This is a genomic window from Desulforhabdus amnigena (genome assembly GCF_027925305.1).
Taxonomy (GTDB): domain Bacteria; phylum Desulfobacterota; class Syntrophobacteria; order Syntrophobacterales; family Syntrophobacteraceae; genus Desulforhabdus; species Desulforhabdus amnigena.
In genome coordinates this window covers 794,043-851,713 of the sequence record NZ_BSDR01000001.1, presented here as the reverse complement: position 1 = coordinate 851,713, position 57,671 = coordinate 794,043, and the positions used below count along the sequence as shown (strand labels likewise).

General features: G+C 48.6%; 52 protein-coding genes and 1 pseudogene (2 of these 53 cut by a window edge). 22 read left to right on the top strand and 31 right to left on the bottom strand.

Annotated features, from left to right (window positions below; all coding sequences use genetic code 11):
* From QMG16_RS03790 to QMG16_RS03780, 3 genes are all read right to left on the bottom strand, one after another.
* Nucleotides 1-960: the 5' portion of a hypothetical protein gene (locus QMG16_RS03790; RefSeq protein WP_281792343.1), read on the bottom strand. Its footprint begins 423 nt before the window's first position; the window shows 960 of its 1,383 coding nt (coding positions 1-960); the start codon lies at nucleotides 958-960; its stop codon lies beyond the left edge, outside the window.
* Between the two features lie 394 nt (nucleotides 961-1,354).
* Nucleotides 1,355-1,555, bottom strand: coding sequence for a cold-shock protein (locus QMG16_RS03785; RefSeq protein WP_281792342.1), 201 nt, complete (start codon nucleotides 1,553-1,555; stop codon nucleotides 1,355-1,357).
* A 406-nt stretch (nucleotides 1,556-1,961) separates the two neighbouring features.
* Nucleotides 1,962-2,411 (bottom strand): hypothetical protein, encoded by a 450-nt coding sequence (locus tag QMG16_RS03780; RefSeq protein ID WP_281792341.1) that lies wholly within the window; start codon nucleotides 2,409-2,411, stop codon nucleotides 1,962-1,964.
* 532 nt (nucleotides 2,412-2,943) lie between these two features.
* Between QMG16_RS03780 and QMG16_RS03775 the strand changes: the two genes are divergently transcribed.
* From QMG16_RS03775 to QMG16_RS03765, 3 genes are all read left to right on the top strand, one after another.
* A complete protein-coding gene (locus QMG16_RS03775) occupies nucleotides 2,944-3,279 on the top strand; it encodes a TFIIB-type zinc ribbon-containing protein (RefSeq protein ID WP_281792340.1) in 336 nt (111 codons plus the stop codon).
* Between the two features lie 19 nt (nucleotides 3,280-3,298).
* Nucleotides 3,299-4,192: a TerC family protein gene (locus QMG16_RS03770; RefSeq protein ID WP_281792339.1), complete on the top strand. Its 894-nt coding sequence runs from the start codon at nucleotides 3,299-3,301 to the stop codon at nucleotides 4,190-4,192.
* Between the two features lie 121 nt (nucleotides 4,193-4,313).
* Nucleotides 4,314-4,856 (top strand): hypothetical protein, encoded by a 543-nt coding sequence (locus QMG16_RS03765; protein WP_281792338.1) that lies wholly within the window; start codon nucleotides 4,314-4,316, stop codon nucleotides 4,854-4,856.
* A gap of 63 nt (nucleotides 4,857-4,919) precedes the next feature.
* Here the strand turns inward: QMG16_RS03765 and QMG16_RS03760 are convergent, their stop codons facing one another.
* Nucleotides 4,920-7,583, bottom strand: a complete 2,664-nt coding sequence (locus QMG16_RS03760; protein WP_281792337.1) for a DUF3458 domain-containing protein — start codon at nucleotides 7,581-7,583, stop codon at nucleotides 4,920-4,922.
* 549 nt (nucleotides 7,584-8,132) lie between these two features.
* Between QMG16_RS03760 and QMG16_RS03755 the strand changes: the two genes are divergently transcribed.
* The 5 genes from QMG16_RS03755 (at nucleotide 8,133) to QMG16_RS03735 (ending at nucleotide 11,998) form a co-directional block, all read left to right on the top strand.
* Nucleotides 8,133-8,588: a universal stress protein gene (locus QMG16_RS03755; protein WP_281792336.1), complete on the top strand. Its 456-nt coding sequence runs from the start codon at nucleotides 8,133-8,135 to the stop codon at nucleotides 8,586-8,588.
* A 289-nt stretch (nucleotides 8,589-8,877) separates the two neighbouring features.
* Complete coding sequence (locus tag QMG16_RS03750; protein ID WP_281792335.1) at nucleotides 8,878-9,612, top strand: amino acid ABC transporter ATP-binding protein; 735 nt, start codon at nucleotides 8,878-8,880, stop codon at nucleotides 9,610-9,612.
* Nucleotides 9,613-9,743: 131 nt separating this feature from the next.
* On the top strand, nucleotides 9,744-10,559 hold the full coding sequence (locus tag QMG16_RS03745) for an ABC transporter substrate-binding protein (RefSeq protein WP_281792334.1): 816 nt from the start codon (nucleotides 9,744-9,746) through the stop codon (nucleotides 10,557-10,559).
* Between the two features lie 25 nt (nucleotides 10,560-10,584).
* On the top strand, nucleotides 10,585-11,292 hold the full coding sequence (locus tag QMG16_RS03740; protein WP_281792333.1) for an amino acid ABC transporter permease: 708 nt from the start codon (nucleotides 10,585-10,587) through the stop codon (nucleotides 11,290-11,292).
* A 1-nt stretch (nucleotide 11,293) separates the two neighbouring features.
* Nucleotides 11,294-11,998, top strand: coding sequence for an amino acid ABC transporter permease (locus QMG16_RS03735; RefSeq protein WP_281792332.1), 705 nt, complete (start codon nucleotides 11,294-11,296; stop codon nucleotides 11,996-11,998).
* Between the two features lie 112 nt (nucleotides 11,999-12,110).
* On the opposite strand, the gene QMG16_RS03730 is transcribed toward QMG16_RS03735, so the two are convergent.
* Both QMG16_RS03730 and QMG16_RS03725 read right to left on the bottom strand, forming a co-directional pair.
* The gene (locus tag QMG16_RS03730) at nucleotides 12,111-12,821 is read right to left on the bottom strand and encodes an amino acid ABC transporter permease (RefSeq protein WP_281792331.1); all 711 of its coding nucleotides are present in this window, start codon (nucleotides 12,819-12,821) and stop codon (nucleotides 12,111-12,113) included.
* Between the two features lie 31 nt (nucleotides 12,822-12,852).
* Nucleotides 12,853-13,662: a transporter substrate-binding domain-containing protein gene (locus QMG16_RS03725; protein ID WP_281792330.1), complete on the bottom strand. Its 810-nt coding sequence runs from the start codon at nucleotides 13,660-13,662 to the stop codon at nucleotides 12,853-12,855.
* 731 nt (nucleotides 13,663-14,393) lie between these two features.
* Here QMG16_RS03725 and QMG16_RS03720 point away from each other — a divergent pair.
* The 4 genes from QMG16_RS03720 to QMG16_RS03705 all read left to right on the top strand — a co-directional run bounded on the left by QMG16_RS03720 (nucleotide 14,394) and on the right by QMG16_RS03705 (nucleotide 17,207).
* Entirely contained in the window at nucleotides 14,394-15,092 is a 699-nt protein-coding gene (locus QMG16_RS03720) for a Bax inhibitor-1/YccA family protein (RefSeq protein ID WP_281792329.1), read from the top strand.
* A gap of 219 nt (nucleotides 15,093-15,311) precedes the next feature.
* Complete coding sequence (locus QMG16_RS03715) at nucleotides 15,312-15,848, top strand: hypothetical protein (RefSeq protein WP_281792328.1); 537 nt, start codon at nucleotides 15,312-15,314, stop codon at nucleotides 15,846-15,848.
* A gap of 243 nt (nucleotides 15,849-16,091) precedes the next feature.
* Nucleotides 16,092-16,514 (top strand): DUF4870 domain-containing protein, encoded by a 423-nt coding sequence (locus QMG16_RS03710; protein ID WP_281792327.1) that lies wholly within the window; start codon nucleotides 16,092-16,094, stop codon nucleotides 16,512-16,514.
* Between the two features lie 66 nt (nucleotides 16,515-16,580).
* Complete coding sequence (locus QMG16_RS03705) at nucleotides 16,581-17,207, top strand: LysE family translocator (RefSeq protein WP_281792326.1); 627 nt, start codon at nucleotides 16,581-16,583, stop codon at nucleotides 17,205-17,207.
* A 27-nt stretch (nucleotides 17,208-17,234) separates the two neighbouring features.
* Here the strand turns inward: QMG16_RS03705 and QMG16_RS03700 are convergent, their stop codons facing one another.
* The 5 genes from QMG16_RS03700 to QMG16_RS03680 all read right to left on the bottom strand — a co-directional run bounded on the left by QMG16_RS03700 (nucleotide 17,235) and on the right by QMG16_RS03680 (nucleotide 21,111).
* Entirely contained in the window at nucleotides 17,235-17,753 is a 519-nt protein-coding gene (locus QMG16_RS03700) for a hypothetical protein (RefSeq protein ID WP_281792325.1), read from the bottom strand.
* 143 nt (nucleotides 17,754-17,896) lie between these two features.
* Complete coding sequence (locus QMG16_RS03695; protein ID WP_281792324.1) at nucleotides 17,897-18,763, bottom strand: alpha/beta hydrolase; 867 nt, start codon at nucleotides 18,761-18,763, stop codon at nucleotides 17,897-17,899.
* Nucleotides 18,764-19,026: 263 nt separating this feature from the next.
* Complete coding sequence (gene mscL / locus QMG16_RS03690) at nucleotides 19,027-19,473, bottom strand: large-conductance mechanosensitive channel protein MscL (protein ID WP_281792323.1); 447 nt, start codon at nucleotides 19,471-19,473, stop codon at nucleotides 19,027-19,029.
* Nucleotides 19,474-19,565: 92 nt separating this feature from the next.
* Nucleotides 19,566-19,841: a hypothetical protein gene (locus QMG16_RS03685; protein WP_281792322.1), complete on the bottom strand. Its 276-nt coding sequence runs from the start codon at nucleotides 19,839-19,841 to the stop codon at nucleotides 19,566-19,568.
* Between the two features lie 91 nt (nucleotides 19,842-19,932).
* Nucleotides 19,933-21,111: a DUF3943 domain-containing protein gene (locus QMG16_RS03680; RefSeq protein WP_281792321.1), complete on the bottom strand. Its 1,179-nt coding sequence runs from the start codon at nucleotides 21,109-21,111 to the stop codon at nucleotides 19,933-19,935.
* Nucleotides 21,112-21,518: 407 nt separating this feature from the next.
* Between QMG16_RS03680 and QMG16_RS03675 the strand changes: the two genes are divergently transcribed.
* The 5 genes from QMG16_RS03675 (at nucleotide 21,519) to QMG16_RS03655 (ending at nucleotide 28,309) form a co-directional block, all read left to right on the top strand.
* Nucleotides 21,519-24,971 carry a DUF748 domain-containing protein gene (locus tag QMG16_RS03675; protein WP_281792320.1) on the top strand — a complete coding sequence of 1,151 codons (3,453 nt, stop codon included), beginning with the start codon at nucleotides 21,519-21,521 and terminating at the stop codon, nucleotides 24,969-24,971.
* Nucleotides 24,972-25,121: 150 nt separating this feature from the next.
* A complete protein-coding gene (locus tag QMG16_RS03670; protein WP_281792319.1) occupies nucleotides 25,122-25,343 on the top strand; it encodes a hypothetical protein in 222 nt (73 codons plus the stop codon).
* 584 nt (nucleotides 25,344-25,927) lie between these two features.
* Nucleotides 25,928-26,881 carry an ABC transporter ATP-binding protein gene (locus QMG16_RS03665; protein ID WP_281792318.1) on the top strand — a complete coding sequence of 318 codons (954 nt, stop codon included), beginning with the start codon at nucleotides 25,928-25,930 and terminating at the stop codon, nucleotides 26,879-26,881.
* Nucleotides 26,882-26,889: 8 nt separating this feature from the next.
* Nucleotides 26,890-27,669, top strand: coding sequence for an ABC transporter permease (locus QMG16_RS03660; protein WP_281792317.1), 780 nt, complete (start codon nucleotides 26,890-26,892; stop codon nucleotides 27,667-27,669).
* A 253-nt stretch (nucleotides 27,670-27,922) separates the two neighbouring features.
* Nucleotides 27,923-28,309: a hypothetical protein gene (locus tag QMG16_RS03655; RefSeq protein ID WP_281792316.1), complete on the top strand. Its 387-nt coding sequence runs from the start codon at nucleotides 27,923-27,925 to the stop codon at nucleotides 28,307-28,309.
* 190 nt (nucleotides 28,310-28,499) lie between these two features.
* Here QMG16_RS03655 and QMG16_RS03650 read toward each other — a convergent pair whose 3' ends face one another.
* The 4 genes from QMG16_RS03650 to QMG16_RS03635 all read right to left on the bottom strand — a co-directional run bounded on the left by QMG16_RS03650 (nucleotide 28,500) and on the right by QMG16_RS03635 (nucleotide 34,206).
* A complete protein-coding gene (locus tag QMG16_RS03650) occupies nucleotides 28,500-30,590 on the bottom strand; it encodes a peptidase U32 family protein (RefSeq protein WP_281792315.1) in 2,091 nt (696 codons plus the stop codon).
* A gap of 209 nt (nucleotides 30,591-30,799) precedes the next feature.
* Nucleotides 30,800-32,098, bottom strand: a complete 1,299-nt coding sequence (purB, locus tag QMG16_RS03645; RefSeq protein ID WP_281792314.1) for an adenylosuccinate lyase — start codon at nucleotides 32,096-32,098, stop codon at nucleotides 30,800-30,802.
* A gap of 56 nt (nucleotides 32,099-32,154) precedes the next feature.
* The gene (locus QMG16_RS03640; RefSeq protein WP_281792313.1) at nucleotides 32,155-32,826 is read right to left on the bottom strand and encodes a potassium channel family protein; all 672 of its coding nucleotides are present in this window, start codon (nucleotides 32,824-32,826) and stop codon (nucleotides 32,155-32,157) included.
* Nucleotides 32,827-32,835: 9 nt separating this feature from the next.
* Nucleotides 32,836-34,206, bottom strand: coding sequence for a TrkH family potassium uptake protein (locus QMG16_RS03635; protein ID WP_281792312.1), 1,371 nt, complete (start codon nucleotides 34,204-34,206; stop codon nucleotides 32,836-32,838).
* A 247-nt stretch (nucleotides 34,207-34,453) separates the two neighbouring features.
* Between QMG16_RS03635 and QMG16_RS03630 the strand changes: the two genes are divergently transcribed.
* Nucleotides 34,454-35,305, top strand: coding sequence for a deoxyribonuclease IV (locus tag QMG16_RS03630; RefSeq protein WP_281792311.1), 852 nt, complete (start codon nucleotides 34,454-34,456; stop codon nucleotides 35,303-35,305).
* A 62-nt stretch (nucleotides 35,306-35,367) separates the two neighbouring features.
* On the opposite strand, the gene QMG16_RS03625 is transcribed toward QMG16_RS03630, so the two are convergent.
* The 12 genes from QMG16_RS03625 to QMG16_RS03570 form a co-directional block, all read right to left on the bottom strand.
* A complete protein-coding gene (locus QMG16_RS03625) occupies nucleotides 35,368-36,792 on the bottom strand; it encodes a hypothetical protein (protein WP_281792310.1) in 1,425 nt (474 codons plus the stop codon).
* 55 nt (nucleotides 36,793-36,847) lie between these two features.
* Entirely contained in the window at nucleotides 36,848-37,816 is a 969-nt protein-coding gene (locus QMG16_RS03620; RefSeq protein ID WP_281792309.1) for a universal stress protein, read from the bottom strand.
* A 144-nt stretch (nucleotides 37,817-37,960) separates the two neighbouring features.
* Complete coding sequence (locus QMG16_RS03615) at nucleotides 37,961-40,636, bottom strand: bifunctional acetate--CoA ligase family protein/GNAT family N-acetyltransferase (RefSeq protein WP_281792308.1); 2,676 nt, start codon at nucleotides 40,634-40,636, stop codon at nucleotides 37,961-37,963.
* A 115-nt stretch (nucleotides 40,637-40,751) separates the two neighbouring features.
* Nucleotides 40,752-43,340 (bottom strand): PEP/pyruvate-binding domain-containing protein, encoded by a 2,589-nt coding sequence (locus tag QMG16_RS03610; RefSeq protein WP_281792307.1) that lies wholly within the window; start codon nucleotides 43,338-43,340, stop codon nucleotides 40,752-40,754.
* A gap of 487 nt (nucleotides 43,341-43,827) precedes the next feature.
* The gene (locus QMG16_RS03605) at nucleotides 43,828-44,250 is read right to left on the bottom strand and encodes a response regulator (protein ID WP_281792306.1); all 423 of its coding nucleotides are present in this window, start codon (nucleotides 44,248-44,250) and stop codon (nucleotides 43,828-43,830) included.
* Complete coding sequence (locus tag QMG16_RS03600; protein WP_281792305.1) at nucleotides 44,243-44,650, bottom strand: response regulator; 408 nt, start codon at nucleotides 44,648-44,650, stop codon at nucleotides 44,243-44,245. Before QMG16_RS03600 ends, QMG16_RS03605 begins: the two co-directional genes overlap by 8 nt.
* Nucleotides 44,651-44,660: 10 nt before the next feature.
* Nucleotides 44,661-45,095 carry a response regulator gene (locus QMG16_RS03595; protein WP_281792304.1) on the bottom strand — a complete coding sequence of 145 codons (435 nt, stop codon included), beginning with the start codon at nucleotides 45,093-45,095 and terminating at the stop codon, nucleotides 44,661-44,663.
* Nucleotides 45,096-45,135: 40 nt separating this feature from the next.
* Nucleotides 45,136-46,944 carry a sensor histidine kinase gene (locus tag QMG16_RS03590; RefSeq protein WP_281792303.1) on the bottom strand — a complete coding sequence of 603 codons (1,809 nt, stop codon included), beginning with the start codon at nucleotides 46,942-46,944 and terminating at the stop codon, nucleotides 45,136-45,138.
* A 108-nt stretch (nucleotides 46,945-47,052) separates the two neighbouring features.
* Nucleotides 47,053-47,490 (bottom strand): response regulator, encoded by a 438-nt coding sequence (locus QMG16_RS03585; protein WP_281792302.1) that lies wholly within the window; start codon nucleotides 47,488-47,490, stop codon nucleotides 47,053-47,055.
* A gap of 364 nt (nucleotides 47,491-47,854) precedes the next feature.
* Nucleotides 47,855-48,304, bottom strand: a complete 450-nt coding sequence (locus QMG16_RS03580) for a universal stress protein (RefSeq protein ID WP_281792301.1) — start codon at nucleotides 48,302-48,304, stop codon at nucleotides 47,855-47,857.
* Between the two features lie 9 nt (nucleotides 48,305-48,313).
* Nucleotides 48,314-49,027 (bottom strand): hypothetical protein, encoded by a 714-nt coding sequence (locus QMG16_RS03575; protein ID WP_281792300.1) that lies wholly within the window; start codon nucleotides 49,025-49,027, stop codon nucleotides 48,314-48,316.
* 2 nt (nucleotides 49,028-49,029) lie between these two features.
* A complete protein-coding gene (locus tag QMG16_RS03570) occupies nucleotides 49,030-50,286 on the bottom strand; it encodes a sulfite exporter TauE/SafE family protein (RefSeq protein WP_281792299.1) in 1,257 nt (418 codons plus the stop codon).
* A gap of 727 nt (nucleotides 50,287-51,013) precedes the next feature.
* On the opposite strand from QMG16_RS03570, the gene QMG16_RS03565 reads away from it, so the two are divergent.
* The 3 genes from QMG16_RS03565 to fbp all read left to right on the top strand — a co-directional run bounded on the left by QMG16_RS03565 (nucleotide 51,014) and on the right by fbp (nucleotide 54,358).
* Complete coding sequence (locus tag QMG16_RS03565) at nucleotides 51,014-51,541, top strand: NapC/NirT family cytochrome c (protein ID WP_281792298.1); 528 nt, start codon at nucleotides 51,014-51,016, stop codon at nucleotides 51,539-51,541.
* 121 nt (nucleotides 51,542-51,662) lie between these two features.
* Nucleotides 51,663-53,039 (top strand): multiheme c-type cytochrome, encoded by a 1,377-nt coding sequence (locus QMG16_RS03560; protein WP_373878708.1) that lies wholly within the window; start codon nucleotides 51,663-51,665, stop codon nucleotides 53,037-53,039.
* 212 nt (nucleotides 53,040-53,251) lie between these two features.
* Complete coding sequence (fbp, locus tag QMG16_RS03555; protein ID WP_281792296.1) at nucleotides 53,252-54,358, top strand: fructose-1,6-bisphosphate aldolase/phosphatase; 1,107 nt, start codon at nucleotides 53,252-53,254, stop codon at nucleotides 54,356-54,358.
* Here the strand turns inward: fbp and QMG16_RS03550 are convergent.
* Nucleotides 54,312-54,764: a hypothetical protein gene (locus tag QMG16_RS03550; protein WP_281792295.1), complete on the bottom strand. Its 453-nt coding sequence runs from the start codon at nucleotides 54,762-54,764 to the stop codon at nucleotides 54,312-54,314. The genes fbp and QMG16_RS03550 overlap by 47 nt on opposite strands.
* Before the next feature lie 84 nt (nucleotides 54,765-54,848).
* A pseudogene (locus QMG16_RS19515) lies at nucleotides 54,849-54,950 on the bottom strand (hypothetical protein); the annotation flags it as partial.
* Between QMG16_RS19515 and QMG16_RS19510 the strand changes: the two are divergent.
* Complete coding sequence (locus QMG16_RS19510; RefSeq protein ID WP_373878651.1) at nucleotides 54,940-55,557, top strand: hypothetical protein; 618 nt, start codon at nucleotides 54,940-54,942, stop codon at nucleotides 55,555-55,557. The pseudogene QMG16_RS19515 and the gene QMG16_RS19510 sit on opposite strands and share 11 nt — an antisense overlap.
* A 209-nt stretch (nucleotides 55,558-55,766) precedes the next feature.
* Here QMG16_RS19510 and QMG16_RS03540 read toward each other — a convergent pair whose 3' ends face one another.
* Together QMG16_RS03540 and QMG16_RS03535 are read right to left on the bottom strand one after the other, a co-directional pair.
* Nucleotides 55,767-56,240: a CBS domain-containing protein gene (locus tag QMG16_RS03540; RefSeq protein WP_281792293.1), complete on the bottom strand. Its 474-nt coding sequence runs from the start codon at nucleotides 56,238-56,240 to the stop codon at nucleotides 55,767-55,769.
* A 77-nt stretch (nucleotides 56,241-56,317) separates the two neighbouring features.
* On the bottom strand, nucleotides 56,318-57,671 hold the 3' portion of the coding sequence (locus QMG16_RS03535) for a sigma-54-dependent transcriptional regulator (RefSeq protein ID WP_281792292.1). Its footprint extends 86 nt past the window's final position; the window shows 1,354 of its 1,440 coding nt (coding positions 87-1,440); its start codon lies off the right edge, out of view; the stop codon is at nucleotides 56,318-56,320.

The window sequence follows — 57,671 nt, the reverse complement described above, 5'->3', positions numbered from 1 at the left end:
TTTATGAACGAGCCACTGTTCGCCTTGTTGAGGCAAGAGCGACAAAGATGCAAATTCTTCCTGTTCATGGAGGAGCGTCTGGCAGAGTCGAGTCGACTCGTCTCCATTTTGAGCATCGGTCAAATGTGAGTTGAGCAATTCATTAAGTCGCTCGAGAATGGATCGTTTCGATTCAAGATTTGGAAAAGCCCTATAAAGCTGCGCTTCCCATTCTTCCCGCAGCACGCCTATCTCCGCATTGACGGCAAAAAAGACGAAACCGAATTTTGTCAAAGTATTGCGCAGTTCATGAGCAAGTATTTCGCTGCTCTTCAGTTGACGGCGAGTGAACTCTTCCTGATTACGAAAAAGTTTTTCACGGAGTTGCAAGGAAAGCAGTTCGGTTCCCAGGCTTCGTGAAAGTTCACGAATGATTTTGGTCGAACGGTCATCACGTCGTATGGAATAGGGCCTAAAATGAATTTTTATGACCGCACAGACCACATATTCCGTCTCCTGCCAGATAGGATTTCCTTCCCAGTCACTTGGGTATTCCAAAATGTCCCGCCCTCCTCCATACAAATCACTTTTTGGAACCAGGACGGGTTCCATATGGTAAAAATCTTCGATTTCGCCTCGAAGCTGCTTCCCCACGCTGCGAACGTCTTCGAAAGGGTTTTCGGCCGTCCAGCTTTTCTGTTTTTCGACACACCATCCCATGGCTTCCAACACGTGGTCCGGCTGGTCACGATATTGTTCCCAACTCTTGCCCGGAGGATTGTAATCAGAAACGGCCGGCAGTCCCCACTGGATTTCATCGCCGCTTTCTTTTCTGATGCCCGAAGTGACCCGGACAGCCAGGAGTTTGGGCATGGGACCAATTCTATAAATAGTACCCTTTGTGGCGTTTTCGAGACAAAACAGAATGGTTTTGATCATATTCTTACACGTTTTCTCGAGTAGATCCTCCATCATGTCCATTCCAGTCTCCAGAAATCCAAAATATCGAGTTCAAGAGTATCCGCGTTTACAGACTCATTATAATGCTGTCATTTAATCTAAACTAGGGGAGGTGGATTGTAAGCGAAGAGAGGTATTTTATCAAGATTGTCAAGCGAAGCAGATTATTCAGAGATAACTCGCAAGATTGAGAGGTGGACTTTTCGCGGGAGTGCTTACTCTTTGACTATTGAAGGTCCAAAGTTCAGCGGGTTCATGGCATAATTTTAAAAATGAGAAAAAACCGATTTTGGATCTCTTTTCGTTTTCCCTGCTCGTTGTACTTTCTTGCCAAGCCGTTACGAAATGAAATAAAAACGGCCAGGAAACTTCCTTGGCCGTTGGAATCGTTCATTTACTAATGCGCAGTCGATCTCTAAATTTTCTTCACATTGACAGCCTGAGGGCCCTTCGGACCACGCTCCACCTCAAAACTCACCTTGTCCCCTTCTGAAAGGGAACGAAAACCTTCTGCCTGGATGGCGGTATGATGCACGAACACGTCACCCTGATCTTGTGTTTCAATGAACCCATAGCCCTTTTTGTCATTAAACCATTTTACTCGGCCTTCAGGCATTTCTGATTTCCTTTCGTTAGCGCTGTTTTTTGCTGATTTCCGGCGCGCTACTTTGAGTGCACCACCGAAATGGCGACAAAAGATCCATCGATTGGGCAAGACTTCAAATTAGCGAACCATATTCTATAATTAAATGCGACAAATGCTATCTCATAATGACTATTGTGTCAAGCAAATGGAGCCCATCTTTAAGCTTTTATATTATACAAATGAATGACAATAGAATGAAGAATAAACCATCCATACTTTCCCCTGACTCTGTCATGCATATCGGTTGATATTTCCTTTTTTCTAAATGGAAAAACAGGCTGAATATTTTTCGATTTACAACTCTGAGCCTGAGGTTGATATGACAGCAAAAATCCCACACAGTTCATACCTTGGGACTTTATCTCAATGTAGCGCATCAAAATTTTTGAATATTTTTTCGGAGGACAAAAATCTTTTTTACGGGCATTACCCCAATCACCTCGATCGCTTCGGTCAGTTGTTCCGGCTTGGACTCCAGACTTTCCCATGATTCCATGATGAGGCTCTCCCCCTTTTTCGTCACGACAACAGGCAGAGTCTTCTTGGAAGGTTTTTTTCCTTCATAGACAACGTTGGAAGGATCTTCCGGACGCACCAGCTTGCATTCTACCGAAAAAGATTCCACCACCTGGTAGAGGGTAGAAACCGTGTAGTCCTCCGATGCAAAGGGTTGAAGCCTTCCATCTTCCATCACATAGATTCGCTCATTGCTTCCTGCACCCATTTTACCGGCAGGCAAATCCATTTTGTTTTCCCCTGTTGCTTCTTCCCCCGTTGCTTCATGGGAGAGATTTTCAGTTGGAACGGGGTTTTCCTTTCGCTTCATTATAAAACACTCCTTGTATCTTCCAGATTTGACAAGAATTTCCAGTGCATTGTTCAATCCAGTCTCTTTCTCAAGGCTCGTATAGCAATGCTCCCTGCAAAGCAAACATTTGAATGAGGGAATGCGACGTTCGTCTCTCTTACACCAAACATACTCTGACATACGGAAAGGCTTTCCATTTCATGCTCAACCCGGCTATCCCATTTGCAGACACCGCTAAAACAGCGAAGTCATTTTCTACATCCTTCTTCATCCTGTTGAGGATACGATCAGAATATGCCACAGCGGCATGCATAAAGGCAAATTCAGCGCTTCTTCAATGGCAAAAGCAGCGTCTAAAAGGCGTATGTACCCCCTCCAATTGAAGTGGAAAAACAAAATCGTTATGCGAGTGACATCTCTCTTTATCACATATATAATTATTTTTTTGTTATTCCGAATCGAAGCGTGATTCAATATGTATTGAAATCTACTCGGGGAACTCCCTGTTCTGGATGGAGAGGTCCCTCTTTCATGTTTCATGGAGGAAGTCATGTCGAGTCCGAGAGAAGAACGCGTGATCGAAGAATTTCAGCGGCGTAGGCAGACCCTTTTAAGAAATTTTGCTTTGGCCATGGTCCTCATCGGACTAGGCTTAGGACTTCGACAACTCATCGACAGTTACCCGAATTTCCTCGGGATCGGCGTGAACACCTGGAGAGCCCTTTCCATTGCTCAGCTCATCTCGGGGGTGGTCTTCGCCGTTACAGGCTTCAATCAGTACAAGTGCCCTGTTTGTGACAAGATCCTTCGAGCTCACGATAAATACTATCTCGGAGTCGCTATCAATCCAGACAAATGTCCCCACTGCGGTGCGCGATTGAGTTGAAGGGGGAAAATTGTTCTAAATGGAATCTTCTCTATTTTCACACATTGTCAGCCAATTCCATATGCTTGCGTTCGTAGATATCCTTCCCATCGCCACATTGGCCATTCTGGAAGGAATCCTCTCGGTCGATAACGCTCTGGTGCTCGCCATTCTCATTCGTACTCTACCCAAGGATAAGCAAAGAAAAGCCCTTACCTATGGTATTGCCGGCGCATTCTTTTTTCGCTTTATCGCCTTGATATTTGCCTCGTACCTCATGCGCCTTTGGTTTTTCAAGCTCATCGGTGGCGGTTATCTCATCTATCTGGCTATGAAGCACATGTTCTTTTTTTATAAAGAAGATGCGAGTCATCCCAGGAAGGAAATCGCCGGCAATTTCTGGAAGGTCGTGGCCATCGTCGAACTCACGGATATCGCTTTTTCCATAGACAGCATTACAACGGCGGTGGCCATGAGCGACAAACTCTTCGTGGTTTGGATTGGCGGAGTGCTGGGAATCATTTTTCTGCGCTTTGTATCCCGGCTCTTCGTCAGCCTTCTCGAAAAACTTCCGAGATTGGAAGACCTGGCTTACCAGCTCATTTTCTTCATTGGGAGCAAACTGGCTCTTGAATCGTTTCGAGTGGAAATTGAACACTGGATTTTCTGGTTCATGATGGGAGTCATCGCAATTTTGGGTTCTGCCCTTGTATACAGGGATTACCATCAGCGCAAGACTGAGACTCAGTTCCATGATCGATTACTTGTCAAATTGAAAAATGGTGAAATTACAGTGCAAGAATTGTTGAGTCTCGAGTATATTCCTAAAGAAGTGGTGGCTTACCTTCAGAAGGAAAACTGTATCAGCATAGAGATTCCAAATTGCGGCAGCAGGAAAAACCCGTCAGGCGGAGTTGAGCTCCAAAATCCATAAATTCTGTTTTGTGCATCAGGCTCCACTGTTTTCCTGTAAAAAGCGATGAATGTTTGATGAAATGCCTCGGTGAAGATATGATGCGTGTGATTCGAACAATTGAAATACAGGAGGACATCCAATGAAATTCGCTCAATTTAGTATCGCTGCAATGCTTTTGACGTCACTCGGTCTGATCTGCACCTCGTCTTCATTTGCAGGCGAAAAACTCGCTTTTCGAAATGGTTTTCTGAAAACCATTCCATCAAATTGCGTTTTCAAGAAATGCGCATCCGTTCAGATCGTACCCCCGTCGAATGGATATGTGATTGTCACCGCTAGCGGAATGGCCTCTTTCGCCAATGATGTTTCCTTTCTGGAGCTCACTCTGGGCACTGAACCTGGCTCTGCAGGACCCTGGTTGTACAGGGTCACCCCCGGCTTCAGGCTTTTTCAGAACTTTTCCGTCCGGTATGTTTTCCCGGTGAAGACAAATGGAACAAAGATTTTTACCTACTATCTCAACGGCAGGCTTTGCCGAGGTCCATCAAGTGATGTTTCCGTAGAAACGGGAACGATCACGGCTGAATTCTATTCGAGTTCCGATGCAACCATGCTGTCGCAACCCCAAGCTCAGATCCAATCGACAGAAACGGGCACCAACCTTCAGGTAAATAAGCCTTGAGGGCAGGCGGTTGTCGAAGCGCAAGTCGATGGAAAGGCGTCCCCTTCACATGGTTTGTTTCTATTACCTCAGGTAAGCGCTTGCCTGCCCGAAAATAGTGGGGCTCGCCTCAGCCGAAACATTTTTCACTATCCGTTCTAAAGTCGGGATCACCTTCTTCTGGAGTTCCGGCTTTAGATTTCGAACATGCTGAAAAGTGTTCAGAAGACGGCTGGTCGTGGTGGCGTTGATGGGGGCAAGTTCTATGATGGTGTCCCCAATCCACTGGATGCCCTCATCGGTCCAGACCTTCTTGTTGTTGGCCGCCATGGGCAGAAAGAGAGCTCGGCACCATGTGGGTTGAGTGATATCAAAGCTCGCCCGCTTCTTTTCGACTTCAATCATTTCAAAAACATCTTCCACGGTTCCATTGGATATGACTCGAAGATAGTTGGCATACCCGCTGAGATGCGTATGCCAGGACTCATAAACTTCTTCGAGCACGGCACGGCGTTTGGGGGCGGAACTCCGATTGAGAGCCAATAGTGCCGCCACTCGGTCTGTAGCGGTTGTAGCAGCGTAGAAGTGATCCAAAATGAGCTGATGGCTCTCCGGTGAATCATCCACTACAATCAAGTCCAGCAGAACCTGTTTGAGCATGCGATCTTCGATACCATCCTTGGGAGATGAACTAGCCGAGTAGGTGTCCAGTCCTTTGAACAGTTCCAGCAACGGTTCTCGGTAAAGGCCGTTCACCGCCTTCATGAGCTTTTCCCGGGCGGCGACCAGTTCCGGATACCATACGGAATAAGTGCGGTCCATGGGCTGTTCGTCCACTCGAAGAAAATAGGCCTTGAGGGCCGAGGGTAGACGGCGGTCATCGATGATTTCCCCGTAAAGTTGCAGCCAATGAGAATCGATTGCGCTGTCCGGATCGTGTAGAAGCTTGATGCGCTGGTGATCCGTCAACTGCCGCATCGCATCCACCCGATTGTACGCATTGGGATCCAGGCGCGTCTGCATGGTCAGAGTTTCTTTGGAAGCATTTACCTGCCGGAAAGTCCCGTAAAAGGAATAATCACGGTTTATAGAGGCGAAGGCGGGAGGGGTGGAAATATTTTGCAGGATCAGTTCGGCATCGGCGTCTTTCATCTGGAAGACCTGCGAGGTGCCCGGAAGATCTTCTCCCTTTGCATCCACCAGAGCAAGATCTATAGGCAGATGAAATGCCGATTCCCCTTCTTTGAGCTCCTGGTGAAAAGTAATGCGGTATTGCCTTGCTGAAGCGTTATACGAGGTTTTTGCAGTGATCTTCGGGTATCCGATGGTGTAAAGCCATCTTTTCTTGAATTGGTCGAGAGAGCATCCGGAGGCTTCTTCGAAGCAGGCGAAAAACTGATCGGTGGTGGCATTGCCATAACGATAACGGGAAAAGTAAAGGCTCTTTCCCGCCTTGAAGTTGTCGGCGCCTATCAACAGACGCAGCATACGGATGACTTCGGCGGCCTTGACATAGGTCACACCATCAATGAGTTCATCGGGATCGTTGAACCCTTCACGCACGATCCGCCCCACATGGCCGCCATCTTCAATGGCAAGGGGCCCCAGTAACGGATTTCGAATGCTTTCAACCTGTTGAAGCCGTATAAACGATGGATCGAACATGTCGCTCATGAACTGTCGCTCCACATCCACCGTGTAGGCTTCGTTGAGCCAGACATCGAAGGGCGTATCCATGGTGGTTTCACTGCCGCACTGGTTGTGTTCGAACTCATGGACAATGACGGCGTGAGCATAAAGCAGGGAAGTATCCAGAGTATGTTCGTTGATGAGCGCCGCATCCGTCACGATAGTCGTATTCCCCACGTTTTCCATTCCACCGAAATTGGATTTGTTCATGCAAATGGTCCGGTAGGTATCCCCCGTGTAATCATAGTCTTGAGTCTTGGAAATCCAGAGGATGGCTTCTTTCAAAATTTCCATGGGAATCCGGGCTCCATCCCTGCTTCCTGGAGGAACTAGGTATTCGAGGCGCACAGTGGATCCCGATTCATAGGTCACATGGTCTACCAGGCTGTCCCATGTCCCGGCACACGCAATGAAAAGATAGGGAGCCATCGGAATGGTATTTTCGTAAGTGATAACTTGACGACTCGGATCTCCGGCTTTGAGCACCGGTTTGCCATCCGGGTTGGTTTTTCGGCTGATATTGCCGTTACTGATAAGGTGCGTATAGGCGGAATCGGCTTCGAGAGTGGTCGTCATAGTGCACTTGGCCCGACAGTCGTCAAAGATGGGCATGATTCTTTGGAATCCCCACTGCTGGCACTGAGACATGTATTGCTGGGGAGCTCCCGGCGGGGTGCTGTCTTTGTAAATTCCCTCGAGTATATGGTCCGATGGAAAACAATGGGTAAACGTCCTCACCCAGAACCTTTCGCCGGCCTCCACTCGATGCGGCAAGGTTATGACCAGTTTGTCCCGCGTTTTTTGATAATCATACTCTAGGGAAATCCCCTTCCCTTCTTCCTCTTCAGGACCGCTGCACCATTCCACCCCCATGATTGTCAATTCCTTAGCGTCCAGGACAAGCAAATCCATGGGCGTTCTGGCTGTCATTTCAAGACAATTTGTGGCTTCCACTCGATCCTGAATGAAGTTCAGGCGGATGGTCAAATGGTTGAGAGCAACTGGCAATTCCCCAAAATCTTCACGCCGATATTTGTAATGCCGCTCAGTCGAATTCACGTTTTATCCTTTCCAGATAAAAATGGATGGCTGAAGATCCATTTTCTTGTCCTGTTATATGAAAAAAGCTCATGGCTCATGATAACATCGCTTTTCAAGAGCGTTTCCCGGTTTCTCTATTGCCTTGCACCTCTTTGCGTTTTTTCATCTTTCGTTAGACCACTCCACCCATGGGAGGTAACGTATTTTAGCAATAAAGAACATTCGTTTATTGCTTCACAATGTGAGCATTATGGGAAAACTGAATCAACAAATCAACCGACAATCTAGCGGTAGTATGAAGGAAAAGTCTTGAGAGCTTCCGTTTGTATCTCACAGGCTGCCATTGAAAAGCGCTTTGCAAAAATCGCCTTAAAATTATAAATATTTTCCATATCTTATACTGTTTTTGAAGCTCTTTTGCCTTTCGTTGCAATGTAAGCCGACCAATCTTATCATTGGAGGGTAAAGAAACGACTCTTTGATATTCCAGCGATTTGTCAGGGTGGGGTTTCCATAAATGGCACTCAAGGCCTGCGAATCGCTGAAAAAGATATTGGAGGTAAGACCATGGAAATCAAAAGGATTCTATGGCCGACAGATTTCTCGAAGGCCGCTTCGGCAGCCGAGGATTTCGTCGCGTCATTGACTAAAAAATACGAAGCGGAAGTGCATCTGCTTCATGTCGCAGAAGATCTAACGATGTTTGAACACTTTTGGGGGAGTGGATTGGATGCAAAACATATTCACGACCTGCAGGAATACGGAATGAAAATATCACGAGAGCGCCTTGAAGAACTTTGCAACGACAAACTGAAGGGATGCCCTCGTTACCATATTCATATTGTTTTGGGCGATCCCGCTAAAGAAATACTGCGGGCAATAGATGCATATGGAGCAGATCTCGTCATTCTGGCCACTCACGGGATGAAAGCGAATTTTCCTTTTGGAAGCGTAGCCGAAAAAGTGGTGAAGAACTCTCCTGTTCCGGTTCTTACGGTCAATCCCAAAACTTATGGCAAATAGAAGACAGATAGCGAAGGACGGTTTCTCTGGGGAACTTCCAGATGGATTTCCCCAGCCACTTCCAGACAGGTTTTCTTGACCTGCGGAGTTCCGTTAGGTATACAGGATTGGGAATCGGCTTCTTTCTTATCAAAAAGCGAACGAAATTGTAGTCAGCCATGGGCAAATCCATCTGTCCTTTGAAGCAGATGAGCAATGGATAGACCATTTGCTCCGTCACTGGATTCTGATAGCTGGTCGTCATAGGGACGAGTGGCATGTCAACCATGTTTATACTCAGGGTGCTATAATGATTGAATTTCAAGGGGTGCATAAGTGGTTCAAGAAACTTCATGTGCTTAATAACATAAACTTGCTGGTGCAGCCGGGAGAAGTCGTCGTTGTATGCGGTCCTTCAGGTTCAGGAAAATCGACTCTCATCCGTACGATCAATCAGTTGGAACCCATTGACGAAGGAAAGCTCATTGTCGATGGAATGGATCTATCCGACCCCAAAACGGATATCAATAAGCTTCGTGCAGAAGTGGGGTTTGTTTTTCAGCAGTTCAACCTCTATCCCCATTTGAGTGTCCTCAGCAACATCACACTGGCCCCCATCAAGATCCGTCAGACCCCTAGGAAGGAAGCCGAAGAACAAGCAATGGCCCTTTTGGAGCGGGTGGGGCTGGCAGAGAAAAAGAAGGCGTATCCGTCACAGCTTTCAGGGGGACAGCAACAAAGGGTGGCCATAGCTCGCTCCCTTGCCATGAAACCCAAGATCATGCTTTTCGATGAACCCACATCCGCTTTGGATCCTGAGATGATCGGTGAAGTGCTGGCGGTCATGAAGGATCTCGCCATGGAAGGGATGACCATGGTCGTGGTCACTCACGAAATGGGTTTTGCCCGAGAAGTTTCGGATAGAGTGGTTTTCATTGATCACGGCCAGATACTGGAAGAGGCAAGTCCGGATGAATTCTTCATCAATCCAAGGCAGGAAAGAACAAAGCAGTTTTTGAAACAGGTGCTGTCACCGATGCATTGACCCCATCGACGGGAAGGTCAAAACGTAAGGATAAAATTTTTATCTTCCAGGAGTGGGCCTTGCCTGCGATTGTCGCGACCAGGGTGTGCTCCGGGGAGTGAATCCATATAAACTTCAAAAAGGGGGAATGTATGAAAAAGCTTGGAATCATGTTTTTGGCGATGGCAGTCATGGGAATGCTCAGTGGTGCGGCGTTTGCTGGAGATACCCTGGCCGATGTGAAAGCAAAAGGCGTGCTTGTCGCTGGAGTAAAGGATTCGCTCCCGCCTTTTGGGTACGTCGATGAAACCACGCGCCAGATCGTCGGCTACGATATCGATTTCGTCAAAGCCATTGCAGACAAACTCGGTGTGAAACTCGAGCTCAAGGCCGTTACTTCAGCCAGCCGCATGCCACAGCTCACCGAAGGCAATATCGACATCATTGCAGCAACCATGACCAAAACGCCGGAACGCGCTCAACAGATTGATTTCAGCTACACCTACTTTGCAACGGGTCAGAAATTCCTGGTAAAAAAAGGGACGGTGAAGGCTCTTAGTGATTTGGAAGGGAAAAAGATCGGAACAGCCAAGGGTTCCACGTCCGAACAGAATGTGGCCAAAGCCTTACCCAGCGCAACCATTCTTTCTTTCGATGACTATCCCCAAGCCTTCCTGGCCCTTCAACAGGGCAAAGTGTTTGCCGTGACTACCGACGAATCTCTTCTCGCCGGTATGTTGGCCAAAGCTCCCAACAAAGAAGAATTCGAAATTCCCGACATTCAGATTTCCGATGAACCTTACGGCCTAGGTATGCGCAAAGGCGATAAGGCTTTCGTCGATTTCGTCAACACCACCCTGCTCGAAATGGAAAAAAGTGGAAAGGCCAAGGAAATCTTTGAGAAGTGGTTCGGTCCCCAATCCAGCACACCCATCAAACGCAACTTCACTATAACCGCTGATAACTAGAAAAAGTTCGAAGGGCGAAAAAGTCGTGCTCAATTACGATTTTGACTGGGCAATCATCACATCCGGAAAGTACTTCGATTGGCTTATCTCGGGTACGATCACAACCATCCAAATTTCGGCTGTGTCGATCTTTCTGGCTTTCCTTCTCGGCCTCATCATTGCAGTGATGAGGATGAGCCACGTATCCGTTTTTCGATGGTTCGCGCTCGGCTACCTTGAGTTTACCCGGAATACGCCACTTTTAGTGCAGATCTTTTTCTGGTACTTCGGGTCGTATAAGGTACTGCCCCGGGTCGTAAACGACTGGCTCGCCCAAACCCACTTTGAATTCACCGCCGCCGTGATTGCCTTGACGATCTATACTTCAGCCTTCATTGCAGAAGACATTCGCTCTGGAATTCGCTCCATTCCAAAAGAGCAGATGGAAGCGGCGCGGAGTGCAGGTTTCAGCTTTCTCCGCGCCATGCGGTACATCATCTTGCCCCAGGCCATTCGCAATACTATTCCGCCCCTTATCAATCAGTTCTTGAATCTGATGAAAAACTCATCTTTGGCAATGACCATTGGAGTGGCTGAATTGACCTATCAGGCACGGCAGATCGAAAGCTACACGTTCAAAGGCTATGAATCCTTCACAGCGGCTACATTGATTTATCTGGCAATGTCATTGATTCTCACGGCGGTTGTGAATCTATACAATCATTACGTTCTCAAACCGGTAAAGGGCCATTAAAATGGGCTCATGGCTTGATTTTTCCATCATCTCCAAAAACCTGACCTATTTTTTCATAGGCAGCTACCCCCATGGACATTTGGGTGGAGTTGCGTTGACTCTCATTCTCGCTGTGTCTTCCTGTGTGCTTTCATTCTTCGGTGGATTGATTCTTGGCTTGTTGAGTATTTCGCATATCCGGGCAATACGCTACCCTACCATAGCCATCATCAACGCCATTCGCGGCGTGCCTCTCCTGATGGTCATCTTCTTCATGTATTTTCTTCTTCCCGGAGTCCTGGGACACAGCGTGCCGGAGGTCAATACGGTGATCGCTGCCCTGACCTTTTTCACTTCCGCTTACATGGCCCAGATCGTCAGAGCGGGCATCGAGAGCATTCCCAAAGGACAAATGGAAGCGGCTATTTCCACGGGCCTGCACCCCTGGCAAGCCATGTTCTATATCATTTTGCCCCAAGGCCTCCGCAACATGGTTCCTTCTTTCGTGAACCAGTTCGTATCTCTGATAAAGGATACATCCCTCGCCTTCATCGTGGGCGTTTCCGAACTGACTCATGTAGCCACACAGATCAACAACCGCAGCATGATCTACCCCGCAGAAATCTTCCTCTTTATTTCAGTGATCTATTTTGTCATTTGTTATGCCTTTACCAGTCTTTCCCGCTGGCTGGAACGGAGACTCTCCTGGCACAAGTCGATCGGATGAACACACCTTCCCGTGCAAGAACTCGGATTCTCAGGCAGATTGAACGTATCGCTTCGATGAAGCATGGTGTACACCAGAATCATTTTTCAAAAAGGGTGCACCCCCATCTTCATCAGTCATGTTTTATCTTTTGTTCCAATCGGCGGGTCAAATAGGAGAGTGGATAAGTAATGAAGAGATAGAGCAGCGCCAAAGGCAGGTAAGCCTCGAAGGTTTTGTAGGTTGTCGCGTTGATCACTTCCGAAGCCTTGGTGAGTTCCCGCACGGAAATGACCGAGAGGAGAGACGAATCCTTCACGACAGAAACGAACTGGCCCGTGACGGGGGGGATGATACGGCGCAGCGCCTGCGGAAAGACAATATAGCGCATTGTCATCCAATGATCCAGTCCCGTGGATTTTGCAGCCTCCAATTGGCCTTTATCTATGGATTCAATCCCGGCCCGAACCATCTCCGTGATATAGGCGCCGGAAAAAAATGCCAGTGTGATCATGCCGATAATGAGAGGATTGTCGAAATGCACAACAGTGGCCACGCAAAAATAGAAAATATAAATCTGAACGAGAAGAGGCGTTCCGCGGAACAATTCCACGTAAAGCGTGGCCAGCTCTCTGACGATGATATTTTTTGAGACTCTGGCCAGGCCCCCCATCACACCCATGATGAATCCGAAAATCGTGGCACCGATGGAAATGGTTAAAGTGTAGTAAAACCCCCTTATGAACAGCCATCGATATTCCCAGGGAACTCGCCAATTCCAGGGATAATCGATTTGGAGGAAAAGATAAAAAAGGCTTGCCGCCACACCAAGGACGGCAAGCATACGGACCAGAACTTTATATCCTCTCCCCATCTTATTTTAGAAGATCACTGAAGTATTTTTTATAGAGCTCGTCGTAGCGTCCATCCCTTTTGATGGTTTCAATGTACATGTTCAGCCAGTTCAAAAAATCGAAATCCCCTTTGCGCAGGGCAATGGCAAAAGGTTCATAAGTGAAAGGTTTGAGGATCGCTCGCGTACTGTCGGGATTTTCTCTGTTGTGTTTGCTGATGGAAAGCTGATCGTAAATGAAAGCGTCAGCCCGGCCGGTGACCACTTCCCGCACACAAGCCGTTTCGTCTTTGTAGCGGTTGATCTGAGCCTTGGCAAGCATCTGAGTGGCAATGATATCCCCTGTGGTGCCCAATTTAACAGCAACGACCCGCCCCTCGTTGTTCAATTCCTTCACGTCGTTGATATCGGGAGCTTTCTTTTTGCTCAGAAGGAGGCACAGTCCCGTCTCAAAATAGGGTTCCGTAAAGGATACCGTTTTTGCACGTGTGAGCGTGCGCGTCATTCCTGAAATGATCATATCCACCTTACCCCCCTGAAGCGCGGGAATGAGTCCATTGAACTCCATATCCTTGATTTCTATTTCAACCCCCAGCTCTTTGGCGGCAAGTCTGGCGATATCGACATCGAACCCCACCGGTTCACCCTTTTCATTGGCATACTCGAAAGGAAAAAATTCGACTTCCATTCCTACGATCAATTTATTCCGTTTGATGACTTCATTGAGTGTGCTCGACTCAAAGATTTCGAAAGGCGTCAATGCAAAGGATAAACCGGGTAAAACGCTCAAAACGAATGCCAACGAAAGAACAATCACCATAGTGCGTCGCATTTTTTCTCCTTTCGTGTTCATGACAGCATTTCTCAATCAAGCCTCGTTCAAACAGCCTCACAAAACCGGTAGATCACAAGTCCTGCCCTATCCTGCCTATACGATGATGTAGTGCAAAAGCACCAGCTCTATAGACGTGCATAAGGTACCAGAACGAAAATTGAAAATCTTCATGGATTGCAGCGCATCTTGAGGTGGCAAGATCCCATTACCGCTCCAAATCTCCGCCAAAACATTTCATCCGCATAAGAAATTGTTTCACGGGATGCCCCTCGATTCAAACTCATAGGAATTTGAGAGGAATTCTCAAGCTGTCCGTAACAGGGAAATATGCATTTTCATTCGCATACGAAGCATAATAGCAGAAGGCATATTTTTCTAAAAGAGAAGTTTCTTGAGATCCTTCAATGCCTTCAAAAGGCAATAACGATTCACAGAGCCGGAAATCGAGCAGACCGTGATGGACGCGAAACATGTCGCATGATTTCATTGATTGATTCCTCACCCTTCGAAACGTCTGAATGCTCTTCTATAGACAGTCACATTATAAAGATTATCTTAGATTAGTGCTGAATAGGTTGATTCTGCTCCATAAGATCGATATGATCCACAGCTATTTCTTTGAGTTGAACATGCTTGGTCATGAGCAGGTTTTCAACACGGCAAAAGGATGAATCAAGGCTGCAAGTAAGTCGGTTACTTGCTTCCACAGAAAAAAGAAGGATTTAAAAATGGATAGGCAGATTTACTACCCCAAAGAACGGATTGTTGCGGTTCAGAGTGATTTTATTCTGCGTGTTTACAACTGGATGGGGCTCGGATTGGCCACGACTGCAGTGGTTTCCCTTTTTACGGCATCAAGCCCTGCCATGATCAGCATGATTTTTGGTTCTCCGGTGGTGTTTTTCGGTCTCATTGTGGGCGAGCTGGGATTGGTAATCGCTTTGAGTGCAGCCATCAATCGCTTGAGAGCTTCTACGGCTGTGATGATGTTCTTTCTTTATTCCGCCATCAACGGATTGACACTGGCAGCGATCTTTCTGGCATATACTCGAGCTTCCATTTCGACCACTTTTTTTATTACGGCTGGGACTTTTGGCGCCATGAGTCTTTACGGCCACGCTACCAGAAAGGATCTGACTTCCTGGTCGAGCTTTCTCACTATGGGATTGATCGGTGTCGTACTCGCCTCCCTAGTGAATATTTTCTTTCAGAGTGAAGCTATCTATTGGGTAATCACTTATGCCGGAATCATCGTCTTTGTGGGTTTGACGGCCTACGATGCGCAGCAGATCAAGGTAATGGCTCTTCAGGGTTTCGGTGACGAGGAAGCGGCCAGAAAGGGGGCCGTCATTGGGGCGTTGCGCCTCTATCTGGATTTTATCAACCTGTTTCTCATGTTGCTGCGACTCTTCGGCCGACGCGAATGATCGAGTTTTCCGTGTGAGTCCTTCGATGAAGTCGTAAGGGCTCGATTTGTCGAAAGGCTTTTCTGAGTTGGTGAGGATGTATGGGTAGATTGTTCCTTCACTGCAAGGAACACAATAAAACCGAGATCGTCTTCCCGACCGCATCGCATGAGAGAAAGGAAATCCGGTTTTTCTTTCAGGACTTGAGATGCGGGAAGATTCAATGAGAGGGAGTGAATTATGAAAAAAATATATTCCATCATGTACATTCTGTTCGCATTTGCTCTGGCGTTTTCTCCTCCGGCGGCATATGCACAGCAAAAGACAGACGAAAAGGCCCCGTCTTCTACAGGCGCTGAATCCGCTGGTCACCAGCATGGTGGCATGAAGCATGAGAGGCATCATAAGAGCGGAGAAGGCTATAGTGAAATGATGGAACGATGCAAGGAGATGATGGCCAAACACGATCAGATGGTTGCCGAGATGAAGGCCATGGATGAGGCCTTGGATGCCAAAGTCACCACCATGAAGACGGCCAAGGGTGATGACAAAATAGCCGCGATGGAGGCGGTCATCGAATTGATGACAACCCAGCGCAAGGAAATGCGAGCTAAAATGGCAGACATGCAACACGCAGGCATGTGTTGTATGATGGAAAAAATGCACAGGAACAAAGGTTATGAGGGAATGAAAGGTATGAAAGGCATGTCTTCAATGTGCCCCATGATGGAGGAAAACAAACCCCAGGCTCAACCTGAAACAGGCAAAACTTCATAAAAAATAAGGGATGCATATCAGACGCCTTGTTTTCACAACTGGATGTTTGATGCATGCATCCTATTAACCTATCCGGAAACCTGCTGTAGACTTTGGCCATCCCTTTGTCCCCCCTCGAGGGGAAAGTGAAGGGGTATCCTCTACCGAGGAAGGTTTTCGGATAGGCTTTAAATAGAAGTCATAGAACCCTCCCGAATCATCAACAGTGTAAACATATATTTCTCCAAACTAAGGTGTTTTCTTATGGGCTCTGCCAATCAAAAGCTTCCCATTGATTCAAAACCTGATGTAGAAGATGATCTGCAAAAACAGGAAAAAAACTGGGCCATGTTTTGCCACCTGAGCGCACTCTTAGGGTTTATCTGGTTTCCAGTGGGCATCTATCTCCTTTTCCCTTTTGGACACATCATCGGTCCCTTGCTGGTGTGGCTCATCAAAAGGAAAGAATTTCCCTTTGTCGACGAACAAGGCAAGGAGGCCCTCAACTTTCAAATATCCATGACCATTTACGCGCTGATTTCCTCGCTGCTGGTGTTCGTCATCGTAGGTTTTTTTGGCTTGATGGCCCTTGCGATTGTGGATATTGTCCTGGTCATCATTGCGGCGGGGAAGGCAAGCGAGGGAATCTCCTACAGGTATCCGTTTACTATGCGATTCATCAAATGAACAACAACACAAGAGAGCTTCCGAACCAATCGGCTACGAAGTGGAATCTTGGCAGGCAACCTAAAAATGACTTATGAAATTATGTACTTAAGCTCAGGGATGCTCTTGGGATTGACGGCAGGAATCTCCCCCGGCCCATTACTCACCTTGGTCGTTTCAGAAACTTTGCGCCATAATGTAAAAGAGGGAATCAAAGTAGCCGTGGCACCCCTTATCACGGATCTCCCCATCATTTTGTTGACCGCTTTCATCCTGTCACGTTTGTCCAACATGAAACCGATACTGGGAGTTATTTCCCTATCCGGCGCACTTTTCCTCTTTTTCCTCGCCTATGAGAGTGTGACCACACAAGCAATTTCCCTTCATATTCAGAAGGTTAAACCGCAATCGCTGAAAAAGGGAATTTTTACGAACCTGCTGAATCCAAGTCCTTATATTTTTTGGTTTGCTGTTGGGTCTCCTACCATTCTGAAGGCATCTGAATCCAGTATCTTTTCATCTGCACTATTCCTGGCAGGGTTTTATATATGCATTATCGGATCGAAAGTCCTGATTGCGGCCCTCGTTGAAAAATCACGAAATTTTCTGAACAGCAGGATCTACGTCAATGTGCAAAGATGCCTTGGAATAGCGCTCTTGGGATTCGGATTGTCGTTCTTGAAAGACGGCTTACGTCTATTCGGTTTTGTTTGATATGATGGCGAAATACATACGAATAGATCAGTGAATCGGATATTCCCAGAAATATGTGGAAGAACCCGTGTCATGAGAACCCGCTGAGCGCGCCTGCCCCCTGTAACTGAATGCAATGGATTGGGTTGTGTAGGGAACAGTTAGTGTCGTATTGAATGTTATCGGATAGTCGATATAACCGTAATTGGTGCTCGTAAGTCCTCGCATTTCGAGGACCCTGCCTTGCGAATCCAGAAAGATCACTGAAAGATAGAAGTATTCCAGAAAACTGAAGTTGTTCTTCAACTGGCCGGCAAAACTTATTGCACCGGAAATGCCAAGTGTGCTTTGATCACGTGAATACCGATAATCAAGAGTCAAATCCCTAGTTTGCCAAGAGCCGTATTCCGTGCCAGCCTCAACGAGGGGGATACGGTTTTCTTCAGAAACCATCTTTCCAACCCCACTGAGGGAGAGACTCCGGCATCCAGCCAACCCCAAAAAAACTGCAAGAACCAAAAGCAGGAGAGACTTATCCATTCCGTAATTTTCTAGGGATCGCATCATTTCTCCTCTCTTTGAATTCTGCCACGCCACAATGCGTGGAACAAAAAGTTCGAAAATCATCCGAAATATATCTTCCCAATGGCATAGAATCCTGGAGCGCATGGAGAGGAATAATCGCCGCAATTTTCGCAGAGAAAATTAAACTAATTCATCTTGATCGATTTTTCGAGAGTCCCCAACTGTTTTCTTTGAGTGATTTGCCTTCGAATGTACTTGGAGAGAAATTCGTTGATGCCATCGGCATAGGTCTTACCGGAAGACACATAGCCTGTATTATGGTCACCTCTCATCTCAAGAAACTGTTTCGGTTCCTTGGCTGCTTCATATAACTTCATCCCCTGATCGAAAGGAATAATGTCGTCGTCACAACTGTGAGCGATCAATACAGGAACCTTGACCTGACGAAGATAATCGATAGTGCTGTAACTATAGCGTGTCAAAAACCTCGCAGGAAACATCGGGTACAAATGGGATGCCATCGCAGGAATGGAGATGAATGCCGCTTGGATAATCAGCGCTGCAGGATCTTTATTCTGGGCCAGCCACGCCCCGATCGCTCCCCCCAGGGATTCTCCGAATATAACGATATCCCCGGGGGAAACCCCTCTCTTTTGAGTCAAATAATCCCATGCGGCCTGAGCATCTAGATAGGTTCCCTGCTCACTCGGTTCTCCATGGCTCCGACCATAACCACGGTAATCGAAAGCGAAAACGCTGAAATCCAACGCATTGAACATTTTGATGTATTGCAAGCGATCAGAAATGTTTCCCGCATTCCCATGGCAAAAAAGAATGACCGCCCGCTCTCTCAACGCAGGCACAAACCACCCGAAAAGCTCTACCCCATCCTGAGCAGAAAAAGTAACGGCATCATATGGAAGATCAATATTATGTGGATTGGATACGATCTGACGGTCGGGAAAATAGACAAACGAAGACTGGAAAGCGTAAAGGATGGCTCCCATAGCGACATAAATGCTTATAAGGGCGAGAAGGAGATAGATCAACATCTGGCGTATCTCCGATCCAAACCTTGAGTAAATTTTTCGTAAGGTGTTTTGAATGGTTTTTGCTAGCATAAAATATTTTAATATTGTTTCTTGTCATGGATCGATGGCGGCACATTCGTTCAAGCAAAGTGGAATGGGTTCCATTTCGAATGCTCTCTTGCAGATTATATCTGCAAGAGAGCATTCAATTCTGAAGGTTTTCAGAAAGCTTGAGGAGGTTTGGGAAAAATGGAATGAGAATCTGCCTCTCACCGCCACGCACTTTACAGTTCCGATGTACAGTGAGGGCAACGGGTTGCTTTGATGGGAATAACGGAAAAACAATAAGGACATTCCTTTGTCGTGGCTTCGGGTGGAGGACCCGACGTTTGGGCTTGGAGTCTGTTGATGCTCCTGATGAGAAGAAATACGGCAAAGCTGACGATTAAAAAACTGATGACTGTATTCAGAAACAAGCCATAGTTGATGGTGACGGCTCCAGCTTTTTGAGCGTCAGCCAATGCAGTGTAAGGCCCGGGGGTTGCTCCCTCTTTCAAGACTAGAAAGAGGTTGGAAAAATCAACATTTCCCAAAAGGAGACCAATGGGAGGCATGATAATGTCTGAAACAATCGATTTGACTATGGTTCCAAAAGCGGCACCCATGATAATGCCCACAGCCATGTCAACTACATTCCCACGCATGGCAAATTCTTTAAATTCCTTAAACATTTTTCTCTCCTTTTTCTGTTGGGTTTGATAGAAGCTGATTCCACAAATAGAGCATTCCTCAACGACACCCTCCCCCCCCTGATGGCAGGGAGTCAGAACTCAAAGACAAGCCTGGCAAAAAACCTGCTTTCATTCATGTCATAAGAGTGATCATCGATGTCGCTCCAGCGATAAATCTTGTCAGCATTCAATCCCAACTTGAGATTCTCAATGGGGAGATCGTAAAGGAAGGTCAACTGCAACCAGAGACGTTCGTCTTCCAATGGGATATCGTTTACTACAATGCTTTGATAGCGGTCGAGCCCTTCAATGGAATTGAAGTAGTGGTATCGAATATGTCCCTCCAGACCAAATGGTCCATACTCCATTTCCATTCTCCCCACAGTTCCCATACCAAGGGCATAGTAATAGTCCTCAGCTCGATAGACGCTCTTTACACCGGCGAGGTTACGATTCTGATTATAAAACTCCCTCGCCGCCGGTTGCACCATTGAAAAAGTGGGATAGATGTCCGCACCCACCCGCAGGTGGAGCCCCCTGATGGTAGAAGTCGGCAACCAAGGAGGGACCGATCAGGTCACAGACGGTCTGTTTGTCCTCTTCCCTCATCTCTGAAAACAAGTGACTGTAATATTCCAATGCGCTGCCCAAGCCAACAAACAAACTGTTTCCTTCCAGGTTCTGTGAGGCATCTTCTTTAAGGATGTTTTGCTGGTAATAACCCAGGAATGCAGTCTTTGAAAAAAACCGGAAATCGACTACATCACTTCCACTCAAAACCGCATCCAAAGCCATTTCATTGAATACCCCATCCTTGTAGAATGTGGAGGCTTCTCCCGGTTTGCCATATTTTTCCGCCGTTACCACTTGAAAATCAAAACCCATCTCAGATTCGGCAGAATATTTGTGGGTGTCACCCGAATAGCTCGCACCCCCACCGGCATACAACCGGAACCGGTGCCAGGCATCCGTGGTAAAACCGAACTTGTCGACATGGGCGGGAGGGGCGGGCCTGTCGTTATCCAGCCAACGATGGATGGCTGTAGAGGGTCCGAAGAGAATCCCAAGGACCTGATTGGGAATGGAATGAGAACTGTGCTGGAAAAATTCCCCGAACTGGTACATAACTTCACCGATGGCAAAACCGCCGAAAGGGGTCATGATAGCGTCGTTGATGCTGAACTCATCCTGAAGTTCGCCAAACATCTCCCATGTGGTCGAGGCCCCCAAGGTCAGGAGCATGGATTCAATGAGACTCAGATCATTTCCCCGGCTCAACAGATAGTAGCCGGTACCGGCAGCTATGTGTCCGACATTGGTATCCCATGCATTGTTGTCAAGAAGGTAGGCATCTCCCGTGATGAAACGAGCCTCAAGACTTTCACCGGCCGATTTAAACTCATACCATTTAGGATCTCCCAGAGTTCCGTAATAGTACCCTGCCGAAATCCCAAGAAACGCCATCAATTCCAGACTGGCTCGAAGGTATTCCTTGTGTTGGGGAAGGACATTGCTGTAAACAGAACTGGAGCGTCCAGAAAGAGATTCCAATCCGCTGTTCGTCTTCGATGTGTCCGTCTTTAACGGTGAAGGCACAGTTTCCGATGAGAACACAGTGAGTCCCGGTTCATCCACCATCTTCTGTTCCTCTCCCCAGGACACACCGGAAAAGCAAAAGTTCGCGATCATAAGCACGCAGATCGCAAACAGAGAAGCGAGCTGCCATCTGGAAGGAAACTGTAGAGGTGAAGCCGAGCACATATAGAATTCTCCCAAAAATGAGACTGGCAAATGAAAAGGCTTGAACGTATATTTTCCAGACTGAAACGACCAGGTACGAATATCTACCATCTCTTTTCAAATGGCTCCAGAAAATGATTGATTCGCCCTATGTTCTTCTTTGCCGTGATTTTCTAAAAATTCAGCAAGTATCAAAGGATCTGGACATCAGAATCTCATTTAGGGAACTCCTCTCAGCGTCAGTCATCCCTTTGCCGCAGGGATTCATCATTATCTCATTTTGAACGGATAAGGCGGGATTTCAAATGTTATTGAAAAAAATTCATATCCAGTCGAAAACCACTCAAAGAGTGATTTCTATCGCAAGGGGTGTTTTGCTCAGCAAGTCTGTTCTGGTTTTCTTTGCGCTCCTCTTTTTTTATGCCCTGGTTGGATTCTTCCTGGTTCCCTTTGTTCTGGAACGCAGTATACCAGATCTTGCCAAAAAACGGATCAATCTTCAAGCCAGCCTTTCTGAAATTCGCGTGAATCCTTTTGATCTCACTCTGGAAGCCACTGGAGTCAAGATTGAAGATCAGGAGGCAAAGCCGCTGGGGGAAATGAGGCGCCTCTTTGTCGACTTAGAATGGAAGAGCATTCTTCATCGTTCATGGGTTTTCCACGAAATTTCCATGGATACACCGTCTATAAATGTCATGATCGAACCTGACGGCACACTCAATGTGAACAAAATGATTTCCGGTACACAGGGTGCCGAGAGTTCTGAGCAAATTATCCTTCCCCCTCTCCTATTGGAAAACCTTTCCATAAAACATGCCCGGCTAAACATTACAGACACGCGGGGAGTTTCACCGGAAACATTTGAGGTGCGCTCCATCGACTTGCAGTGCAACAGCCTCTCCACCCTTTCCGGTTCAACCGGTACTTACACTCTGAATGCGGTATTGAGCGGTGGAGAAGCAGTTCATGGGGAAGGCGATATCTCGCTGGCCCCTCTCAAGTCCAAGGGCAAAGTAAATTTTGAAAAGATCGAGACTGCTACTTTGTGGCCGTTCATGAGAGAGCACTTCAATATGCACCCTCCTAGGGGACAGATCGACATGATCGGCAGTTACCTCGTGGATGGGAGCAAAACGCCCTCAAGGCTTGAAATAAGCGATCTTCAGATTGAGCTTTCAAATGCTTCCTTTCAATTGATGGATGCAGAAAAACCCTTTATGGCGCTCAAGAAGGTCCAGGTAAGTGGAACACGTTTTGACCTTTCCGCGCATACAGTCGATGTCGGAAAAGTTTCCTTTCAGAGCGGTTCCCTGGCTTTACTCACCGATGCAGGAGGAAATCTAAATCTTCAGCATTTGATCAAGTCCCTTCCTGGTCCTAATGATAAGAAAAAGCCTGCCTCTGCCAGGAAATCCTCTTCGCTGTCTCCCGCCGGAGCTCCCCGACCGTGGAGATTCCGTTTCAACGACATTGAAATTCAAAACCTTGGCCTGATGTATCGAGATAAAAGCCGTAAACCATCGGTACATGCTCAGATAGCCGATACGCAAGTTCAATGTGGCGCAGAGATTGAAACCGGCGGCAAGGAAACCAATGTTTTCCTGCATGGCCTTAAGGTATTCCTGAAAGAGGTTCAAGGCGGATCCCTCGATGATCGGGATTCCTCATTACGCATGGAAAAAGTTCATTTGGAGGGCGGAGAGTTCGAGCTAGCGCGCAAATCCTTTACAGCACTTCGAATAGGGATCGAGGGCGGAAGTGTGGAGGTGTTTCGTGACAAAGAGGGGAACATCAATTGGACAAGGTTCCTGACTTCCAAAGAGAAAGCGATCACAGAGCGTGATGTCGAAAAGGCGGCCAAAGAGGAATCTCAGTGGCGGTTTGCATCTGAAGCCATCACGCTTTCCCGTTTTGCAATCAACTTTTCGGATCATTCGGTGCAACCCCATCATGCACAGCTGAACTTGGAGGGATTGTCTCTCAAACTGACCAACGTGTCCCCCAAAGATACCATGGATTTTGAGCTGACCTTTAAGATGCGCCAGGGAGGAGATTTTGCATGTCGGGGCAATTTCAATCCTGCGGTTCCATCCTTTCAAACCAGTATCCAAGTATTGGGGCTGGCCATGGTTCCTTTCCAGCCCTACTTGAATTCGTTTGTAAAACTTAAAATCCAAAACGGGAACATCTCCACACAGGGGACACTGAACTACAAGGGATCTCAGAACGAACCGGATTTAAAGTATCAAGGTCAGATCCAGTCGGAGAACCTGCTGCTGATGGAATCCGATTCCGGGGCACCCTTTTTCGGTTGGGAAGAGCTCAAGAGCTCGGATCTCAGGTTGATGATAAACCCGGACTCCCTCGAGATCGGAGAATTGAAACTCTCGAAACCCTTTGGAAAACTCGTAATCGAACCGAATCGCACCGTGAACGTGACCCGAATGTTCAGGCAGTCCAAGACTTCCGACGAAACAAAATCCAGTGAATCCATGGTCTCCAGCAAAGAAAAGGACAGATCCTTCGCAGTGCGTGTGAATACGCTTCGCATTGTAAACGGCATTCTGGACTTTGCCGATTTGAGCCTGAAACCTCAGTTTGCATCCAAAATTCATCAACTCAACGGAGTGATCAGTGGTCTTTCCTCTACAAGGCAGTCCCGAGCTCAAGTTCTTCTCGACGGAAACGTAGACAAATACGGAATGGCCAGGATCGACGGTAAGATCAATCTGTTCGATCCCAAACAGTTCACGGATATCCGTATGATTTTTCGCAATGTCGAGATGACCCGGCTCACTCCCTATTCGGGTAAATTCGCCGGTCGAAAGATCAATTCGGGGAAGCTTTCATTGGACCTCAATTACAAAATCAAAGAAAGCAAACTTCTCGGAGATAACAAAATCATAGTCGATCAACTGGTGCTCGGTCAGAGAGTGGAAAGCCCGGATGCGGTTAATCTTCCACTGGATTTTGCCGTCGCCCTGCTTCAGGATTCCAACGGGAGGATCAATATCGGTCTTCCGATCAGAGGAGACCTTAATGATCCCCAGTTCAATTACGGGCATCTGCTGTGGAAAGGCATCCTCAATCTCTTCAATAAGATTGTCACATCACCGTTTCGTTTCTTGGCCGGCATCTTCGGGGGAGAAAACGACACACTTCAGACCATAGCGTTTGAACCGGGAAAGAATGGTCTTCTGCCGCCGGAAAAGGAAAAACTCCATAACCTCTCAGAAGCGCTCAAGAACCGTCCCCAATTGAAGCTCACCGTCCAGGGGCGATACAGCAGCACCGACGATGGGAAGGCGCTCAGATCTCTCAGCGTGCATCAGGCTTTGCTTGCTTCCCTAAATGTCAAACTGGAGTCACACGAAGAACCGGGCCCGGTGGATTATGCCGACCCAAGGATTCAGCACGCTCTCAAGAAAATGTTCGTTGAAAAACTTGGAGAACTCAAGTTCCAAGAAATTGAGGACTCCATGACGAGGCATGAGCATTCTAGAAAAATGGAGGAAGCTGATAAGACCCGAAAGGATGAACGCCTTGCAATGGAACTCTATGCAAAACTGATGGAAATTCAAAACATTCCAACCTCTGAATTGAAACAGCTCGCCGAATCGAGGGCAAAGAGCATTGTCGAGGAGTTGACCGAAATCGGGGGAATCTCACCGAACCGCATCACCACAAGGGAATCCGAAGAGAGGGAAGATCGGGAGGAAACGAGTGCCAAACTGGAGTTGAATATCGATGTGAAATGATATTGAATGTCATGACGATACCAAAGGGGTAGGGTTGACTCAAGGCTGAAAAAGCGGCTTATTGACAAATAATTATTCGTTATTAATCTTCAAGTTGTTACTATAATTATTTATTTGATTTAACCATCCCCAGTTTAAGACAACGGGAGGATGAAAATGAGCGATGTACAGGAAATCAGGGAAACATTAATGGACGTCATCGGGGAAGAGGGATGCGGGGTCTCTTGTACTGAGGCCGATGTTTTTCACGATGATGAAGGATGGAAAATGCAGTTGGAATGTTTCATGGGCCCTTGGAAGCTTGGTAAAACAGTCGAGGAAGCCAAGACAACCATTAAAGAGCTGGGTTCGATGGGCTTTGGGCTTTCATGATGTATCAAGAGATACCATACAGTAAAAATGTAGAACTCCACCGGGTTCTCCAACGAGGTGAAACACAATGGCAGAGGAAAAATTCAGTTGTTCGGCTTGCGGAGAGAATTTTGACCGGGAATCGGCTGTGGCTGAATGCCGCATGTGCCACCGGTCTTATTGTGAAGAATGCATCGACGAAAGGGGATATTGTGTTCCCTGTGAGGAGAGCAAAAAATAACTGTATATATAAATTTGCCTTCGAACCCGGGTCAGGCGGAGTGAGGTGGCTTGAGCCGGGTTTTTTTTAGGAAGTCGTTTCCGAATAAAAACCTCTCTGGTTAAAGAGCGCCACTGTAGCTATGAAGCCGTTTTCCCTCTACAAACATCTCAGAATTAAAGCCTGAAAAATAGATTTGCCAGATTACGACTGCAGGCAATATATTACTTCCGTTCGCACAATCAATTTCGATCTGGAAAAAGGATCTTTAAAACATCACTTCCATGCCTGCTTGGCAAAAGGCTTTGGTGGCGCTCATCCTCGTTTCCAGGATATTGAAAAACCGAATGGAAACTTTTTGGTATGGGCGCCGGACAGCCTATGAATGGATGGCACCCGTCAGGACAAGGATTCTATGGGAGGATCGCCCAGATACATTATCGAGGCCCGCAATCTCAGGAAAAGTTTTGGTGATTTTGTAGCGGTGGACGACATTTCTTTTCACCTCGTGCATGGGGAATGTCTTGGATTGCTTGGACCCAACGGCGCAGGGAAGACATCCACCGTTCGCATGATTTATGGTTTTTCACCCTTGACTGGAGGAAGTCTCCATATATTCGGACTGAACATGCGGACTCAATGGCGAGCCATCCGCTTCAGTATCGGAGTATGCCAGCAGGAAAACAATCCGGACCCGGATTTGACCGTTTTACAGAACCTGGAGGTCTTCGCCCGTTATTTTGATATACCGAGGAAGACCGCCAAAGAGAAGGCTCTGCAACTCCTTGAATACATGGCCCTCAACCACCGAAAAGACGATACGGTCACCAGTCTTTCCGGAGGCATGCTGCGTCGCCTTATTCTCGCCAGAGCACTCATCAACGACCCGGAACTCCTCATACTCGATGAACCTACAACAGCCCTGGATCCACAATCCCGCCACCAGGTGTGGGAACGATTGGAGGAACTCAGGTCGAAGGGGCTTTCCATTCTACTCACCACCCATAACATGGATGAAGCTTCACGCCTCTGCGACCGCCTCATCATCATGGATCACGGAAAAATCCTTGTTCAGGGTAAACCTTCTCAATTGATTCGAGAATATGCCGGACGGGATGTGGTAGAAATCACGGAACCCTCTCAGGAACTGCGCACCTTCATACAATCCCAACATCTCATGCACGATGATCTCGAGCATCGCTTGATCATTTATGGTCAACCGGATGATCGGATTTTTGAAAAAATCGGCAATCGATACTGCAAGGAAAAGTGCATTCAGAGAATGGCAACCTTGGAGGACGTTTTCTTGAGATTAACGGGAAGGGAGCTTCGTGAATGAAGGTGTCGATGCCATTCAACATATCTCGCCGCTTCATGCGGGTTTGGAATCGCAACTTGATCGTTTACAGGAAGATCTGGCTGATCAATTTCCTTCCGCCCCTCTTCGAGCCTGTTTTCTATCTACTGGCCTTTGGATTTGGTCTGAGCTCTTTTATAGAAAAGATTTCATTTGAGGGGTATGCACTGTCCTATATCCGATTTATCGCTCCGTCCTTGCTGGCGGTCACGATCATGTACAACGCTTTTTTTGAAAATACTTACGCCTCCTTCGTGAGGATGTATTATCAGAAGACATTCGATGCCATGATGGCTACCCCCCTTTCCATGGAGGAAGTCATCACCGGAGAAATCGTCTGGGGAGCGACCAAATCGGTAATCGCCACAGGCATCATGTTCGGAGTGGTCAGCCTTTTTGGCCTGGTCCAATTCCCATATGGTCTCCTGATTCTTCCTCTCGCATTCTTGGGCGGACTGGCGTTTGGCTCCATCGGAATGCTTTTTACAGGAATCGTCCCCAGCATCGACACTTACAACCTTCCTATTTTCCTGTTTATCACTCCAATGTTCCTTTTCAGCGGCACTTTTTTCCCTCTGGAAAACCTTCCTTATTGGGCACAGAAGATGGCCATCATTTTTCCCCTGACTCATTTGGTGCGGCTGACTCGATATTTCTCCCTGGGTATGGTGAAAATGGATCTTCTCTGGGATGTCGCCTATCTCGCCATCTTCAGCATGATCTGCTTCCCCCTTGCCGTCGCGGCAATGTATCGCCGCCTCATTCATTAACACATCGCGGCAAAATCATCATCCTCTCTTGAACTTCTTGAACGGGTTGGAGTCCGATAAGAAGCCTCTTTAATTTTTTTTGAGAATGATTAAATTATTAAAGGTTATGTACGAGAGGGTTTTACGAGTTCTTCTTTCATCTGTATTGAAAGAGAAATTCTTCGGTTTGAAACGGAGATAGATAGAGAAGACCCCCTGGCGAGATTCAGCATAACCGAGTTAGAATCAACAGATTGTGCGCGAGGTGACAACCATGAAGGCCAACAAAATTAAAAAAGTGTTGTCGGTTTTCGCCATTTTGATGCTGGTGGCGACTTCTACTACTGCTCTCGCTGAAAGAGGTTCTTACAGGGATCGAAGCCCAAACCGTTCCTACCAGTCCAGTTACAGCAGACCCCATTCTCATGGGTACTACGGGGGTGACCGCTCCAGGTATTATCATGGCAACTACAAACGTCATTATTATGGACGATATCCTGGATCCCGTTCCTACGGATATTATTACTATCGACCCTACTATCGACCCTATTACCGTTCATACTACCGTCCTTACTACAGATCATATGTTGATTATTACGCTCCTGTATATCCATTCTATCCTTTCGTCTTTCCAGGTTTTAGCTTCTTTTTCAGCTTCTAGAGTTGTAGTGAATGCGCAAGCTGGAAAACCCGATGGAAAAAGGAACGTTATACCGAGAATACGAAGTTGAAGAGTTGAAATTTGGTGAATTTTCACGCCGCTTTTGAAGCGGATAAACCTTGAGAGTTCTATGCAACCCGGGTTGTTCAATTGCCCCGGGTTTTTGTTTTTAGGGCTTATAGATCAGCACTCAGGGTTTTCGCTCAAAATTGAACAGGGAAAAAGGCTCATCGGCCCTGCATCTTTTGAAACCGCTGAACAGCCTTTCCAATTCTTTCGCCTGGTTGTGCGGGCCTTCACTGAGATCGATCAGGAAATAGCGAAATCCGTAGGATTGGAGAACGGGAATCTGCCCAAACCAGTTCATAGGTTTTTCGGCGTAGATGAAAGAATGCGGACCTTTCTTTCGAAAGCTGTAAATATCCTTGCGAGGTGAGAGAAGCGGCTTGTCTTCCTGGAGCTTGGGAGACAAGCGTGAAGTGAATAGGGGGGGCCATGAATACAATGTGACGATGGGAAGAGTGCTGAATGGTCCGTGACTCAGGAGCTGAAGTTCTTCACGTGTGATTTCGATGGAAAGCTCCGTCCATTGACAGCCGGCCTCTCCCAATGCCGCCATAGCCGCTAGATTTCTGATGTTGAAACGGCTTCCCGCAAAAAGATTCAGATTTCTCCTGCCTTCGAACAGATCCAGGTGCGCCCAGTTATTGATTTCCCAGGAACTAAACCCTTTATCGCAAAACCAACGAACCGCAGGTCGATAATATTCTATGTCTTTCTCGCTGAGGAGGACAGGGAGTGACCACACGAAACGCTGTTTTTGCGCTGGAATGAGGCGCTGCCTGGCCATTTTTTCCAGGTTGGCCCGAGTGGCTGTAAGCATCACCCAACCTGCAGGAGATTGAAAGGCTTCGGAAAGGTTTCCCACCGAACCGATTTTGAGAATGACCGTCTCTTCAGCCCTTCGAGGATTGAACTGCATCACCGGCCAATCTTCAAATATGCGCTCACGTTCATTGAATTTCTTATGGAATGGCACATTTTCCGGTATTTCGTTTCGAATCTTTTGCCATAGACCAGGAATGGATTGAGAGCGGCTTCCCACTTTAAAGAGGCGCTCGCCAGGCAAAAGATCGCTTTGCATGGGCAAAAGGACACGTTCACCAGAGCGGGCGTTTTTTAAAGGGCTTCCGTTCTGAGCAAAGATTTCCCTGACGGAAAAAGCACGCTTTTCCTTGCCCTCGGAGGATTCTGGACGCACTCGATCTCCTAGTTCCAAGTCGTGGCGCAGCAGAACAGCCGCTTTATTATCCTGAACAGTTTTTACGGTTCCCACCCAAAGGCCGCTCGAACCCGAACGATGAGGCGTGAGGATTTCTGCATTGAAATTCTTGTCAAAAAAACCAGTCGTCAGGCGTCTTGAGGGAGATTGCAGAAGATACTGCTGGGCTTCTGCCAAAGCGTCCTTTTGCCGCTCGGGAGGTGCATCCAGAACAAGACGATAGGCCTTGACGACTTGCCCGATATAGTCGGCTCCTTTCATGCGCCCTTCTATTTTAAAGGATGCAATCCTCAACTTCTTGAGTTCCGGAACGAGGGGGAGAGCACACACGTCATTGCAGGAGAGGAAGAAACCCTCTTTGCGTCCCTGCTTGAAACGCAGACGGCAGGGTTGCACACAGCGTCCCTGCAATCCCCCGTGCCCTCCCCGATAGCTGCTCGCCAGACAAAGCCCGGAGTATGAATAACAGAGAGCCCCATGGACGAATATTTCCAGCTCGGCCCGGGTTGAGACACTGATTTGGCGGATTTCATCCAAACTCAGTTCGCGGGCCAGGACAACCCGCTCCGCACCCATCTTCTCCAACTGGTGAACTCCAGCGCTGTTGTGAATGGCCATGAGCGTGCTTGCATGGAGCTTGAGATGCGGAAAGAACTTGCGCACCAGATAGAAAATTCCAGCATCCTGAACGATCAGAGCATCCACATGGATATCCGCCATGGACTGTATGGAATCCATTATGGCAGGAAACTGCGGTGCAGCCATGACACTGTTCAAAGCTACATAGACAGAAACGTTCCGTTTGTGCGCATAGGGAACAAGGGTAGAAAGTTCTTCCAGCGAAAAATTCGTGGCAGAGGCTCTCGCACTCAGTTGTTTCAGACCAAGATAGACGGCATCCGCACCGCTTTCCAATGCGGCATGAAAAGCTTCCACATGGCCGGCTGGCGCGAGAAGTTCGGGAAGTCGAGAGACCTTGCTGATGGACTTACTGCTCATTTGGGATTGCTCACAGGTTGGGATTTTCTTCCAGACGGACACAACTGCATCCGTTTCGCTTCATCATCGGAATTTTACAGCATAAACTTTTCCAGGTAAGCGATCAACCCTCAAACGAAATCGGATGGCAATAATCATTCCAGTCAATGAAGCCCCCCATGGTGCCCGCCCCATAAGCCATGAGTGGACATCCTTTTTCTGCGCCGCCCCTACTCCGCTTCAAATACCTTTTGAAAAATCGTGTCCACATGTTTCAAATGGTAACGAAGGTCGAATATACCGTCGATTTCCTCGGAACCAAGGTACCGCATGACGTCGCTATCCTTCTTCAATTGATCGTTCAATTGGCCGCCTTCCTTCCAAACGGTCATGGCATTTCTTTGTACCATTTTGTACGCATCTTCACGGGTGAGTCCTTTACGGGTCAAGGCAAGCATCACCTGTTGAGAAAAGAAGAGCGACCCGGTCAGTTCGAGGTTTTTTTGCATGTTTTCCGGGTACGCTACCAGCTTATCGAGCACTCTGGTAAGCCGTGCCAGCATATAGTCCAAAAGAATTGTGGAATCGGGGGCGATGATTCGTTCAACTGACGAATGGCTGATATCCCGTTCATGCCAGAGAGCCACATTTTCCATGGCCGCCAGAGCGTTTCCGCGAAGGACGCGGGCAAGACCGGCCAAGTTTTCGGAAGCGATGGGATTGCGTTTGTGGGGCATGGCGGAAGAACCCTTTTGACCTGCAGCAAAGAATTCTTCAACTTCACGAACTTCCGTGCGCTGCAGGTGACGGATTTCAACAGCTATCTTTTCAATGGAGCAACCGATGATCGCCAGGGTGGAAAAAAATTCTGCATAACGGTCACGCTGTATGATTTGCGTACTGATGGGGGCAGGTTTCAATCCCAATGCATGACAGACCTTCTTTTCGATGGCTGGATCAATATTGGCATAAGTTCCCACAGCTCCGGAAATTTTACCCACTCGAATCGATTCCCTGGCATGCTCCATGCGCTCACGATTCCGCACCATTTCAGAATACCAGAGAGCAAACTTGAGTCCGAAAGTGATGGGCTCGGCGTGAATGCCATGAGACCGCCCAATCATCACGGTATCTTTCCATTCATAAGCCCTTCTTTTGAGAACGGCCAAGAGTCTGTCCATATCTTCCAGGAGAAGATCCGCAGCTTCCTTCAAAAGCAAAGCCATGGACGTATCGAGGACATCAGAGGAGGTCAGTCCCTCGTGAATATGCCTGGAAGCCGGCCCTACATGTTCTGCCACGTTCGTCAGAAATGCAATCACGTCGTGATGAGTTTCCTGTTCGATTTCCTCGATCCTCTTGACATCAAAAGCCGCTTTTTCCTTAATGTCTTTCAGATCGTCAGCCGGAATGTTTCCCGCCTCTGAAAGGGCTTCGCAAACCGCAATTTCCACATCCAGCCACTTTCGATATTTGTTTTCGATAGTCCAAATTCGCCCCATCTCAGGGCGGGTATAACGTTCAATCATAAAAAGTATCTCCTTTTTATCTATATGAAAAGAAGCTCAAAATTGATGCGATTTCATCATTTTTGTTCGTATTCTATTTCCTCCAAAAATTCATCCATGGATTGGTTGGAACCCAGCAGAATCATCACGTCGTTTGCTTTGATAACATAGTCCGCTTTCGGAATGAAAGCCAGGCGCTTGTCCTCCCCCTCACGGATGGCAATGACCTGAATCCCGTACCTATTGATCATATCGAGGTCCCGCAGGGATTTTCCCATGAGCCCTTTCGGATTGCTCACTTCGAAGATTCCATAGTCCTGGATGGAAGGCAGGTATTCCAGGAGATTGGGGTTTTCTATTCTGCGTGCTAAAGAACAGGCGAGATCCTTTTCCGGAAACAGAATCTCGTCGGCCCCCATGCGCATGAGCACCTGTCCGTGCTCCTCGCTGAGGGCTTTGGCATAGACACGCTTGACCCCCATTTCCTTCAGGTGAAAGGTCGTCATGATGCTGGCGAGCATATTGGTCCCGATGGTGACTACCGCCAGGTCCACCTGGGGAATGCCCAAGGCCAGCAGTGTATCCCTATCTGTCCCATCCGCTAAAACAGCTTCGCTGATTTCGTTCTTGGCCTTTTGAACCGCTTCCTGTTGGCTATCGAGACCTATGACGTCATATCCTTTGCTGTAAAGCTCGCGCCCCAGGTAATATCCAAAATTGCCGAGTCCGATGATGGCGATCTGGCGCATTTCACAACCTCAACCGATCATGATGGGTTCTTGCGCGTAGTAAAATCTCCCCTTGCTCTCCTCCGCCTGAATGGCCATGGCAATGACGAGAGGCCCCAAACGTCCCGTAAACATCATGAGCACCAAAATGAATTTACTCCATCCCGTCAGGCCAGGGGTAATCCCCAGACTCAATCCGACAGTTCCAAACGCTGAAGTCGTTTCAAAAAAAAGTTCCATGAATTGGCCGGAACTCTCCTTATGCGGTATGCTTCCTACTTGTGAAATCAGCATGCATGCCGTACCGATGAGAACGATGGCGACAGAGATGACAAATATACCGAAGGCACGGTTGACGGTGGTAGGTACAATGGATCGCTTGAATGCATGGACATGATCCGCGGACCCTTTCAGCCTAGCGCGACTGAGAGCCAACAAGACCCCCAGGGTGCTGGTCTTGATTCCACCTCCCGTCGAACCGGGAGAAGCACCGATAAACATCAACATCACCGTGCCGAGCAAGGTGATGTTGATCATGGATGCATAGTCCAACGTATTGAAGCCGGCGGTGCGCGGCGTGACCGACTGGAAGAAGGAGGCCAGGAGTTTTGTTGAAAATGGAAGTTCCTTCAAAGTGGTCGACCATTCGCTCACCAGAAAGAAAATCGTACCTCCGACCAGCAAAGTGGCGGTCATGCATAGTACCATCTTGGTGTGAAGGGAAAGTCGGATCCAGTATTGCCGTCTCGATTTTCCCTGCTCAGCGGCACGGACCAGTTCGTGCATGACCATGAATCCTATCCCCCCGAAAACGATCAATGCCATGATGGTCAAATTCACCAGAGCATCATCCCTGTAGCCCATGAAGGAATCGGGAAAAAGGCTGAATCCCGCATTGCAGAATGCACTGATGGAATGAAAAACAGCATAGTACCATGCTTTAAGAGAGTCAAACTGTTGATGAAAGCGGGAAAACAGCAGAAAGGAACCGGCAGCTTCAAAAGAGAAGGTAAACAGGATGACCCTCCTCAGGAGAACGTATAGATCCGCTTGAGGGCTGTGGGTAAAAATATCCTGCACGACAAATCGCGAACGAAAGGAAATGGATCTGCCAAGCACCAGAAGGAGCACGGTTGAAAAGGTCATGATTCCGAGCCCCCCCATTTGAATGAGGAGCATGATGGTGACCTGTCCCCACACGGTGAATTCCTTTCCGATATCTATGACGGAAAGGCCTGTTACACATACGGCCGAGGTCACCATGAAGAGGGAATCGATCAAGGGAAGATGGCTGCCGCGCCGTAAAGGAATTGCTTCGAGCACGACAGTTCCCAGCAAAATGAGGGATAGAAAACCGAGGATGGGATAAATGGATGGCGACAAATGCTTTGAAATGCGCATACTTATAAAGTCCCCTCCAAATAGATGGATATAATCATTGACTACAGAGGACGGAGAACACGCAGAAAATGGAAAAAGTTCAACAAACGGATCTTTTCTCTTTTTTGCAGAATCTGCATAATCTGCGGGTCCACAAATGAGGGTAAACAGTCAGGCATTCCTATAGCATAGCCACTGGTATTTGCCAAGAAAACGGATTTCGAAAAGAGTGCAAGATTTTTGTATCTATCAAAGAGGAAGGAATTACATGCCACTGCTGGGTGCTCATATGTCCATCGCAGGCGGGTTACACTTGGCTTTCGACCGAATCAAGGAAGTAGGGGGAGAGGCGCTTCAGATATTCACTAAAAATGAAAGACAGTGGCACGCCCTCCCCATTGAGCCAGAAGCTGTCGAACTCTTTAGAGATCGCCATAAGGAATCGGGATTTATGCCCATAGCCGCTCATGACACGTACCTTATCAATCTCGCATCTGCAGAACCCGAAAAACTTGAAAAGTCGATAAACGCCTTCGTTGACGAACTGCAACGAGCCTCCCTGCTCGGCATTCAGCATCTCATCATGCATCCGGGTTCCCATGTGGGACAAGGAGTGGAAGAAGGCCTCAAACGATTCGTCCGGAACCTCGATCGGGCTATCGCCCTTTCGGATGTCTCCGACGTCATGATACTCATAGAAACTACTGCCGGACAGGGAACCAATTTGGGCTCTACCTTTGAGGAAATTGCAACCATCCTGCACATTTCACGGTTCAAGGCTCATTTGGGAGTCTGTTATGATACCTGCCATACTTTTGCTGCTGGTTACGATATTCGAATTCCTGAATCTTTTCAGAAAACCTTTTCTCTTTTTGATAAGACCATCGGACTTGAGCATCTGAAATTTTTCCATTTGAATGACAGCAAAAAGGGACTGGGATCCAATGTGGACCGGCACGAACACATCGGCAAGGGTGAAGTGGGACTGGAAGGTTTCAGACTGCTTTTGAACGATCCCCGATTTAAAGGGCATCCGATGGTTCTCGAAACGCCCAAGGGAAAAAATATGAAGGAGGATAAGGAAAACCTGAGGATACTGCGATCCCTGATACAAAAATAGAATGCATTTTGGATAACCGTTCACCCCCAGCGGTGAACGGTTATCCATTTTTTTTCGTTCTATCAGGGACAGATATCGATGGTCGGGTACATCCCCCCCAGATCTCCCTCGAGATAAGGCTGTATGATGTTGAAAGAAATACTTTGAACATACTGAGCATGCCCACGGTTACCTGTCGCCTTGGCATAGTAGGCCCCGTTTGCCTCAAGAATATGTTCAATGCGCTTCTGGAAGGCGTTCACAAAATCACCTCCGTTTCCTTGAAAAATCATGGCTCCGATGACTATCTCACCTTCCGAACGCGACAACTCTTCCAGGGAAATACTGTGACGGCTCAAGTCTTTCTTGTTCGTGATGTAACCCCAAACGAGTTGGCCTGGAGGAATATCCAGGCTCTCCTTCAGGTCAATGATGGTGTGGGGCATGACGATGCTTCCTTCCCCTATGGAGAGGGAACAATCGGGTTTGCCCTGAAGAAAGGCATTGAAACCCACGAACACCTTTTTGCCCAACCTGGCATGGATGACCTTGCCTCCGTGCGCCGTGATATTGAAACCTTCGAGGCGGGAATTGATGATGTAGCAATTTTCCTGAGCATTCGAACCCTTGCCTAAACAGGCGTTTTCCAGATAGGCCCTCTGAGCCACCAGAACATTTTCACCGATGGAGGTATTTCCCTTGATCACGGCATAGCGGCTGACCGAAGCTCCCTCGGGTACAACAATGTTGGGTTTCAACTCCACCGACTCAAAAGCACTGATGAAATCCCTTTTACGTTCCTCCAGAAAATCCATGAATATGCCCGTGGGAACTTCCCCAGGCACCAGATGGACGTAACGGTTCAGGTCGTCGGGATGAAAATGAAAGTTGAAATTGAAAGCATTATCCGCATGAATCCAGATCTGCCCGTCTTCCACATAACGGTGAGTCACCTCACCCGTTTGGACGTAAGCATATTTTCCAATAACACAGTCATGTACCGTAGTAAGATCCACAGTGGCGAAGGGACCCAAAAAGCTTCCTTCAACAGGGGACCCATGAATATTGGCATACTGCAAAGCCACCGTATTCTGGATTAGAAATTCCTCGGGACTCTCCGGATCATGAGAGTTGTTATGAACCAGGTTTTTTACCAGGAAACTGTCCTTGATCCGAATCACTTCGTCATCGTGGAGTGGAATATCAAGTCCCCGGTAACGAAACACATCTCCACGGCTTTTAAGTTCGTCTCCACGGATATCGCTTTTATAAAGAACTGCATTGTCGACAATGCACTTTCCCAGAAAATAACTGCCGGCCAGACTGGAATGATGAAAATGGAAATGGAGGGGATGCTCAAGGGTTAGGCCGTAAAACGCGTAAAACCGGACAAATTTCTCCCAGGGTATCAACCCGCGAACGTAAGGCCCTACATCGAAAGCGGGTTCTCGCAAATTTACATTCACGCGGTCTATAATTCGATTCAAAAGCCTTTCCAGTTTCTTCATATGCCGTCCCCTCCCAAAATCCAGTAGATCTCTCCCCACCCGGAACATTTGCTGGTCAACTGACAATCCAAACAGTTTTTTCCCGCGCCATCTGTATTACCTTATTGCTCACGCGCCCCATGAAGAATTCTTTTACCTTGGATAGTCCTCTTCTGCCAATAACTATTGTGCCGATTTCTCCACGTTTCGCTTCCTCCAAAATGGCTCCGGCACGGCTGGTTACCCCTTTCACGATCATTTGACGGATTCTGGAAGCATCCAGGCCTGCCTTCTGCAGCCGGTTGCCGGCTTCTTCAAAAACAGATTTCAGAGCTTTTTCCGCCTCTTCCAGTTCCCTCTCCATCTCGGCACGCCACTCTTTCTCTTTTTCCGATCCAAAGGATTTTCCAAAAACCTCCTGGAAAACATTTAAGCCCCGCATGGCATGGAAAAGGGTCACCTCCAGATTCGGACGACCATCCATGATTTCCGCCACATAATCCACAGCTCGCATGGCACCCTCAGAGTTATCCATACATAGAAGGATTTTGTCGCACCCGGGTCTTCCACCCACTACCCATAGGGGAACATGAGCGATTTTTTCCACGAGCTTGGTGGCGATACTGCCCAAAACCAAATCCTTCAGCTCACTTACCCCTCTGCGCCCTACAACGACGGCGTTATAATTGTTGAGGGATTCTGTGAGAATATCCCTTGCAATGCCAGCCTGTCTGTCGTGAATGTTCACAACCACCGCTTCTTGCGGAAAACCCGCATCCAGAAGGATGTTGTTTGCATTCTCCATAAACTCTTTGATCAACTGCTCCTGCTGTTTTTCCCACTCGGTGATGCTGATAATGCGGTACTGATAGCCAGGTTCTTTTTCCGTATCCCAAAAAGATTCAGGAACCCTGGTTACCACATGAAATAAAACCACCTCGGTCTCTTCGGGTGACACCGTTCGACTCACATAACGAACCGCATCCAACGCCTGTTGTGATTCATCCACTGCCACCAATATTCTTTTTCGCTTTGAGTTCGCCATAGCATCCTCCACAAAGGATATTCACTGCCGGCTTTCTTCCCTCTCTTGCAACGACAATTCCCATCCATCATCCTGGGGTTGAATGTGATTTTTTATAAAACGATATCACCAAGCAACCCTTTCCATCTCATATCTTTCCATTGCTCACGTTTTAGATAGGTCTATTCTGAGCTCATAGTTGGAACTTCCGGGAATTCTTTTCACAATAAAGCCCAGTTTACGACCGAGTGCAAGCATGTTTGTGTTTTCAGGCAGAACGTGACCCCAGATAAACTTCAGACCATGTTCCTTGGCCACGGATATGCTTTGCTGGAGCAGTGCAGCTCCTACCCCCTTCCCCTGCCAGGAATCGCTCACCACAACAGCAAATTCAGCTTTGGTGACATCCGGGTCACCCATGAGACGGACTACCCCGAGAATCCGTTCATCACCGTCCCTGCGATGCAAGGCCACAAAAACGATGTCCCGGTCATAGTCGATTTGAGTGAACCTGACCAGCATTTCCCTGGCGAGGGATTTAAGGGGCCTGAAAAACCGAAAATAGATGGTTTTCGAAGAGAGACTATTGAAAAGATCCATAAGCAGTGGAGCATCTTCCGGCTTGATGGGACGGATCAGGATGGTTTCTCCATTTTTCAGTACAGTACTTGTCTCATATTGACTGGGATAGGGACTGATAACGAGATGCATGGGAGACGGCACCGAAGAGGGCTCCACGCAAACCCGGGCATCTACCGCACAGGCGCCGTTTTCCGTGATAAGGAGAGGATTGATATCGAGTTCGGTGATTTCCGGAAAATCGATCACGAGTTGAGAGAGCCGCACAAGGATTTCATCGAGCAGATCCAGATTGGCAGGCGGTCGATTTCTGTATCCCTTGAGCAGGTTGTAGACTCGTGTGCTTTCCATGAGCCTTCGGGCCAGCAGTCGATTCAAGGGAGGGAGGGCGATTGCCTGGTCCTTGAGGACTTCCGTCATGATTCCGCCCATTCCAAAGAGAATGACGGGCCCGAAATCCGCATCTTTCTTACTCCCCAGGATCAACTCATAGTCCTGCCGCTGAAGCATGGTTTGCACAGTCACTCCGAGGAGCTCGGCCTGCGGGTTATATTCCGCCGCATGGGTCATGATGGCGGCATATGCCTCCCGTATATCCTCATCGTATTTGAGATTGAGCTGGACTCCCTTGGCATCCGACTTGTGGGTAATATCACGGGAATGGATCTTCATCACGACAGGATACCCCATTTCACGCGCAATCCTCACGGCTTCTTCAGCCGATATCGCAACTTTCGTCGGATTCACCGGGATGCCGTAAGCCGACAGAAGCGCCTTGGATTCCACCTCCGTAAGGAGATGGTGATCTTGCTCGAGAGCTTCAGTAATGATGGTCCGCGCTGATGTCTGATCGAACTCGGGTTCTTCAGGAAGTTTTTGGGGAATCTGTTGCAGCATTTCCATATTCCGCGCGTAGGCACACATGTATTGAAAGGCTCTTATGGCCCGCTCCGGCGTATCATAGGTGGGGATACCCGCTGCATTGAAGATGCTCCGTCCTTTTTCCATATCCAGTCCCCCCATCCATACCGTGAAGACGGAAAGCCCTTTTCCTCTTAAAAGTTCACTCAGGGATTCCGCAACTCCTGTCGGGTCACTCATGGACTGTGGAGTCATGATGATCAGGAGGGTCCGAATTTCAGGAGAAGCAATACAGACTTCCAGCACTTTACGATACCTGTCGGGAGAAGCATCTCCAAGAATATCAATGGGATTTCCCCGGCTCCAATATGGAGGAAGGATGCTGTTCAATTTTTGCATGGTATCGGACGACAAGGTCACTGGTTCCATGCCGTACGAGGCAAGAGCGTCGGCAGCCATCACTCCCGGCCCGCCGGCATTGGTGATGATGGCCATGCCGGAACCTTGGGGGCGAGGTTGTTTGGCCATCAGTTCGGCACAGTCGAACAGTTCCTCGATGTTGTTCACGCGAACGATCCCCGCACGAACAAAGGCAGCGTCATAGACGGCGTCCGATCCGGCCAGCGCTCCCGTGTGAGAGGCGGCGGCACGTGCCCCGGCGGCAGATCTCCCCGCTTTGAGCACCACAATGGGTTTGATCCTGGAAACCGCTCGAGCCGCACTCATGAATTTTCGAAAATGGGTCAGGCTTTCTATATACAAAACGATACTGCTCACGTTGTTGTCATTGCCCAGGTAATTGACCAAGTCCCCAAAATCCACGTCCAGCATGCTTCCGATGCTCACGAAATAGCTGAAGCCGTTCTTCTCTTTCAGGGAAAGATCCAGAATGGCGGTGCAGATGGCCCCGCTTTGAGAAATGAAAGCGAGCTTGCCGGGCAGAGGCATATGGCTGGCGAAAGTGGCATTGAGTTTGCTTTCGGCGCTCACCACTCCCAGACAATTGGGTCCCACAATGCGGATCCCTGCCTTGTCGGCCACGGTCTTGATCCTGGATTCAATTTCCCGCCCCTCCGCCCCCGCTTCTTTGCCGCCCGCGGAGACAATTATGGCCCCCATGATGTTCACGTCGGCGCACTCCTGAATAATGGCCGGAGCTGTATGGATGGGAGTGCTAACGATGGCAAGATCCACCGGTTGATGAATGTCCGCGAGGGAGGGATACGCTTTCAGTCCCAATATTTCCACGTGATGAGGATTGACCGGAAAAATCTTCCCCTTGAAACCTCCTTTCAGCAGATTGTCCACGAAGGCATAACCAACTGTTCCGATTCTGGGGCTGGCTCCAACAACGGCAACTGCCTCGGGATGAAAGATCTTGTCGAGATTATGAATGCCCATGGTCGTCTCCCTTCCGTCCATCCAAGGGTTCAGGAATTGATTCGAAGTGAGTACAGGATTGCTAAACAAGGGAAAGGGTACAGGAGGAAAAATTTGAAGATCTGTATGCTTCGGCTTAACGGGCGTTTGCGCTACCGTCCCGCTTTTGCGAGGGACCGGGGATGACCACATTGTGGAGATCGTTCATTATTTTCGTCCTGTGATGATAGTAGGAGGCGTCATTGGACATAACCATATCCAACTGCCGTGTATGCATGATCATATACCCAAGAATTTTCAACTTTTCCTTCATATATTCTTCATCATATCCTTCGAGCCGCGCAAACACCCCGTCTTCTTTCACTTCGGCGCGGAAGCCGAACTCCTCGAGAATGCTTCCCACAAAGAGAGCGCGCCGCAACCGTCTCTGAAAGTCTGCCGCTCCACCTTTGAGTTGAAAACTGATGTAATTTTCGTGAGGCCGCTCTCCCACCAATGCTTCTATAGTAGAAAAATGAAAGCCGAACCTGGAATTGAGGCTGAGGAAATTCCTGGAAATCATAAAATAGTTCCGGTTGATATAAGGCGAATCCATGGAAGGATCCAGGGCCGGATTGGTCGTAGCCTCCCACAACACGGACATGAATCCCTTGGTATCCACCGGCGGGGGCCCCGCCCAGGGAACAGCGTTGATCCCTTCCCAAAGGGCCAGCATGGGGATGCTCACGATGTTGTCCAACATGACGAACTTTCCCTCGATGTCCTCTTTGAATCCGTCGTCCAAATTGATCACCCACCATTGCATGGGCACATCCACAAACAATTGTTTGCTGGCCCGTTCAGAAAAATGATGTTCACTGCCGAAGTTGAACATCTCCTTTACGGATTTTTCGTGAGAAAAACGGGTAATATCATGAAAGGTCAGGCAATTTCTCGGTCTGAAATCCAACGAATCCGGGTCGAGGAGGTTCAGAGGTGTAATGTATTGCATGACATCTTTCAGAATATCGTAGACCTGACTTCCTTCCATGAGATTCTTTTTCGGGGGGGCCTTTTCCAGAAGGGGTTCGATCCGGCCTTTGTAGACTCTCAACCCGTCCGCATCCACCGTTACATATTCATCATTTTTGAGTACTTCCGTCGCGTCCTTCATCCCGAAAAGAGCCGGAACACCGAACTCCCTGGCCACATTCGCCAAATGGCCGGCCACACTCCCCTGTTCCGTGACAACCGCCACGGCCCGATTGAGAAGCGCCGCCACCCTGGGCAATGCCTGCGGAGTCACCAAAACCGCACCCATCGGAAATTGCAGCGTATCGCTGTTTTTCTTGACCACAAAGACCGGCCCATATGCCACACCAGGGCTTGCCGTTGCGCCACCCTCCAAAAGCACCTCTCCTTCTGCCGCCGCCGATTCTCCTGCTTTCTGAAAGCGTTCCTCTTCGCCTCCCGACTGTACCAATGGGCGGCACTGCAGCACAAAAATGGAACCATTCTGATCGATAGCCCATTCAATATCCTGGGGAGAACCATAATAGTCCTCCAGTTTCAAAGCCATATCCGCAAGCTGCATTACCTGATCATCATCGAGGGACGGAAGTGTATGTTTTTCCCCCGTCACATCCATACGGCAGACGCCCTCTTCCGGGTAGCAGACAAACTTGTATTCTTTTTCCTTGATGTCGCGCCTGATAATTTTGAGCGGCTCCTCTCTTGATACCACGAAAAGATCCGAAGCGACACTGCCGTCCACCACGGATTTGGGCAATCCCCAAACTGAGTTTATAAAAATAGAATCATCCCGTATATTCAATGGATTGCGCGAGTAGATCACTCCGCCGGCCACAGCATTGATCATCACCATACACCCCACACACATGGCGATGTCTTCGTCCAGAATCCCCCGGTTCAGGCGATAGCTGATGGCCTGAAGGCTGTATTTGCTGGCGACGATTTCCTTATAGGCCTGAATGAGATTGTCCGCACTCACATTCAATTGGGACCGGTATTGACCGGCAAAAGAAGTTCCAGCGGCATCCTCCCCCAAAGCACTACTCCTCATGGAAACTTTGCATCCGGGACCGGCCTCGTTTTCCAAGTCCCTGTACGCATCCATGATAGCAGTTTGAAGCTCTTCGGGGACCTCGGACCGAATGATGAGCTGCTGAATATCGGCACTCAACGCATACAGTTGATCCAGTTGTTCTACTGTGGACGCCTGCAATCTGCGGTCGATCTCTGCCTGCAGATCATTGTGCTCGTAAAACTTCCTGTATCCCAGTGATGATATGACAAACCCGCTGGGAACTCGCAGGTGCAGCCGGTTTTTCACTTCCCCCACATTGGCCATCTTCCTGCCCACCTGATCCGCCATATGCTTGTCGATCGAAGCAAAAGGCAGTACGAGGTCTTCTCCTATGGTTTCCCTTTTCTGAGAGAGAACGTTATTGATCTGCTCCTGAATGATTCTGAACCGTTCATAAAGATTTTGATATTTTCCCGGTGCAAGTTGATCCAGGTTTTGAATGATGCGGAAAACATTGACGGAGATCGCCGTACAGTTGGCCCTGATGAAAGACATACCGAAGGGCTGGTTTCCCCTCAGGGCCTGCTCCATTTCGGACATGAGCTCCAGCGTCTTGTTATTGGCGCTCAAGAGCAATTGGAAGTTGTGATAACGGGCTTTGAACGCAGCTCGAAGTTCTTCGACCTCCGCGCTCGACATCTTTCCCTTACGCCCAACTTTTGAAATTTTTTTTAGGAAATCAATAAACTTAGCCATGTTCTTCCCTCGGGATCGGACGAAGGGTAAAGACTGGAAACCTGGTGAGCAAAGAAACTTCTCCCCCGTGGATCGAATACATTATGCCATAGGGGGAGAACAGCACAATCTTCTGCCTTAGCCTGGACGGTTGACGGCACCTGAAACCTTTAAGAAAGTAAAAGTAACGGAGACAAATCTTGGTAAGTATCTATCTGGTTCAGCACGACAAAAGTTCTCACCCTATCAAAAGATTTCATTCCCCCCTCGATGAGGACAGGGAGAAGTGAAGCCAGGAGCACATCCTCTGAATCCCCCATCAAAAAGGGGAATTCAAAACACGACGGGCGGGATGATTACTTCTGCCAAGAAATACCATGCGTTGATATCGGAAAGCATACGGAGCACCTCACGTGGGAGACCCCACACCTATCCGCAGGACTGCGTGCATTTAACGTCTTGAGCCCAATCCTTCCTTCATGTTGTTGATCTTTTTTTCGTGGATCAATTTCTTTTTATAAGCATCCTGGAGTTTGTATAAGAGTTCATCTATTTCCATTGGTTTCATCAAATAATCGAAAGCCCCTAATTCCATTCCCTGAATCGCCACTTCCATGTTGGCATGCCCCGTGAGCATGATCACTTCCACCAGAGGGCAGATTTTTTTTATCTGCCTTAAGGTTTCAATGCCGTCCATACCGGGCATCTTGACGTCCAACACAACCACATCCATGGGCGAATCTTTCAGCATCTCAAGGGCAGCCTCACCGCTCCGGACCCCAACGGCATTCAAATTCCGTTTTTTCAGCCTCTTCACAAGGGTATCCAGAAATTCCGCCTCGTCGTCTACGAGCAATACATTAAAATCAGTCAACGACTTCCTCTCCTCTGTGGCAGGCTTCATTGATTTTCGCAATAAGCTCCGATAAATCACACGGCTTTGTGAGATAATCGAAAGCGCCGAACTGTATCCCTTCTCGGGCTGCAGTCTCTGAACCGTGTCCGGTCAGCATAATCACAGGCATTTCCGGATCCATGATCTTGAAGATCTTCAAGACTTCAATGCCGTCCATATCCTCCATCTTAAGATCCAATACGACAACGTCAAAACTCATTTTACGCATGATCTGTATGGCCTCGGATCCACTGAGGGCAGCCGTGACCAATATATTTCGTTTGGACATCCTTTTCGTCAGCACATCCACATAACTTTTCTCGTCGTCCACGAGAAGAAGTCGAATCGGGCTTTTTGCGCCTTTACCACTCTCGGGCATCGCTCTAATCCTAATCGCCCCGTCTCAAAGCGATTTCCTTGATACGTGCTTGAATGATCTTTTCCTCGTGTTTACGCTTCTTGGTCTTGGCTTCCTGAACCTTGGACAGAAGCTGTTCAATGTCACAGGGTTTCATGAGGTAATCGAAAGCGCCGAGCTTCATGCCTTCAATGGCGGTTTCCACTGTGGCATGCCCCGTGAGCATCACCACCTCAACCAGGGGATTCGTCTTCTTGATTTCGCGCAGAGTCTCGATGCCGTCCATACCGGGCATTTTGACATCGAGAATCACCACATCCACGTTGCTATGCTTCTCCAGAACATCCAGACCTTCAGGTCCACTGAAAGCATTGAGCACTGTAAGGTTTCTTTTGCTCAAACGTTTGGTCATGGTTTCCACAAAAGGAACTTCGTCATCCACCAGCAGCACTACCGTATTATTCATTCAAAACCCTCCTAATTATAATCGAGTTCCCCTTCTATTTCTATCGCGCCGTTTTAGACTCTGGTTGGTGCCTTGATTCACTTTCACCCTCTTTGGGGATAGGGACATGGACATGAAACGTCGTTCCCAGACCCACCGCACTGTTCACACTGATTTCGCCGCCCATTTTTTTCACAATGCCATAACAAATGGATAAGCCCAAGCCCGTTCCTTTACCCACAGGCTTGGTCGTGAAAAAAGGATCAAAAATTCTGGCAAGCATGGCCTTAGGAATCCCACTGCCCGTATCCGCAACATCTACAATCACGTAATCCCCGGCGACCCTGCTCGTGACGGAAATATTCCCCCCACCCGTTCCGATAGCATCGATGGCATTATTGATCAAATTTAAAAAGACCTGCTGCATTTCGGAAGGAGACGCAAAAACGGGCGGCAGATCTTTTTCCAGATGCTTTTCGATTTTGACATTGCTGTAACGGGCCTTCTGTTCGGAGATGCCGATGATGTCTTCGATGAGATCATTCAATTGCACTTCCCTGATGTTTGGATCGGTCTTGCGGGCAAAGCTGAGAAGCTTGTGTGTGATTTCCTTGCACCGGGCCCCCTGAGTCTTTATCTGCTTCAAAGCCCGCTGAAATTCATCAAGGTTTTCACTGCCCCTGAACTCTTCCTCTTCCAGTAAATCTTCCATCCAGCCGGCCTCTTCCACCATCACCGCTACGGGATTATTGATCTCATGAGCGATACCCGCAGCCAACTCTCCCACCGAAGCCAGCTTTCCCGCCTCGATCACCTGTTCGTTCATCATCTCCTTTTCCTTGTCCGCCCTCTCGATATACCGCACCATCTTTCGGGACAGAATAAAGGTCATGAAAACAATACCGAGCCCCCCCACTACGAAAATCAAAATGAAAATTTTTCTGGCTGCATACAATTCGGAAAAAGCATCGGAAGCGTTCTGTTGATAGATCAGCAGCCACTCCCCGCCCTTCAAGGAAGTCATAATATAGATATAGTTTTTATTCTGGTATTTCACTTCCCCTTCCAGAATAGTCTTTTCCATCATTTTTCCACTTTCAGAGGATGAATGCCTGTCGAACATGGGCAACACATCCGCACCCGTCTGTATATCCAAAGGTGGGGCACCCAGACCGGCGCTGCTCTCCCTTGCAAAAACCTTCAAGAAATACTCTTTGCTGGGTGCAGGTTCGAAACGCGGTTTTGTCTGGAATTCCCCCTCCCGGTTTAGAATGAAAGCCGATCCCGTCTCTCCGATATGGATGCTTTCCACCAGTGAATTGAACGCCTCAAAATCGATGGTCGCCCGTACGATCCAGTCTTTACCTCCCCATTGCTGCTTGACAGCAACGATGAAGTGAGGCTGTCGCCGAAGACCGAGAAACACGTCACTGATGAAATAATGGCTCTTCATGGCCCTTTTGAACCATTCCGCCTGAGAATAGTTTGCCTTTTCCAGCTTGAAGGTTCCCGCATAAGCCACCTGAACCCCCTCTGCGTTGACCAGGCCCAGATCAACGAATACTCCACCGTAACCTTGTTGAAGGATGGAGAGCTTATGTTTGAGAAACGATTCGTTGCTCAACTCTTCGAGGGAATAGGAATTTACGAGCACTTGAATGTAGGATAATTTTTCGTTGAGAAAGCTGTCGATGTTCTGCTGGTGTTTCTGAACAAGCTCGATGAGGTGGTCGAGGACCTTCTGACGATAGGAAGTTTCGAACTGATATCCGATAATCCCGCTTATGAGCACAAGAGGGGTAAAAGATATCAGAATCAGGATCAGGACCATATTTCTGGTCAAAACTCTATAGTAATGCCTGTTTTCCATAATCCTGTCTTTCTCCAGCGGTAAGTTGCAGCAGGAGAGGCAACTATGCCTGTGAATATGAATATGCGCTATTTATATTAAAAAAACATTCTCCCGTACAATGATTCTTTACTTTTCATCCTTTTTACAATGCATGAAGCGCTGATTTTGAGATGAATCCCCAGCAAAACGATTTGGATAGAATACTTTCAGCATATCCATTACAGCAGCTTTGAGGCAGTCCGTCTTACCGCTTTTTTCAACGAAGGTGGCTATTTTCCGGCCATTCAATTGACTGTTGTATTCCGTAAGAAAAGTATGGATCACAACCGGCAGAGGGGGAGTACGATTCTGGAGCTTTTCCAGTAAGGCATATCCACTCACATAGGGTACTTCCAGGTCCAAAATGAGAAGATCCGGGGGATTTTCTCCATCGATGATGGTCTGCACTTCCCGCCCGTCTTTAGCCACCTGAACACGATACCCGTCCTCCATAAGCTCCCGCCGTAGAAAATCCCGTACATGCCTATTCCGGTCAGCGATCAATATGAGAAATTCGTTTTTCATCCTATTTACCTTCGATAAATTCTGCAACAGAAACAGGCAAGGACGGCTCCAAGGTGACGGGGTGTCAAATCAGGTTAAAATATAGAATATTTATCATCTTCTTGAACAGCGGGAATCGGTGGAGTCATGCCTTTCCCACATAAGAGGTGGCACACTCTCTCATCAAGAATGCGGAAAGTATATACCAAACGGGCGAAGGTTCTCTGTTCGGCCCAAAGACGTTCATCGATCTCCTCCGTTGGAGTTCCCGTGAGAGCGACCGATCGATCGCCCTCACGGTTGATCATTTCTACCGGGCTGTCATATTTTTCAAAAGAACTTTGAGACAAGAGCGACCCAAAGAATCACCCTCATTCCCACGATACTAGCCTTCAACCCGCCCCTTGACCAGATAAATGGAACAGGGACAGTATTTCACCACCTGGGAAGCCACACTGCCGATCTTGAATCGCGTGGAAGAACTGAGTCCCCGGCTTCCCATGATGATAAGGTCGATTTTCTCCGTTTCCGCAAATTCGATAATGGCATCGGGCACCGACACCGAGGTCACAACCGTCCGGGTACAAGACGAAACGACATTTTCTGCACTGAGCAAGTCACAGGCCTTCTTCACCGCATCATCTGCGAGTTTTCCAATATTTTCCATGGCTCTCTCCCTGCGCGCCGGGGAGATTTCATGGTCTTCCATACCACCGATGAAAGGCACCACACTGATGACCGAGATTTCAGCGTTTTTGAATTTCACGAAATCTAATGCCACCTTCAAAGCTTCCAGAGAATGGACTGAGCCGTCCACAGGTACCAAAACCTTCATTCTCGCCTCCTATACTTCCTTTTTGACCTTGGATTTCTTCATGCTGAGTCCCAATCCGTCAAACATGTAGAAGATGGCGTATCCCCACCACAATGTGTATGCGACGTAAAAGATCAGCAGAAAAACCATGGTGAAAGCCTTATCGGCGACACTTTGAGCTTCAATGCCGTAGTAGTTGTAAGACGGTTCGATGCCCTTTCTCAGAACATCACCAATGGTGTTGGACTCGTCGATTTTCTTCTGTTTTTTGAATTCCTTGTCCATTCTGTTCAAAACGTTCCACCACAAGGCCATGACCTCTTTTTCATCCTGCCCGTAGAGACTGGAAACCTTCTGACCATCGTTGTGGTACATGGCGTCGCAATCCGCAAGGACCTTGCTCAAAAGTTTCCCAAAGTCACCGCTTATGGTCAGCATTGTTCCTTCGGCGCCCACCTGAGCCCCGGCCGTGATGAACATTTTCAACACTTTATCAACATTTTTCGGATCGTCGAGTTTTACCGTCGTAGTAAATGAAGTGCCGTCATATTTGGCCACATTTGCCGACAGCTTAGGAATAAAATACGATGAACCCTTGGACAACTTATTGAAGAGATCATCGGAAAACTCCAGCCCGTTTCTTCCATTCCCGAAAAACGGCGCAAAAATGATCAATAAGATTCCCGCAAAAGAAATGGCGAGCACTATACCCATATTGAAGGTTTTCTGGTGCCTTACCAGCATGTTTATTCCTCCTCTCTCAACTTCCCGATGTTGGCGAAGAATTTGCTAAAAATCCACAATCCAAAGATGGCCACAACCACCCAGAAGATAATATTCCCAAAAAACTCGATGTTATTGACCACGGGTTTGGCAATATTCGTCACCTCCAGCTCGTTGAACTTCTTGGGGAGGGTGGCCGCACGGTTGATGAAACCGGCGATGATGGAAACGGCATAAAACCCGCGGATATGGATACCTTTTACCACCTTGGTGGTGAGGGCCCCGATCTGGATACCCAGCAAAGAGCCCACAAGCATACCGATGGCGAGAGTATAAAACACGTAACCGTAAATGGCGTATTGCCCGATAGCGGCGAGCCCTGCCGTGAAAATGATCTGAAGGATATCCGTACCCACGGTGGTCATGGAGGAAACGCCAAAGATATAGACAAACATGGGGAATGTGACGAAGCCGCCGCCAACGCCCATGATGGCGGCCAGAATACCCACTAGAACACCGCCGAGGGCGATGATAACACCCGAAATGCGTTTTCCGCCGGGGACAAAGTCCTCATCGAAGGTGATCATGGGGGGAAGATGCATTTTTTGCAGCTTGGTCGCCAAAGCAGGAGTGCCGGTAGCCGGACCGCCGTGTGCCTCACCGCCTGCAGCCGCTCCGCCCTTGCTGGATTTGAAGAAGTCGATGAGAGCGTAAAAACCGAGAAATCCCAGCAGAATGGCATAAACGATGCTGATGAAGGCTTCACTCAGCAAGGGATCTTTATTGTAGAGTCCCTTGTTGATGGCCCCACCGATCACGGTTCCACCAGCCGACCCAACGAGAAATGCTATGGCGAGCTTCGTGGAGACGTTGCCGAGCTTTTTATGAACCGTGGTTCCCATAATGGCTTTGGCAAAAATGTGGAAAAGGTCGGTCCCGACCGCCAGAATCCCTTTTACGCCTGCAGCCATGAGTGCCGGAGTGATAATGAATCCGCCGCCTGCACCGATGCAGCCCGTGATCAACCCGGCAGCCAGCCCCACCGCCATGGAGACCAGAAAGATAGTGGTCGAGTAGAAAGCGGGACCGTAAGCCGTTTTCCCTCCCAGGAAAGAACCCGCTTCGACGAAAGTGACTGCCAAAATTGGAGCCACCATCGCGAGAAGGATAAGAAGCTTTTTTCTATTGTGCAGAATAGAAAGGGACACTTCCATATCCCACTTCGCATGCGCCACCGAAGCAGCCTTCAGGAACTCAAAAACTTGTCTTGGCCAACTCATTTAATAAGCCTCCTTTTAGATAATGATTTTGTACCGCCATCCAAAAACCTCACCCTCACTAAGAATCACAACCTTTCTGCATGCGCCGCCGGGCATTGGGCATCATTCCTTGGAATACCCCTTAATGCACTGCACGGCGTTTGCTCCTAAGCAAGACGTGCCTTGATTAGGCAACGGTTGTGCCAAAAAGCACCAACGTTTCAAAAATGCTTAATTATTTGAATATACTATTATATTTTAATTTATAATCTTTTACGTAAAGAGATTTGCAATGAAAGCATGTCAGACTTTTTTACAGAGTGTAAAAGGGAAGGGAGACTTTACCGAGGTAAGGGGGACTTTACCCCGGGAATTCCCCCCTTGAGGGGGGGCAGGGGGGTGTAGGTTTTTCAAAATGAGAATTGCTGGCATGGATGAGTCTAAATTGACATGCGCATCATTTCCATGTAATGATTCATTCACACGTTTTTTGTATAGTCGAACCTCCAATTCGTTCTGAGACGCGGGTCTTGTAGGATGACTGTTTCAGTGTCAAGGAAGGGAGAGGCGTATGGCTATGATGCCCATTACGCCACTTATGATCGAGCATCGTCTGATCGAAACGTGAAAAAAACCCATCTCATCTAATTCAAAATCCGATAAGCAATAAGAGCAAACAAGAGTCTACCTGGGCTGAGATGTCACCTTTGACTGGCGGAAATCGCCATCGTGTTTGAAGGAGCTGACTGTGAAACAAATCTTCAAGCCAATGCTTTGGATGATTGTCGGCCTTATTTTGGCTTTTCCCTTGTTCAGCATGACCTATTACACCATGGTGAGAACATCCACACCGTATTTCTGTGCCAGCTGTCATGAAATACAACCGGCTTACAACGATTGGAAAGTTTCCACTCACACCAACAACTCTCATGGGGTGGTGGCCGATTGTATGGACTGCCACCTTCCGGCTCCTCACAATACTTATGATTTTTTCTTCGCCAAAACCTGGCACGGGGTTAAGGATGTCTTTGCTCATTTTACCGAAGACCAGAACCAATACAACCGCACCGTAAATCGTGAGAAAGCCTACCGGGACATCAAGAATGACCAGTGCCAGAAGTGTCACCGCAATATTTTGTATATACCGGGAAAAAGGGGCGCCATGCTGGCTCATCGCACAGTTCTATATCCTTTGCCCGGCTATGAGAAAAAATGTACCGATTGCCATCGCAACCTGGTGCATGTGAAGCGGCCATTTTACACGTATTTACAGTGACTTGATCAAAATCCAAGCTAAGGTCTTGATCTGAAGTGAATAAAAGTGAAGGAGGCTGGCAATGAGAAGAGTGCTTGGGGGAAGTCTTATGGCGATTGGGGTGCTTGCTTTGGTCATTTGTATGAATCTTTTTGTCTCAGCTCAGGAAGTCAAGAAAGCTGAGTCGCCGGCGAAAGTCGAGAGCAACTTCGCAATGGCCAAAGAATTTCGCCTGGAGCGGGGCATGAGTCCACAGGCGCAGGCCTGCATCGAATGCCATAAGATAACGTCGCCCGGTATCTTTACCGATTGGGCTATGAGCCGCCACGCCTCGGCCAACATCACCTGCCTCGATTGTCACAAGGCCGAGGAATTCGATCCCGATGTCAGCAAACAACATTACAAGCAATATGAACTCTCCGACAACAAGTGGGGCACTGCGCAATATCGCGTGCCGGTAACCGGTGTAGTCACGCCCAAGGACTGTTCCCGCTGTCATCCGGATGAAACCAAACAATACAGCCGCAGTAAGCACGCCAACACCATCCAGATCATTTGGACCATCGATCCATGGCTCAATCAGGGGCTGAACAACGATATCGAGAGGACCTCCGGCTGCTACAAATGTCATGGCACGGTGCTCAAAATGAATGCCCAGGGTGAGCTGGAACCGAACACATGGCCCAACGTGGGTGTGGGACGAGTGAACCTGGACGGTAGCTTGGGCAGCTGCACCAGTTGCCATACCCGGCATCGCTTTGCCGTGATGGACGCACGCAAACCCGAAGCTTGCGGACAATGTCATCTGGGTCCAGACCACCCGCAGATTGAAATTTACACCGAATCGAAACACGGCGACATATATGCCGCCTTTGGCGATCAATACAACTGGAATGTGGCGCCGGGCCTTTGGACACCAGGGGTTGACTATCGCGGCCCGACCTGCGCCTCGTGCCATATGTCCGGAGCCGGCCCGGTGATCGGTACCCATGATGTAACAGAGCGACTTTCCTGGGAAACTCAAGCTCCCCTTACCGTGCATCCGCAGGATTTCCAGGCCTTCCCGGCCAATACCAACTGGGAAGTGGAACGCAAGAAAATGCAGGCGATCTGCAACCAGTGCCACAGCGACACCTGGACCAAGAATCATTATGCTCATTTGGATGCCGCCGTGGCGAACTACAACGATGTCTACTACAAACCCGCCAAGCAGATGTTGGATGATCTCTATGCCAAGAACCTGCTGGCACCGAAACCGTTTTTTGACGAAAAACTGGAGTGGGAATTTTATGAACTATGGCACCATGAAGGGCGCAGGGCGCGCATGGGAGTAGCGATGATGGCCCCGGATTATGCTTGGTGGCACGGTTTCTATGAATGTAAAAAGCGGTTTGTGGAATTCATGGAAGGGGCCAATCAACTTCTCGAAACCAACAAGCCGGCCTATAAGTATCCCAACTTTCCCGGCGCTGGCGGAGACACCACAAAGCCCCAGGAGGTATTCGGTAAAAAGAGCTAGTAGTGCTAAACACCCGATCAAAAGTTTTTTAACAAAACAAACCGTTCACCCTGAGGTATCGAAGGGCCATGTCCGTTCATGCTTCGATACCTCAGCACAGGGGGAATGGACAGCAGGATAAAATGTGGGGAGAACAACAATTCTGGACGATCTGTTTTTTGAAAGTTTTTCATTGCTGTGACAAGCATCCCTAAAACCAAAGGGAGTATAAGATGGAAGAGAAGATTACTCTCAGTGTCATCAAGGCTGATGTGGGAGGCTTTGTGGGGCATTCCGCCATGCACGGCGATTTGATCGAGGAAGCAAACCGCCGTCTGGAGAGCGCACAAGGCCGGGGGCTCATCGTAGATTTCCATGTCACTTCCTGCGGTGACGACCTGCAGCTCATCATGACCCATCACAAGAAACCGGATAATCAAGAGATCCACCAGCTGGCATGGGATACTTTTAAGGCCTGTACCGATGTGGCCAGGAAGCTGAAACTTTATGGCGCCGGACAGGACCTTCTCGCCGATGCTTTTTCCGGCAACGTGAGAGGGATGGGGCCCGGTTTGGCCGAAATGGAGTTCGTTGAACGGACCTCTGAACCGATCATCATATTTATGGCCGACAAGACTTCAGCCGGGGCCTGGAATTTGCCCCTCTACAAAATTTTTGCCGACCCCTTCAACACGGCCGGACTCGTCATCGCTCCAACCATGCACGACGGATTCCGGTATGAGGTCCATGACGTCAAGGGGGCAAAGCGCATTTTCTTTGATACGCCGCAAGAACTCTATGACCTCCTCGTTTTTATTGGTGCTACAGGGCGATACCTGGTCAAGGCGGTGTATGCGAGAGACGGTGAAATCGCAGCCGTCTCGTCAACCGAGCGCCTGGCGCTTATTGCCGGCAAGTATGTGGGCAAGGACGACCCCGTGTGTGTGGTTCGGTCTCAGGGCAAGTTCCCAGCCGTGGGGGAAGTTTTGGAACCCTTCACCATGCCCCATGTGGTCGAGGGGTGGATGCGCGGATCTCACCACGGTCCCTTGATGCCCGTGCCGTTACGTCATGCCACCCCGAGTCGCTTTGACGGCCCCCCACGCGTGATCGCCCTGGGCTTCCAACTGGCTGGAGGCCGTCTGATCGGTCCCCGTGACATGTTTGACGACCCGGGCTTCGACGAGGCCCGCCGATTGTCCAATACCCTGGCCAATCATATGCGCAGTCATGGTCCATTTGAGCCACATCGGCTACCCATGGACGAGATGGAATACACGACTTTACCGCAAGTTATGGACAGACTGAAGGATCGGTGGGAGCCTTTGACGAAGAAGTAGAGCCGGCGGCATCAACGAGCACTTCCACCCAGGGGATTTCCCACCGGGCACATCGACAGTGTTGCTGAAACTCTTCGCCCGAATCCCGACTTTCCCTTTGCACCATGGCCACCACCCGCACGGCTTTGATCCGGGGGATGCGGGGAATCCAGTCTCGGGAAGCCGTCCGAGAGAGGACGGCCACGGTGCACTCCTGCTCGTCCAACAGTTCCACCCTGTCTCCGCGCCGGCGGGCTTTGAGCCGGCTGCCCGGTTTGAGCGCCGCAAGGCTTTTGTGGATAAAATCCGTCCGGGGTCTGCGCCCGGCATAATCCAGGAAAAGGTCCTGCATGCCGAGCAGTTCATAGCTATGCTCCATGGCGGTGCGGGGAGCATCGGGCAGGAAAGATCCAGGCCTTTGCAGCATAAAATCGCCCTGCAGCAATTTCAGGTGGGGATTTTTCGATTTTTCCCGACGAATGAGGCAAAGAGTCTCTTTGGCACGCGTCATGGCCACATAGAAAACCCGGCGCTCTTCTTCCTGTCCCTTGGAGTTTGAGCTGCCGAAGGCGCTGCAGTTCAGACACGAAAGCCATGGCCTGATGATGTCCATCGTCCACCTGGAGCACCTGCACTTTTCCCTGAAAGACACGGGTCTCGTTGTGATTGCGTTCCAGAAAACCGGCACGTTCCAGCCAGGCCACCGCATAGGCCAGGGCTGTTCGTTCCTGCATGTGACGGAAACATTCCCCCAAAACATCAGCCAGAGCTGCCCGGCACACCCGGTCACCGACAATCCTGATGAGAAGGTCCGGTACATCTTTTTCCAGTGCCGCGGAGACACCCAGGGCTTTGAAAAGCGAGACGAATCCTCCCTGGCTGATTTCACCGCCGAAACCGGTCCCATCAAAACAGGTTCTGTAAAGGGAAAGTACTTCCCAGTGCCCTTGATTTTGAAGGAATGTAAACCGTTCCCATTCATCCCGGAACAGGGAAGCTGCCAGCCGTGCATCTGCAACCGGGTCGTTGAGGGCTTCTTTGACCAGTTTATAGTCCTTTACGAGGCGGTGATATGGATTTTCAGGAAAAGCCAATGGAGAGAGAAAGAGCGTATCGACAACGGGTTTTTTCAGGAGCTGCAACTGTCCGCCGACGCGGTGCAAGGTAGGGACGTCGTGATCAAGCAGGTTATGCCCCAGGAGATAGGGCACACCGGCTGAAAATACATCCAGTTCGCGAAGTGCCCGCCGCAGATCGAAGCGCCCTTTTCGTTCAAAAACCGCATCGCCTCGTATGGCGCCGATGCGGTCGATTTTGTCGCCACGGGTTTCGAGGTCAAGGAGCAGACACTCTGCCAGAAATTGGGAAACGTCCATCATTCAATCTGCGAAAAAAAACCCGTCTTCAATGGATTTCAAGGCCGCACAACCTACCTGGAAACAATTTTATTGCACAGGTATTCGAAAACATTGGAAAGATAAAGCATACCCACGATCCTTTTGCCGTCCATGACGGGCAACCGACGGATATACCTGCGGATCATCGTATCCAGGATTTTGATCACGTGGGTGTCCACAGATACGGTGATCACATCGGACGTCATGATGTCGCTCACCAGAGTGGTTTTGGCATTGGCACAGGTTTCTTCCAGGAGATCGTCGATTTCCAGGTCATCCATCCCCTGCCAGTTGCGGCTTTTACTGGGCCGTATGAAAAGGAGAATGTCATACATGGAAAGCATCCCGATCAGTTCTCCCTTTTCGTTGGTAACCATCATTCCAAAGACTTTGCTTCCCTCTTCCTCACCGGCTGTTTTAAAGTACCGAATGGCTTGCACGATGGTCATTTCAGGACGAAGTGTATGAAAACGAGTAACCATAATATCACGAGCTTTTGCGATCATCCTCTGTTCCCTCACAGATCTTGGTTTCTTAAGCCATAAGAATGCATATATTTTCTCTCAGCCACACCTTCTTCGTATCACTCCGTTGAATCGCTCAAAACCGACGTTTCCAGTTTCAGCCGGTATTTTTCTATTTTCGAAAGAAGCGTCGGGCGGGAAAGCCCCAGAATCTTGGCCGTTCGGCTTCGGTTGCCCCCTGCTAGCTTGAGGGCTTCAGAAATGAGCAGACCGGCAAATGTATCCATGAAATATTCAAACATGTTCTCCGCATCAGCCGTAGCAAGCGATTTGCGGATCCATTGTCTTATGGTTTCTTCCGTCACATCTTCCCTGCCGTTTTTCGTCGGTGAATCGGAACCGATCGCCTGAACGACATCCTCGGGACCAATGGGACAGCCACGGCTGAATATGAGGGCCTTTTGCAGTGTGTTGGCCAGTTCGCGGACGTTTCCAGGCCATGTATGTCCATCGAGCAGCGCCTTTGCCTTTTCCGTTATTCCCGGATTGCTGATCCCCATTTCCTGAGCGAAACGCGCCAGGAAGAAATCCGAAAGGAGGGAAATGTCTCCCGATCGTTCGCGCAAGGGGGGAAGCCAGAGGGTTACCACTTTGAGACGATAATAGAGGTCTTCACGAAAACGGCCCTCTGCAAGGGAGGCCTCAAGATCCCGGTTGGTAGCCCCTATGATGCGCACATCCACGGGAATAGGTTCCCGCCCTCCCAGCCTTTCGATGCTCTTTTCCTGCAGCAGGCGCAGGATCTTTGCCTGAATGCCGAAAGGCATATCTCCAATTTCATCCAGAAAGACAGTGCCGCCGTTGGCCTGTTCGATTCTTCCCACGCGGCGGTTTACCGCTCCCGTGAAAGCGCCTTTTTCATATCCGAAGAGTTCGCTTTCCAGGAGCGTTTCAGGAATGGCCACACAGTTGATCACCAGAAAAGGTTTATCCGCTCGAAGACTGTGCTGATAGATGGCACGGGCCACCAATTCCTTGCCGGTCCCCGACTCCCCTCGGATGAGGACGGTAGCATCTGTCGGAGCAACCCGGCCGATTGCCTTGTAGACCTCCTGCATGGCCTTGCTTCGGCCGATAATGGCTTCAAGGGATGCCGATTCTGGAACGACATCCAGTTCCACTCTGGAGCGCATGAAACGCCCCGCTTCCAGGGCTTGCTCGATCACAAGCAGAACTTCGGGAATTTCGAAGGGTTTAAGAACATAGTCAAATGCACCCATTTTGGTGGCTTCGATGGCGGTCTCCGTTGTGCCGAACGCCGTCATGATGATCACCGGAAGCTTGGGTTCGATCTTGCGCATGGTCTGAAAAGTATCCAGACCATTCATCCCGGGCATGCGTACATCCATAATGACAAGATCAAACTGCTGCGACCCCACCAAGGCAAGGGCCGCCTCACCACTGGCTGCGGTT

What these genes read in the sequence shown, in the direction of transcription:
- QMG16_RS03550 (WP_281792295.1), bottom strand. Translation starts at nt 54,764, where the DNA reads ATGCTGCAAAGGCCTGGATCTTTCCTGCCCGATGCTCCCCGCACCGCC.
- QMG16_RS03585 (WP_281792302.1), bottom strand. Translation starts at nt 47,490, where the DNA reads ATGAAAAACGAATTTCTCATATTGATCGCTGACCGGAATAGGCATGTA.
- QMG16_RS03635 (WP_281792312.1), bottom strand. Translation starts at nt 34,206, where the DNA reads ATGCGCATTTCAAAGCATTTGTCGCCATCCATTTATCCCATCCTCGGT.
- QMG16_RS03670 (WP_281792319.1), top strand. Translation starts at nt 25,122, where the DNA reads ATGAAAATGAGCGATGTACAGGAAATCAGGGAAACATTAATGGACGTC.
- QMG16_RS03560 (WP_373878708.1), top strand. Translation starts at nt 51,663, where the DNA reads ATGAATCTTTTTGTCTCAGCTCAGGAAGTCAAGAAAGCTGAGTCGCCG.
- QMG16_RS03640 (WP_281792313.1), bottom strand. Translation starts at nt 32,826, where the DNA reads ATGCGCCAGATCGCCATCATCGGACTCGGCAATTTTGGATATTACCTG.
- QMG16_RS03570 (WP_281792299.1), bottom strand. Translation starts at nt 50,286, where the DNA reads ATGAGTTGGCCAAGACAAGTTTTTGAGTTCCTGAAGGCTGCTTCGGTG.
- QMG16_RS03660 (WP_281792317.1), top strand. Translation starts at nt 26,890, where the DNA reads ATGCCATTCAACATATCTCGCCGCTTCATGCGGGTTTGGAATCGCAAC.
- QMG16_RS03590 (WP_281792303.1), bottom strand. Translation starts at nt 46,944, where the DNA reads ATGGAAAACAGGCATTACTATAGAGTTTTGACCAGAAATATGGTCCTG.
- QMG16_RS03725 (WP_281792330.1), bottom strand. Translation starts at nt 13,662, where the DNA reads ATGCGACGCACTATGGTGATTGTTCTTTCGTTGGCATTCGTTTTGAGC.
- QMG16_RS03625 (WP_281792310.1), bottom strand. Translation starts at nt 36,792, where the DNA reads ATGAAGAAACTGGAAAGGCTTTTGAATCGAATTATAGACCGCGTGAAT.
- QMG16_RS03650 (WP_281792315.1), bottom strand. Translation starts at nt 30,590, where the DNA reads ATGAGCAGTAAGTCCATCAGCAAGGTCTCTCGACTTCCCGAACTTCTC.
- QMG16_RS03765 (WP_281792338.1), top strand. Translation starts at nt 4,314, where the DNA reads ATGAAATTCGCTCAATTTAGTATCGCTGCAATGCTTTTGACGTCACTC.
- QMG16_RS03675 (WP_281792320.1), top strand. Translation starts at nt 21,519, where the DNA reads ATGTTATTGAAAAAAATTCATATCCAGTCGAAAACCACTCAAAGAGTG.
- QMG16_RS03630 (WP_281792311.1), top strand. Translation starts at nt 34,454, where the DNA reads ATGCCACTGCTGGGTGCTCATATGTCCATCGCAGGCGGGTTACACTTG.
- QMG16_RS03610 (WP_281792307.1), bottom strand. Translation starts at nt 43,340, where the DNA reads ATGTCGAGCGCGGAGGTCGAAGAACTTCGAGCTGCGTTCAAAGCCCGT.
- QMG16_RS03735 (WP_281792332.1), top strand. Translation starts at nt 11,294, where the DNA reads ATGGGCTCATGGCTTGATTTTTCCATCATCTCCAAAAACCTGACCTAT.
- QMG16_RS03700 (WP_281792325.1), bottom strand. Translation starts at nt 17,753, where the DNA reads ATGATGCGATCCCTAGAAAATTACGGAATGGATAAGTCTCTCCTGCTT.
- QMG16_RS03680 (WP_281792321.1), bottom strand. Translation starts at nt 21,111, where the DNA reads ATGGTGGATGAACCGGGACTCACTGTGTTCTCATCGGAAACTGTGCCT.
- QMG16_RS03580 (WP_281792301.1), bottom strand. Translation starts at nt 48,304, where the DNA reads ATGAAGGTTTTGGTACCTGTGGACGGCTCAGTCCATTCTCTGGAAGCT.
- QMG16_RS03595 (WP_281792304.1), bottom strand. Translation starts at nt 45,095, where the DNA reads ATGAATAATACGGTAGTGCTGCTGGTGGATGACGAAGTTCCTTTTGTG.
- QMG16_RS03710 (WP_281792327.1), top strand. Translation starts at nt 16,092, where the DNA reads ATGGGCTCTGCCAATCAAAAGCTTCCCATTGATTCAAAACCTGATGTA.
- QMG16_RS03695 (WP_281792324.1), bottom strand. Translation starts at nt 18,763, where the DNA reads ATGTTGATCTATCTCCTTCTCGCCCTTATAAGCATTTATGTCGCTATG.
- QMG16_RS03785 (WP_281792342.1), bottom strand. Translation starts at nt 1,555, where the DNA reads ATGCCTGAAGGCCGAGTAAAATGGTTTAATGACAAAAAGGGCTATGGG.
- QMG16_RS03575 (WP_281792300.1), bottom strand. Translation starts at nt 49,027, where the DNA reads ATGCTGGTAAGGCACCAGAAAACCTTCAATATGGGTATAGTGCTCGCC.
- QMG16_RS03715 (WP_281792328.1), top strand. Translation starts at nt 15,312, where the DNA reads ATGAAAAAAATATATTCCATCATGTACATTCTGTTCGCATTTGCTCTG.
- QMG16_RS03730 (WP_281792331.1), bottom strand. Translation starts at nt 12,821, where the DNA reads ATGCTTGCCGTCCTTGGTGTGGCGGCAAGCCTTTTTTATCTTTTCCTC.
- mscL (WP_281792323.1), bottom strand. Translation starts at nt 19,473, where the DNA reads ATGTTTAAGGAATTTAAAGAATTTGCCATGCGTGGGAATGTAGTTGAC.
- QMG16_RS19510 (WP_373878651.1), top strand. Translation starts at nt 54,940, where the DNA reads ATGATGTCCATCGTCCACCTGGAGCACCTGCACTTTTCCCTGAAAGAC.
- fbp (WP_281792296.1), top strand. Translation starts at nt 53,252, where the DNA reads ATGGAAGAGAAGATTACTCTCAGTGTCATCAAGGCTGATGTGGGAGGC.
- QMG16_RS03705 (WP_281792326.1), top strand. Translation starts at nt 16,581, where the DNA reads ATGACTTATGAAATTATGTACTTAAGCTCAGGGATGCTCTTGGGATTG.
- QMG16_RS03755 (WP_281792336.1), top strand. Translation starts at nt 8,133, where the DNA reads ATGGAAATCAAAAGGATTCTATGGCCGACAGATTTCTCGAAGGCCGCT.
- QMG16_RS03745 (WP_281792334.1), top strand. Translation starts at nt 9,744, where the DNA reads ATGAAAAAGCTTGGAATCATGTTTTTGGCGATGGCAGTCATGGGAATG.
- QMG16_RS03720 (WP_281792329.1), top strand. Translation starts at nt 14,394, where the DNA reads ATGGATAGGCAGATTTACTACCCCAAAGAACGGATTGTTGCGGTTCAG.
- QMG16_RS03600 (WP_281792305.1), bottom strand. Translation starts at nt 44,650, where the DNA reads ATGCCCGAGAGTGGTAAAGGCGCAAAAAGCCCGATTCGACTTCTTCTC.
- QMG16_RS03540 (WP_281792293.1), bottom strand. Translation starts at nt 56,240, where the DNA reads ATGATCGCAAAAGCTCGTGATATTATGGTTACTCGTTTTCATACACTT.
- QMG16_RS03750 (WP_281792335.1), top strand. Translation starts at nt 8,878, where the DNA reads ATGATTGAATTTCAAGGGGTGCATAAGTGGTTCAAGAAACTTCATGTG.
- QMG16_RS03770 (WP_281792339.1), top strand. Translation starts at nt 3,299, where the DNA reads ATGGAATCTTCTCTATTTTCACACATTGTCAGCCAATTCCATATGCTT.
- QMG16_RS03615 (WP_281792308.1), bottom strand. Translation starts at nt 40,636, where the DNA reads ATGGGCATTCATAATCTCGACAAGATCTTTCATCCCGAGGCAGTTGCC.
- QMG16_RS03665 (WP_281792318.1), top strand. Translation starts at nt 25,928, where the DNA reads ATGGATGGCACCCGTCAGGACAAGGATTCTATGGGAGGATCGCCCAGA.
- QMG16_RS03775 (WP_281792340.1), top strand. Translation starts at nt 2,944, where the DNA reads ATGTCGAGTCCGAGAGAAGAACGCGTGATCGAAGAATTTCAGCGGCGT.
- QMG16_RS03780 (WP_281792341.1), bottom strand. Translation starts at nt 2,411, where the DNA reads ATGAAGCGAAAGGAAAACCCCGTTCCAACTGAAAATCTCTCCCATGAA.
- QMG16_RS03685 (WP_281792322.1), bottom strand. Translation starts at nt 19,841, where the DNA reads ATGGAGTATGGACCATTTGGTCTGGAGGGACATATTCGATACCACTAC.
- QMG16_RS03620 (WP_281792309.1), bottom strand. Translation starts at nt 37,816, where the DNA reads ATGGCGAACTCAAAGCGAAAAAGAATATTGGTGGCAGTGGATGAATCA.
- purB (WP_281792314.1), bottom strand. Translation starts at nt 32,098, where the DNA reads ATGATTGAACGTTATACCCGCCCTGAGATGGGGCGAATTTGGACTATC.
- QMG16_RS03655 (WP_281792316.1), top strand. Translation starts at nt 27,923, where the DNA reads ATGAAGGCCAACAAAATTAAAAAAGTGTTGTCGGTTTTCGCCATTTTG.